This is a genomic window from Brevibacterium aurantiacum, from assembly GCF_900169065.1.
GTDB lineage: Bacteria > Actinomycetota > Actinomycetes > Actinomycetales > Brevibacteriaceae > Brevibacterium > Brevibacterium aurantiacum.
The window spans coordinates 1-40,642 of the sequence record NZ_FXZB01000028.1; the positions used below are offsets into that span (position 1 = coordinate 1).

Below are 40,642 nucleotides of genomic sequence, written 5' to 3' on the forward strand. Positions count from 1 at the left end.
CCACACCTGGGTTGATTCCTAGGAAGAGACACTGAACATGCTTCCAGAGCATGTTTAATCCTGTCTTGCCTTACTGTTTACTGGGGAAGGGGCCTATCCTGTACACACATTTATGCCGCTAACCCGCAGTTTCCCCGGAAGGCTTGTCATGAGTGAAGAGCGTCCTGACGTCGAATCAATCCTCGCGGGGCTGAAACCGTTCCAACGCGCAACGGTTGAACACGTATATGCGCGCCTGTGGAGTGACGACGATGCAGTAAACAGATTCCTTGTCGCGGACGAGGTCGGCCTTGGAAAGACGATGGTCGCGAAAGGTGTCGCCGCGCGCGCTATCGACCATCTCTGGGAAGACTCAGAACGCACTGGCAAACCGATCACGATCGTCTACATCTGCTCGAATCAGCAAATCGCACGCCAAAATCTTGTGCGACTGGCTCAGCTCACTGACGGCGACGTGCAGACGAATGCCGACCGGCTCACCATGCTTCCGCGAACTATGGGGAGCGCCCGTGAACAGCGGGTGCAGGTCATCGCATTCACACCGGGAACATCACTGAACTTCGGAACTGGCGCCGGAACAGTGCCCGAGCGAGTCCTCCTTCACCAAATGCTCACCGGCGCGTTTCCTGAAAGGGAGTTCTCACGGAGATCATGGTCGTCATACCTCGCGGGAAGGGCAGCTGTCGAAAATTTCGACGACGAGCTCTCGTGGGCACAGAGGCAAGAACCGGTGCCAGCTGACATTCTCGCTTCGTTTCGCACGCACCTCGAAGATGAGCAAGGATCTGAAGGGCAGTCTTTCCTTGAGGAGCTGTTCGATCATCAATCGAGATGGGCGCGCACTCCGCATCGGACGGAAGAGCTGCGTCGTTCTCGGTATCCGTTCATCGCTCGCATGCGCGTTGCCATGGCGAGTGCGGCTCTTGAGCGACTTCAGCCTGATCTGGTGATTATGGACGAGTTCCAACGCTTCAAAGACCTGTTCGCGGACGACGATTCTGTTGTCCTTCCTCAGGCCCAGAAGCTGGCACAGCGTGTGATCAACGGCGAAGGAGCCAAGACCCTGGTCCTTTCGGCGACCCCGTACAAGATGTACACACTGCCCGATGAAGCTGATGGCGACGATCACTACCGGGACTTCATTGACACCGTTTCCTTCTTGGCCGGACGGGAGAAAGCGCAGGAGATCGCTCGGTCCTTGAGCCTGATGAGGAAGGGTATCCTGCTAAACAGTGACGATGGGGTGGAACGAGCAGAACGTGCTCGAAGTGATGCGGAACAGGCTCTGCGTTCAGTCATGTCCAGAACAGAGCGCCTTGCCGCCACTGCCGACACGGACGGGATGCTTGAAGAAAAAGTGTTCGGCGACCTCGTTCTCACTCCTTCAGATGTCAAAGGATGGCGGGCCCTCGACGACATCTCTCGTGCAATAGGAACGGGTGGAGCGTTTGAATATTGGAGATCGGGCCCATATACGCACAACATGATGGACACGACGGGATACAAAACACAGGAGAAGTTCCTCAGCAAGCTGGAAGCTGATGACGAAGAACTGCTCAACACTCTTCGAAGTCATAAAGATTCGCTACTGCCATGGACATCGATCCGCAACTACAAGCAAGTCGAACCCGCCAATCCGAAACTGCGTGCCCTGATCACTGATCTCACATCCAGTGGAGCATGGAAGCTGGCATGGATCAGCCCTTCACTGCCGTACTTCGAACCAGGTGGGGCGTATTCGGTCGCTGAAGCCCAGCGCTTCACCAAGAAGCTGATCTTCTCCGCATGGAATGTAGTTCCAAAGACAATCGCGTCGCTTGTAAGTTACGAGATGGAGAGACTCGCCGTTGCTTCATCACCTTCTGAGTCACAGAGGGGACGAGCGTACGATGACCGAACAGCATCCCCGCCTCTGAGGTTCGGGTGGGATACGGAGCGAGATCTACCTCGAAATCTGCCTAACCTCAGTGTGCTCTACCCTTCGCCCACCCTTGCCCGAGTAGGCGACCCACTTGCAGTGGCGCAAGAAATTGGGCAGGGACTGCCGTTGGATCTTGAAGCTTACGGACAACACGTGGAAACCCGGATAACAGCGATGCTGTATGACGCTGATATCCATCCTCGAAAGGGAGCAGAAGGACTTCGCCGTCGCTGGTACGGTGTCGCGCCTTTTCTTCTTGATCGCGCTGCTGCACTCCGTGAGGGGTGGGCCGCACAGATTCCCCATGATGCATGGTCGGAGGGCGACGGTGGAGGCCGACTGTCTGATCATGCACGATGGGCTCTCGACCCGCTGTTGGAGGAGATGGGCCCGCCGCCAGAGGACCTGGCCACCGTGCTCACAGTGGTCGCTGCCGCGGCTCCCGGAATCTGCGCGCTGCGTGCAATGACGCGCATATCCGAGGACGCCTCTGCGCTGTACAACGCAGAGGTGCGGCAGCACGCTCTGCACGCAGCACTTGGCTTGCGCAACCTCTTCAATCGACCGACTTTAATGGCCATCGTTCGTGGCGCCACAAATGACTCGAGCAATGATGCTGATTCATATTGGAGGCAGGTCCTTCGGTATTGTTTCGACGGTAACCTTCAGGCCGTTCTGGACGAATACAGTCACACTCTCAGCGCAGAACTGACAGGCGTCTCCGCCACCGAGCAAGCGCACAGACTGGCGAACCAGATTCAGCGTGCCGCGTCCATTCGGACCGCGCCGAACGGCGTCCACGACATCCGTGTCCGGCATGGACGCGCAACCGTCGAAACGCGACAGGTGAATTCGCATATCGCGGCACGCTTCGGCCGCGTTCAATCAAGCGAAGGTGCGTCGGAACGTGAAGCCACAGTGAGAGAAGGCTTCAACTCTCCGTTTTGGCCTTTTGTCCTCGCAAGCACTTCTGTCGGCCAGGAGGGCCTTGACTTCCATACCTATAGTCATGCTGTCGTTCATTGGAACCTTCCGTCTAACCCTGTGGATCTTGAACAACGGGAAGGTCGCGTCCATAGGTACAAGGGCCATGCGGTTAGGAAGAACGTTGCCGACGAATACTCGGAGCACGCGGTCGGAGAACCGGCTGGGGATCCGTGGGAACGAATGTTTCAGGCTGCCGAGGCTTCGCGACCTGAGGGCGATTCCCTCCTCGACCCCTATTGGGTGAAGAGCGGTGCCGCGAAAATCGAGCGGTATGTGCCGGCGATGCCTCTGAGCCGAGAAAGCCGTCACTACCGCTCCCTCGTGCGGACCGTCGGCGCATACCGGTTCGTCCTAGGACAACCCCGGCAAGAGGAGCTCATCCGGTTCCTGGGCCCTCATGCGTCCAACTTGAGAATCGACCTGTCACCACCGAGTTCGGACCGCCCAGAATGATGACTCTCAGTTCGCCACATCTTTAGGTTGTTGCATTCAGTCGATCAAGTTCGTCACGTTTGCGTCTGGCCATGTGATTCGCCTACGGCATGTCTCGTTCATCGCCATTGCCAGGTCCAAATCGCCCTGATCACGACAGCTGCCAGAGGGCGGCCATTTCCGTCGACGGCACGGTGCATCTTCGTCGTCAGCCCACCGCGTGAGCGATCGACGCCATATCCAGCCAGTTCACTCTCCGAATGCTCTAGCTGTCCGGCACCGACTTCAGGACCGACCGTGGCTAGCGACGATCCTGCGGACTGTTGCTTCCAATTCGGGGATGTCGTCTCGGGCTGTCACCCAGACGATCGTCCTTGATGTGTCGAAGTATCGATGCGCGAGCGAATCGCGATCCGGATGATTTCAGATCACGGAATCGAAGGCTCGCTGGCGAACACAGACTGAGGCACATCTTTCGCTGCTTCACCGATTTCGATCAGCCGAACTCTCATCGCGTCAAACAGCATGTCATCGTCAGAACCAGCACGTTGCAGATAGCTTGTGATGGCCTCACATGCGGAAAGCATGTCGAGCAGCCGCAGATTCGGGTCACTTGTCACAGCGGAACCTCGTCGAGCAGCGCCGTCGCTGAAACCGAAGCTTTGAGCCCGTTCCGGGGAATGAGGTCGACTTCTCTCCCCAGGATGCGCTCCGCGACAGATCGCATCTTCATCAACTTGGATAGGCCGACTGAATCGTCGATGTCAACGAGCAGATCCACGTCGCTGTCGGGTCGATCATCGCCACGAGCAACGCTGCCGAACACGGAGATATTGTGGCCTCCAAGTTCGGCGAGCTTCGCGATGAGCTCAGCGGAGTGGGTTCGAACCTCGTGCAGTGAATCCGGTTCGGATTCAACCACGAGACGGAATCCCGCCGCCGTCAGCAGGACGTCCAATGCTGAGACTGATGGCTCACGTCGCCCTTTTTCGTACGAGCTGATGACGCTTTGCGCGACCCCTGATCTTTCCGCCAGCACAGATTGGGTCAGACCCGCGTATTCCCGGGCCCGACGGATCATCGCACTGGCTCTCGACATAGCAACACTATAGCGTATTCGCAATAACGACTGTCGAGCTCAGCAGACAGCCCACCCCGACGACCTGCCGGCACTGTCTATCCGCGTGAGTGAGCAGGGCCTAGTCGAATTGTTCGAGACTTCCTCAGAAGCAAGCGGAAACGGATCCGGCTGCTGCGATTAGCAGCCGAATTGGAGCAAATGGGCGCCTACACGTGCCGAGACGTCGCAGCCGGAAACCCTATGTCAGTACCTACGTCTACTGTTGTTTCAAGCACTTCACAAAGGAGACAACGATGACTTCTCGTTCTGTTCACCCGGTCCCTGTCCGTACGTTGATCAGCCCTGCGCGCATTTCCGATGACCCGAGCGCCGCCGTGGCCGCTGATCGAATAGGAGCTTCAGTGGCGGGACCAGTCGATGCAGTCGTACGAGCACCTCGGACCGAGGAACACTTCGTCAGAATCGTGTCGTCCCGGCCCAGCAGCGAAGTCAACCCCCATCTGTGGACCTGGCAGGCGGAAGCCCTCGACACATGGCATCAGTCAGAATGCCGAGGTGTCGTCGAAGCCGTGACCGGGGCCGGCAAGACGATGATCGGCATCACCGCGGCCTTTGAGGCATTCCGCCAGGGCATCAAAGTGCTTGTTCTGGTCCCGACCGCGGAATTGCAGTCACAATGGCAACGCCGCCTAATGGAGACCCTGCCCCAGGCAGATGTCGGTACGCTCGGGAACGGGCGGCGAGATTCCCTCGGCGCTTGCGACATTCTCGTGGCCATCATCAATTCGGCGACTCGGGCGGAGCTGCTGAAAGAGCATTCGGATGGTCTGCTCATTGCAGACGAGTGCCACCGGTACGCGGCGAAGTCCTTTTCGAAGGCTCTGCGATCCGACTTCCGCTACCGTCTCGGTCTGACCGCGACCTATCAGAGGCCGGACAAAGCGAATACAGCCGTTCTCGATCCCTATTTCGGTGGCGTCGTCTTTCAGATGTGGTATGAGCGTGCCCTGCGCGACGGCGTGATCGCCGAATTCGACATTGCGTTTGTCGGGATCGGCTTGACCGACTCGGAGCGCGGCGAATATCAGGTCGCCAGCTCAGCGATCAGCAAACTCGGCATGTCCTTGAAGAACAAGCTGAATCTTCAGGAGGCTTCGTTCGATCAATTTATGGTCGCCATCCAAACTTTCGCCAAGAAGAAGAATGATCCTTCTCCGATTGTGTTCATGGCCCGGAAGTATCTGGACGCGGTCGTGAAGCGACAACAGGTGCTCACCAACGCGAAGAACAAGATGAAGATCCTCGAGGGAATCGCGCCTGTGATAGCCGAGTCCAAGGGAAGTCTCATCTTCTCGCAGACAGTCGATTCATCGAGTCAAGCTGCGCTTCTGCTTCAGCGAGCGGGAATTGAGACCAAGGCTGTGTCGTCGGCGTCGAAGCCGCACGAACGTCGCGGAGCCATGCAGCAGTTCGCCAATGGTTTCGCGAAGGTTCTGTGTGCTCCTCGCATCCTTGACGAGGGCATCGATGTCCCCGATTCGGATCTCGCAGTTGTGCTCTCCGGCAGCAAGCAGCCTCGCCAGACCATTCAGCGTCTCGGGCGTATTATCCGACGCAAGAACGACGGACGACACGGACGATTTGTCGTTCTGTATGCGATCAACACGATTGAAGACGAGACTCAAAATCGCGATCAACAGTTCGGACCAGTTGTCCCTTCCGCCCGACGGATTGCTGATTTCACCGAAACGCAGATACGCGAGCTGCGGAAATTCCTGAGGGGGCCGGTGCCTGAAGCACCAATTGCGCCGCCGGAAGCTCCCGGTAGCAGCTCTGCGTCAGAGCCGACCCTGCCCGTCGGTACGACGGTCGAGCATTTCGTTCCACCACCTCTGCTCGCCGAAGACCTCCCCGATCAGAGCGGCGGAGATGAGCAGCCCACATCGAAGAAGATCGTCCTCGTCAAGGAAGCGGACGACGAACCTCAGGAACTTCTGCGCAGTGTCACAGATACTGATGACCTCGTCGGTGTCTACCTCAAGCAGATCGGCCAATACCCGCTGCTCAGTGCCGCCGAAGAAGTCGCAGTCGCAAAACGCATCGAAGCCGGCATGTATGCGACACACGTGCTCAGCCTTGGGCAGTATCAGACCCGGCGTGAACGCAGGTCACTCGAGTGGGTTGAAGCCGACGGAGCCGCCGCGTATGACGAGATGGTGACGTCCAATCTGAGGTTGGTCGTGTCGATTGCCAAAAAATACAACCGCAGCAAACTTGCGTTCCTTGATCTCATCCAAGAAGGCAACCTAGGTCTTGTCCGAGCGGTCCAGAAATTCGACTACACCAAGGGTAACAAGTTCTCCACCTACGCTACTTGGTGGATTCGTCAAGGAATTGACCGCGGGATCGGGGACGCTGCCAATACAATTCGCCTCCCAATCCATCTCTTCGAGAAGGTCTCAGAATTCTGGAATTGCATGAGGGATGATGAGTCCCGTGCCGCTTGCGACCATGATCATTCGAAAGTCGAGCAGGCACTCCGGATGCAGCCGGCCTCCCTGGAGGGTTACCTCGATCTCCAATGGGACGGACACTATGCCGAGAGCCTGATGTCGTTCGACGACCGCATTGCCGATCCAGACGTATTCACTGACGACCCTGAGACAAAGATCGTCGATGTGGAACTGCTGGAGACTGTCAACTCCGTAGTCGACAGTCTGCCTGCTCGTGAAGCTGAGATCATTCGTCGTCGATTCGGGTGGAATGGCGAGCCACCTCAAACCCTAGATGCCATTGGCAATCGGTTCGCGGTGACACGTGAGCGCATCCGTCAATTGGAGAAGAAGTCAATTGAGAAGCTCAAGGAACAGTTCGAGGCACACTCATTCTTCGCTGAAACCCACTTGCCTATGCCGAAGAAATCGATGGCGGCAACTCTGACCAGCGATTCGACGCTTCAGACCGCAGGAGATGACCCACAGCCGACTGAGTGTGACAAATAGGGCGGAGAAAGGCTGAAGGCTCGTCTCCGAGGGGCAGCGGTGCCAGCCGCCCGCAATCATTTGCTGCTCTATGGTCCACTGCGTTCCTGCTCAGGCGAAAAGTACGCGCTCTGACCTGCAACGAATCAGACGGTCAGGCCGAGTTTCCGATAGTATTAACACCTTTGTACCGTTCTCACTGGCCCGGTAACCGAATTGCAGATGGGTGAGTCCCATAGAGTGGTGGCATTCCCACCAGGGACTTCACCTCCAAAAACGTGAAGAACCATCGTGGGATCCGCGCAGATGAGGTTCTCCAGACATACACGCCAAGCCTCTTGGACGATTCCAGCAGCCCGCATAAGGCTGACCATCGATAGCTGTCGCACAAACTGAAGAGCCGTCATAGCGGGCCACGCAGCGAGCGAAACAGCAGAGTGCGCTGCGTCGTCGTTGCCGGTGTCACCGGTTCAGTCCCCGTACCCAGGCCAACTGTTCTGCGCAGTACTTCCGCCGTGCGGCATCTTCCTTCATGAGCAAGTCCGTCTTATGCAATTTGAGCTTGTGCGGGCTTCCTGTCCGTTCCGTCGTATGTGTCACCGGCAGACCCTGCGCATCGATGGCACTGTGAATGTGTTGTCGGCGCGGCTTCGCCAACGGCCAGGTCAGCGATTGCTGCTCCGACGATGCCAGGAATCCGGCCAAGTGATCGCAGTCGGCGCACCCGCAGCCGGAGAAGGGAATCGACCAGTCATCGGCGGCGCGTTCAGGCTTCGCAATTTCAGCCTCGAGACGACGCCGGCATTCGGCGACGATGGGGGCGAAGTTCTCGTCGGCCGGGTCCGCCGCCGATTGCAGAACGGACACGTAGAAGGGAATCAGATCGCCGCCCAGGCCGTCGAGGCCATCGACGATCGCTGCGGCGTGGTCCCTCGTCGCCGCCGACACCACCTCGGCGACGAAACCGCCGAGATCCGCCAATGATCTCCACGCCTGAGCTGGCGGCATCTGCCTTGCCGCCGAAGCGACCTGCTGGGGAATGAAGGCTGCCGCATGAGAGATCAACACCTCAGCGACGGTCGCACCCGATGGGGACTCGCCTGTTCGCAACACAGCGATCGTCGACGCCATGGAGGTGTTCACCCATTCGGTCAGGGCACGGACTCCGGGCGATGTGAAGCGCGGCCCGGAGGATGCCCACGAACCCAGTAGGTCACGAAGCCAGGTCGTTCCGTACCTCTCTGTCAGCGCGCCCAGCGCCTCCGCTTGCTCTGCACCCAGACCCGCAATTCCGTACGGGGTGAGTACGACGGTCGCGGCTGTTCTGTCCTCGACGCCCAACGCCACTTCCAATGCCAGGTCGAGCGACTCGGGACCGGCTCCCGACCAGAACGGCTCGAGCGACCGCGCATCGGCGGCCGCCTCGGCGATCTGCCCCTGAGTCAGCCGATCGGCCAAGGTTCGCAGCGCCCATCCAGAACCGGCCTCGGCACGAACAACGAACGACGATTCCATCGGCCACAGGATGATCGCGGCCCGCCGGTACCAATGGTCGACGGTGTTGCCGTAGTTGCCCATATAGCCTTCGTATTCGGCCGCATGAGCAGTGAGCTGCCGGGTGGAGGTGACCGCCAGCGTCTCCTCCTCCCCCACTCGCGATTCGATCGACTCGCCGATCCCCTTGTCGGGAACCATCCACCAGTTCAAGGTGATAACGCCGTCGAGCAGTTCGCCATCGGTGTCGAAAGTCTCGATGTCGGGTTCATTCTCGTCGTCCCAATAACGACCACACCGGTTGCCGTAGTAACCGCCGCGGTCGTCGATCGCAGCCTCGCGCGTTTCGTGGATCTCGCTCAGACCGAGCATCGCTTCGCAGCCGGCAGATCGGGCGGCGCTGAGCAGGCATGCGGCTCGCAGGCGGTCGCCGCCCTTGAGCGTGGTTCGGCTCAGACCGTGTCGGCTGTATTCGTGGTCGAGGAGGAACACCATCCGCTGGGGAGGTGTCGCATTCCCGCCACCCCATCGCGGCTTGACCGGTGTGGTGAAGTATTCGGTGATCAGAGCCCTCAGTTCGCTGTCGACGGGATCGCCGGTGCCGGCGTCGTCGGCAGCTGTGGTTGTCATCGTGTGGTCGTCGTCCGTCGTGTCTTCGGCCGCTGGGTGGTCGACGAGGAGGTTGAAGGTCAGTGTCACCCGATGACCTGACGTCACCGGCTTCACTTCGTGCCGTCGGTCAGCGTAGAACGCTGCGAGTGTGATGTCGTTCGGGTCGCCGGTGAAGATCCGGTCAGCACCGTGGTCGTCGACGACGAGTTCGCCACCGGTGTGGGTGGTCGGCAGTCCTACCACGAGTGTGGCCAGCATCGAGTCGTCCTTCTCCGAGTCCTGATGCGGCAGGAAGAACTGCCCCTCCCCATAGACGAGCATCGAGTGGAGTTCGGCGCGGACCGTCGCATCGGCAGGAATTCCCAGCGCGGCACTGAGGCAGCCGAGAGACTCGTTAAGCGCTCCCGTCCAGTTGTCTGTCCCCGCGGCGCCGGTTGGGTCGCCGAGGTGGACGTGCGCCGGATCGATCACCCAGGTGTCGCGGACTGTGGGGTCGAAGACGGTGTCCTCGCCACTGCCGAAGTGCGCGGGTTCGGCGATCGAGATCAGCGCTGCGATGTCGTCTTCGCCGATGGGGAAGGACAACGGCGCACGATCAATGAGGATGTTGAGGCCATCGGGCGGCACACGTGTCGATGCCGCATGGACGATGTCCGCACCGACGCGGCTCAAGTGGGTCTTGAGTCGGTCGGCGATCGGTTGCGAGGGCATCATTCTCCCAGTCTCTTCAGCGGGTCAGGGACCCAGGTCGGCCAGTCCGGCGAGCCCACCAGTGCTCCGAGTTCAAAGCTGGCGCACAGGTGGAACGGTCGGCGAGCGCTGCTGTTGTCGTACAGGTTCGCCGAATCAACCGTTCCGATCGTCTCCGCGACATGTTGCCACAAACGCTCATATCTCTCCCGGATCTTGTGCTCCGGCACTGCGTGCCCCCCGCGACGCACACGCTCGCGCACTCGCTGAACCGTGAGGTCGACGGGAACCATGACGATGTGCAGTGTGACGAGGAATCCGGCATCGGCAGCATCAGTGACCAGCTGGACCTTACTGGGGTGCGAGAACACGGTCTCTGAAATGAATGATCGCTTCTCGGCGATGAATTCCCGCCTTAGCCTCTCTGCGATCCGTGCTGCTTCATAGGCATGTTCCAGCTGAGTGTCCGGCCATCTCTGCGCTGCGATGACGTCGGCGTTGATAAACGGCAGATGCGTCACAGGTGCCAGGACGTCATGGACGTAGCTTGATTTCCCAGCGCCGTTCGGCCCCGCGAGCAGATGCAGAACCGGCATCAGGTCGTTGGACGATGCACGACCAGGTTGCCGTCCTCGTCCAGCTCCGAATACTCCTCACCGGCTGAGTCGAAGCCGGCTGCGTAATCCAGCCCCTTTCGCAGTGTGCGAGTGCGTTCTTCCCACGCCTCGCGCACGATGGCCTGTTCTCTTTCGGCGAGCGAGTCATAGGAGCTCGTTCCGGCCAAGACCTGCGTAATCTGACGATGGTTGACCGTGGGCGACGATTCCATTTCACGCCCGATGCGAGCCCAATGCGCAATCTGCTGAGGCACCGTCCTCGAGGCGGCCTTAGCCGCCGCGACAGCGGACTCGTAGACGTCTGCCGGCAATCTCGTCGGTTGGCTGCTCCTGTTCATGAATCCATTGTAGTACGACGCTACACTTGTTTTCCAGGGGCGGACGACGTTTCCAGGGCAGGTCGATCATTGTCGAATGTGCAGACTTCATCCGGTGTATGAAGACACCGAATACACCTTGACCGCTCCTGCCTCGTTGCCCTTCAGCAACAGGTGCGCTGCGTACCAACTGCCTTCTTCGTCCGGGTCGATTGTCTCGCCTGGCCCTTTCAGTCCGCAGATGACGTCGCCGGCTTTGATGGAATCGGCGCCGAAACCGCCAATTCCTTCCATCAGGCCAACACCATTGCTCATGGTGTAGTCCCCGTATTCCTCGTCCACGACTCCGATGAGTTCGCAGGTATCGACTTCGGTCCCGTCCTGGAGAGCCACGTTGCGGTAGGTCAGCGGTGGGTTCGCAGACGCATCCCCGATGACAATATCCAGGTCTCGCATGACCTCATCAGTGGCCATCGCACCGGCAGTGCCATCGTCGCCTTTCGCGGCCGCATCGACGAACTTCTGAACTGCTTCGACCTCCGGCACCCGGACAGTTTCTCCATCGGCGGTGAACAACGCATCTTGAGGGTCGTATCCGCCCTTCGACCATGCGAAGCGGAGTTCCGCTTCGCCTGTGCGCTCTGCGGCGTTGTATTCCTCGTCGCCGTAGACGGCTATATTGCTCACCGTCGCTGTCATATAGGGGCCGGTGAGGTCGATCGCGGAGACGATGCTGCGGTTGAAGTCGGCAAGCTGTTGGAAGTCCGAGTCCTCGCTCCACGGTTCGATCGAGGTGACGAGGTTCAACTTCTGGTCATAGACACCGACCGAATCCGTCACCCAGTTCCCACCCGGATAGCAGACGAAGTCGATAGCCACCATCGGCTTCGGTGTGGCCACCGACGTTGTCACGTCATTGATGGCGATCGATGACCCGTAGTCTCCTTCTGCGGTTTTGCCGTCTGCGAATGCCTGCTTCGCTCCCTCGGCCATAGTTAAGTCTGCACAGGCAGGAGGGACCTCCAGCTTCGCGTTCCGGATGTCGTCCTCCGACGGAAGCTTCGGTGCCGGCAGCGCCGAGATGCTCTCATCGAATCCCTTGTCCGCCGTAACGGATTCGTCGTCCGAGGAATCCGTGAAATCGAACGAGCTCACTGCGCCCTCATGCTGGATGCGCAGCTGACTGCCGGTGACGGCGAATCCGTCGGTCGGTGCGGACACTGCCCACAGCTGGTCACCGGTCGAGACATCGAGGCCTTTGACCCCGCCCGAGGTTCCGATGATGAGAACACCATCGACGGCTGTCCACGACGGGGTGACGCGTTTGTCACCGAGTCCGGTCACCTCGGCGGCGGAGGGATCGAGGTCCTGCGTCCACAGGACGCTGTCGGAATCGACGGCGGCAAGAGTATGACCATCGGAGACCACCCACGGTCCGGTCTCCCCCGCCTGGGGACCGGCGATCATCGAGACATGGGCCTCAGGTCCGAGATTCAGACCGTCATAGGTCTGATCGTCCGGCCCGGTCACTGCTCCTTCATCTTCGATGTCGAGAGGAACCCTCGATGATGCGGGATGGGGGTCGACATCGGCCTTGCTCTCAGCTGTCGTCATCGACCCGTCGCTGAGTGCGACCGCTCGGTCCCCGCACTGGACAGCCTCGCCGGAGACGCGGCATGCGGTGGGAGTGCCGGCCAGTTTCTCCTCGTCGTCGGAGGTGTCGTCGGAAGCGTCCGGGCCGAGCGCCTCGTCCAGCGGCGCGGTCTCGCCGGTGTCGATGTCCTGGTGCGGGATCGACACCGTCCAGGCGGGCTTTTCATCGTCACCCACTTGGGTAAGAATCGAGGTGGTTGACCCGATGAACCGCAGGATCTCTGGGGAGGTCTCACCGGCTTCGGCAGAGGCAGTCAGCGGGGCGCCGTTGAGGCGCATGTCCGCACTCAGACCGCTGAAGTCCATGACATCGGATTGGCTGGGAGTCTGAGCGTAGTCGGGTTCCGGATCGCCGAAGGGGTTGTACCCGGAGAAGAAGGCGAAGGAGCCTCCAGCGATGAGTGCCACGACCGCAACTGCGGCAATGCCGAGCAGGACGGGTTTGGATTTCGATTTCTTCGTCGCGCCCTGCTCGGACGAGGGCGGCTGTGATTCATAGGAATTCGGGTGGTCGCTCATACTCAGTGAATCTAGCAGGAAGCCCTGACGCGACTACACGAACTGTAGTGGATCACCGAAATGTTGTCAGATCGCAATTGTGGTCAACGATTGGGAGGAGCACACGTCCTCATCGACTCGATGGCACTGGGCTGCCTGACGCACCTACGAACTCACGGATCGCGGGCAGCTCGCGGCGGGCCTGGGACAGTCCCATGCGATGAGCAGCGGCGAGGCGTGAAAGGTCACGGGTGCCATTGTCGACCGGCATCCGCTCAGGAGCGAAGACGTGTGCCTTTCCCTCCGCTTCGAGAGCGAAGATCCGTTCGCGCGTCTCGTTGTACCGTGCCCACCGGGTCAACAGCGCCTCCGCCAATGCGGGATACCGACGGAAGATGCTCCGGTAGACTGCGGAGAAGCGCTGCGGCGCCTTTCGATACGAGCGCTCCTGCGTGAGCACGATGACGAACTTTTCGAAGCCCTCTATCTGTGCCTGACTCAGAGCGATTCCGCCGTCCTCGCCCATCGCCCCGTCGACGTACACATGCCCGTCTAAGTGGACCGGCGGCATCAGCCCAGGCATCGTCGAGGAGGCGCGTACACGGACCATCAGATCCTCGATCTCAGGAGTGTCTTTCCGCGACCAGACAACATCATCACCGGATACCGCATCGAACGCGACAATCCTCATGTCTGCAGGACTCGATTGAAATGACTCCCAGTCGAACGGCAGCGCCTCGTCGGGGCCGCCCGCCTGCTGGTAGATGTACTCCGCGTTGAACATGCCCTGCCCACGAGCGAAATAGCGCAGGCCGCCGAACTGTTCATCGGCGGCGAACTCGACGAATGACCGACGAGCGCGTCGCGCGTCACCGGACAAGTAGTTCACCGCATTTGAGGCCCCGGCGCTGATACCCGCGACCCAGTCGAAATCCAAGCCAGCTTCGAGCAGCGTGACGACCATCCCGCTCGTCAGCGACGCCCGCATGCCACCGCCCTCGAAGATCAGAGCTGTATCGCCGATCCGAGTCGTGTCCGCCGCTGTCGTCACCTGACTTGCACCTTTCATAATCGTCATCCTAAAGAAGGCTACCCGATGGTAATTGACCGGCACCCAAAGACGGCGGAGTCACCGCCAAGACAAGAGCATCGATGTCAGTCAGCACTGACCCCGAGATCCCGGTCGACCACATCGACCTCGGCCTCGCCGATGCCCACTTCCAGGATCAGGAGATGACCACAGTGGTGCTGCGAACCCTCAACAGAACGGCGAGTTCCAACCCGGCAGCCTTCCGCCGCGGGCTCGCTCATGAGCCGGCGACCGGAACTGCTGACTTCGTGGGCTCGAGCCGACATCATCGAAGACCGTGACACGGTGCTGGACCGTGACAAGCTGCTGGAGTGAGCGGAATTCTGGACAACCTCACTGATCAGCCGTCCTCGGCCAGCGCCTCATAGGCGGGACGGAGCACCTCGGCGAGGGGCTGCTTGCGCACCGTGACGTCGATTGGCGGCACCTGTTCGAGTACGGAGACCGCCGTCCCGAGCGGTCGTGGCGGGACGATCTGAGCAGGTTGGAAGTAGAACGCGTCGAGGAGCTCGGTCAAGGGCACCGGGGCGGAGTTCTCCGCCGTCGACCCGGTGTGCAGGTGCTCGAGAAGGTCCTCGCGTTCGCGTCCTCGCCAGGCGAGGATCCGAAACGGGTCCTCATCGAACTGTTCGGCGAGCAGATAGACCACGGCCGCGACATGCTTGCACGGCACCGCAGAGTCCGGACAGGAGCAGTCGAGAGTGAGCTCGCCCTTGATCGGGAACAAGGTCAGGCCCACATCGTCGAAGAGCTTCTCGATGTCGGCGGGCATCTGCCCTGACAGCAGTTGAGCGACGAACCAGGCGTCCTCGTTCATCCTCTCCTCGATGCTCGCCCATTCGGCCTTGCCGTAGGCGCGCAGTCCGATGCGCACGCGGTAGGGACGAGCCCGCGAGCCCTGCACAGTCGCATTCACCAGACCGGCATCGAGGTCGATATCGAGAACCTGACCTCGACGGGCATAGTTACGGCCACGGGTCAGCCGAGTGCCCATTCCCATGCCTTCGAGGACGGTGATGAACCGTGTCGACCACCAGGCCTGGGCCATCGAACCGCGTTTCGATTTCGCACGGATGCCGCCGTCGACCGTGCGCGGCTTCGAAGGCGGATAGAACCGGGACCCGAATGACTTACTCACCGACGGCATCCTTCGACAAGGTGAGAAGGTCGTGCAGACTGTCCGTCGACATCTCGGTCAACCATGACTCTCCCTCACCGACAACCATATCGGCCAACTCCTTCTTCTCCTCGAGAATTGCGTCGATCCTCTCCTCCAAGGTACCGATGCCGATGAACTTGCGCACTTGCACCCGGCGTTTCTGCCCGATTCGGAACGCTCGGTCCGTGGCTTGGTTCTCCACAGCCGGGTTCCACCAGCGGTCGAGGTGGACGACTTGGTTGGCAGCGGTGAGATTGAGCCCGGTGCCTCCGGCTTTGAGGGAGAGCACAAAGATCTTCGGACCGTCCGGTTCCTGGAAGTCTTTGACGATTTGGGTGCGACGCTGCTTCGAGGTGCTTCCGGCGAGATAGGCGACATCGGTGTCGAACTTGGCCGCAAGGTGAGGCACGAGCATCTCCCCGAAGTCGGTGAACTGGGTGAAGCACAGCACCCGATCCCCCTCCGCCAGGGTCTCGGACATGATCTCTTCGAACCTCTCGAGTTTGCCCGACCTCTGTCCGATCGCCGAACCGTCGTGGAGGAGATGGGCAGGATGGTTGCAGACCTGTTTGAGTTTCGTCATTGCCGCCAGCACCAGTCCACGTCTCTCGATACCGCTCGATTCCTCGATGCGCCCCATCATCTCGGCGACGACGGATTGGTACAGCGAGGCTTGTTCGACCGTGAGGCGGTAGTGCTGTTTGATCTCGATCTTCTCCGGCAGATCGTCGATGATCCGCGGATCAGTCTTCGTCCGTCGCAAGATATAGGGCCGAGTGATCCGACGCAGGCGGTGCGCTCGCTCCTCGTCGGCCCTCACCTCGATCGGACGGACGAATCGTTCGCGGAACTTCTCCGGGGTGCCAAGCATTCCCGGGTTGACGAAGTCCATGATCGACCACAGTTCGCTCAACCGGTTCTCCACCGGGGTGCCGGTCAGCGCGATCTTCTGTCCCCCGTTCAGACGCCGGATGGCCTTGGTGGTCTGGGAGAGGCGGTTCTTGATCACTTGTGCTTCGTCGAGGACGACGCGTACCCAGCCGATGCGTTCGAGTGCGGCGATGTCACGGGATGCGGTGGCGTAGGTGGTGATGACGAGGTCTGACTCGGCGAGAGCCGCATCAAATGCGTCCCCGCGGGGACGGGCCGACCCGTAGTAGACGAGGATGCGCAAGCTGGGGGCGAACCTGGCAACCTCGGCCTCCCAATTGCCGATCAGCGACATCGGGCACAGCAACAGAGTCGGGGCACTGGTCGCAGAATCAGGGTCAGCAACGGCGCTGGCGCGTGCGCGGGCGGTAGCCTCCAGGGCGAGCAGCTGCACGGTCTTGCCGAGACCCATGTCATCGGCGAGGACGGCGCCGATTCCCAGACGTCCGAGGAAGTCCAGCCAGCTCAATCCCCGAGCCTGATACGGGCGCAGTGTGGCCCGGAAGTCCTCAGGTGGGTCGACTGTCTCGATGGTCTGGGCCGCAGTGCCGTCGAGCAGGTCACCCAACCACCCGTCTGCCTCGACGGAGGTGATCTCCAAGGGCGTCTCGAGTTCCTCAGGATCGCCGAGGGCGAGCGTCATCACCTCGGAGATTGGCATCTGGCCCTCCTCATGGTTCTTAAGGAAGTCGAGTCCACGTCTGATTCGCTCTTGGTCGACGACAATCCACTGTCCCCGCATCTGCACCAAGGGTGCCTTGGCAAAGATGAGGGCCGCGATCTCGTCATCGCTGAGGCCGTGGTCCCCGACGGCGAGCGCCCAGTCGAAGCTGGCCAGCCCGTCCCTGCCGATCTTCGCTTCCTGTGGGTCGCCGTCTGTCGGTGTGGCATGGAGCTTGAGACCGACCTTGGGCGTCGTGCCCCACCAGGACGGCAGCTGCACCTCGACCCCCGCCTCGGCGAGTCCGGTCGCTGCAGTATTGAGGAAGTCGAAGGCCGCCGAGGTGGAGAGCTCAAGTTCCGTCGGTTCGGCCCTGCGCAGCCCCGCCTCGAGATCCGGGTATACCCGTTGAGCGCGAGCGAGTTCGGCCAGCAGCACCTCGCGGGGTTTGTCGAGCCACCTCGCCAGACTCCCATCGTCATCCCAGACTCGAAAGGCGTCGATGACGAGGCTCTGGTCGCTGCGTGAGCGCAGGAGGAAGTCGAGGTGCCAGCGAACTTCGGCAGCGTCCGATTCGGTGAGGGCGCCTCCTTCAGGTTCAGGATCACGCAGGCGCAGGACCAACTGTGCCGGACCAGGTGACTCCGCTCCTTCGCGTACCCACGGGTCGAGTTCACGGATGAGTTCTTCCGCCGCGGCGGGGGCGATGTCGACACGTGCATCATCACCGGTCAGTGACTCGAACCACGTCTCGGCGGCGGGCAGAGTGGAGGGACGACGGCCCCGCCGAGGTGCCAGTAGGTTTGCGGGCAGGCGCCGGCGCACGAGGGCGTCGACGACGCCGTCCAAGAGTCCCAGGGTCAACTCGGCCTGCGGTGTCTCCGGTGCGGCGGCGCGAAAGGACGGCGGCATGGTCTGGACCAGACCGTGGTTCGTCACGGCGTCGGCACCGGTGGCGAACACCCGCCACCGGGCCTGCACCTCGGTGGTGGTGGTGTCATTGTCGTCTTCGTCGTCTCGGCCGACGATGACACAGGTGGGGAGCACGCGGGAACGATCCACGAGCATCTCGCCATGTCGGCGAAGTTCAGCAACATAATGAACGGAGGCGGCCGGTCGCACGTCGACCTCCGACTGATCCCCCAGGATCGAGTCGAGAACAGAGGACAGTTCGGAAGCGGGAATCCGCATCACGGGCACAGACCACGGCAGCAGAGACGGAGCCGAAGAGGACCGGCGCCGAGGCTGGATGCGCACCATCTCGGGTGGATCCAAGGGCGAGCGCTGCAGGGATGGAAGCAGGAGAGTCTGGGGCGTTCTGCGAGCCCCCTCTGAGCGCCCGAGAATGTCGGCGAGTGAGTCGGTGGGGACGGCGAAGGGGTGGTCGCGGACTTGGCGCACTGCTGCGCTGGGGCTCGAGACCGGGAGGGCGGAGTCCTCGGCCCACATGCCGATGTCGATTCCGTACTGGGCATCGGGCAGTGCACAAGCATGCAGAACGTACACTCTGACTCCTTCACACCTGGCTCACCGGTCGACGCATCTACGATACAGTCTGCCGAGCTCTCATCATGGACTTTGTCAGTGCCGGTGAGGGGCAGGTTACGATCGATGCTGCCACTTGTCGGCTCGCGTCACCTCAACAGTTCGAGATGGTCGGCGTCGAGAGCGATCCCGCTAGGCTGATGGACATGGCAATCGGTCGTGGCTTCAACGCTCTCTGGAGCACGAGCGCGCTATCGAACCTCGCCGACGGCCTCGCGTTCGTCTCAATGCCGCTGCTTGCAGCCTCGATGACGGATGATCCTCGCCTTGTAGCCGGATTGGCCACTCTCTATGCCGTGATCCGACTCGTGGCTGCTTTGCCGATCGGCGTCTGGGTCGACCGGTTTGATCGACGAACATTGATCGTCGCGGCCAACATTCTGCGAGGAGGTGCGCTGGCCGGATTCGCGCTGACCATCCAGTTCGGGGTCTCCTCCCTCATCGTGCTGTACTCGGCTATGGCCGTAGTCGCGGCTTTAGAAAGCGTTGCAGACAGCGCTGCAATAGCGATCCTGCCGTCGCTTGTCGGGACCCAACGACTGGAATCTGCGAACGGACGTATTGCAGCGACGCAGTTGATCGCCGATGAATTCGCTGGCCCTCCCCTGGGTGGATTCCTGTTCGCACTTGCGGCCTCAGTCCCCGCCTTTGCAATGGGCGGGCTCTGGGCGCTTGCGGGAGTCATCGCTCTTGCTCTGCCGACCCGGAGTCCGTCGACACTGTCCGCTGACGCACATTCCTCCCGACGGTCAGTCTTTGCTGAGGCTGTCGATGGCATTGCCTGGTTGCGACGCCACCATGTCGTCGGCGGCCTGGCCGTCATCGGAGCACTCGCAAGCATCGGCTACATGTTGCCGTTCTCGATCCTCGTTCTCTTCGCCCGGGAACGTCTCGGGCTGAACGGCACCGGTTACGGCCTGCTGCTCGCGTTCTCCGCCCTCGGAGGTCTCCTCGGTTCAATGCTTGCATCGCGCCTCCGCGCGCGTCTTGGGTCCAGATGGACGATTGTTGCCAGCCTCATCCTGGGAGCAGTTGCCCTCGGCGGCCTTGCGCTCACTCAGAATCCAATCGTCGCGGGCTTGCTGTTGGCGCTCTATATCCTGCACGCCGTCGTTTGGAACATCTGTTCGCTGTCGTTGCGGCAGCGACTCGTTCCAGACGACCTCCTCGGACGAGTCGGTGGGGCCACGCGAGTGCTCGGACTCTCTGGCCTGGCCGTCGGATCCGCGCTCGGTGGCATTCTGGCCGATTTCGACCTGAGGATTCCGATTGCTGCGGGAGGAGTGCTTTTCCTCGCGTGCTGCTTCGTTGCGGTGATCATGCTTCGAGGAGAGCTGGATTTGGGCATTCGACCAACAAGTGCACCGCGCGAATCTGGGGACTGATGCAAGAAGTGTCGCTTGCCGGGGTTGAATGTAGCAGTCGAATCTCTTAACTCTGCACTATTCAGACTGCTACACTTGGAATACAGTTTGGAGGCACACCATGACCGCACACGCATATGGGGCTCCGCAGAACCGTCAACTGCAGGCCCAGAACCTCGAATGGTCGCAGATCAACGTGGAGGGACTGAGCCCAGCCGAAGTTGAAAATGCCCTCGAGCTGTACCGGACCATCGTCCAGGAACAACTCGATGAGCGCTCCTCCCTGTCCAAACGTTTGGCCCATTCGTACCTGACAAGGACCATTCAGCTCATTCCCGAAGCCACCCAGAGGCAAGCGCAGCGCAGCGTGGCATTCCGGGCTCGGTTGCTTGAAGAGGAGGGCGTGGAGACTTACGAATCCCTGGCAACCTTGCGCGGATCTTCGCAGAGCACCGTTCGCACCTGGGTGGCACGGCAACGGGAGCAACTCCACATGTTCACCATCGACGTGGAGGGCAAGACGTTCATCCCAAAAGTCCAGCTGACCCATCGCGGGACGCTCAATGTCAACGTCACCGCCCTGATTGCACCGCTGCTCAAAGTCGGCATAGGCAGCTGGGGACTATGGTCTTGGCTCACCGCACCCACTGGTCTGCTCAGTGATGAGATCCCAGCAAAGGTTGCGGAGACGAGCCCGAAGCGGGCAGTGAATGCTGCCGAGCTCTATGCAGAGGATTTGAGGGATGCGAAAGATCGGACCGCATGAGCCCGATCATTCTGCCGCCAGAGCGTCTCAGGTGCCCCGATCCCGCGAAGTGCCCCGTCGCTGTTGACGAACTCTGTGATGCTGTCGCGGCCGGCGCATTGCCATTGACGGTGTTGAAAGCCGATAGCGAGTGGTTCAGGGTGTTCAATACTGTGGACGGATACGCCACACCCAACCCGGGCAAAGGGAACTCTCGGTTCTCACCATTCAACGAAGCGGGGACCCAGGCACGCGTCCCCAGCATGTACCTCGCCGACACACTCGAGGCGGCCCTGCTCGAAACCAGTTTCCATGCCGTCCCGATCCTGCCCCCGAGAGAAGTGAACGTCTCCACCCTCCTCGGCATGGCACACGCTCAAGTCAAACTTCCAACTGATCTCTCCGTCGTGGATTTGCGGGACCGGAGCCTGAAAGCCATGGGAATCGGCCGGGCTGGCCTCGCCTCGAGCCCGCGGGAGCACTACCCCTGTACGCGGCGAGTGGCCAAACGCATCCACACCTCAGGGCAGAACATTGCCGGTATTCTCTGGCACTCCCGGCAAACGGAGATCAATCAGCTCCCAGCAGCGGAAGTGCTTGTGCTCTTCGCCGATCGAGTGCCGACTGACCGCGGAGACTGGCAGCTCGTGCCCAACTTCTCGTCCATGGGGGCACTCCTAGAAGGGTCTGGGTGGTTGCTTGTCGATCGGCTGGCGGACTCACTGGGCGTGACTCTCGTTGACGAGCTCACCTGAGGCGCGCAGTGTCGAGAAGCTGGGACGGCAGGTCTTTGACGGCCTTTCCAATTTCGATCGGACGGACTCCTATCGCGTCGCAGAGCATGCCGTCTTGAGGATCGCGGCTCATAATGAGACCTCATCTCGAGACGCAGTCACAGCAGCTTCCTTCTTCAGCCCCTCGCGAGGAATCATGTCGACTGCGCAGCCGAGGATCTCCTCGGCTCGGCTCCTCATCCGCATGAGCTTGAAGAGACCGACAGAATCATCCAGATCTACAAGCAGATCGATGTCGCTGTCCGGTCGGTCGTCTCCGCGAGCAACACTGCCGAACACGGACATGTTCGTGGCGCTAAGTCGTGCAAGCGCTTTAATCAGCTCGCGAGAGTGAGAGCGAACAAGGCGAAGTGTCTCCGGTTCCGGTATAGCGGCAAGGCTGTACCCTGCCATATTGAGAAGAAGATTCAGCGCTGCCACCGACGGTTCTCGATTGCCACGCTCGTAAGCACTGATGAAACTTTGAGAGAAACCGGCGCGCCGAGAAAGCACACTTTGAGTCAGCACTGCGTCCTTCCGCGCTTGACGGAGAATGGCGCCTGTAGTGCTTATATGCTCATATTATCGCGCATCCGCTGTATTTGAACGATTTAGGGTGGCCGCGGCATTCGCGCCCTTACCCCAACCTGTCCCAGGCCATCCGTTGCCTCAGCGCCGGTGCCAGCACCAAAGCAGCGATAACACTGCCGACCAGCAGCACCCACGCCCCGAAATACGTGAACAGCTTGAGCTCCGGTGCCAGCTGCGGACCGAAGTTCGCGGCCATGAGGATCACGCCGCCGAGGATGAGTGCCGTGGACACGATCACCTGGATGAACTGTTCGACCGTGGATTTGAGCAGGTTCTTGATCATCGAAATGTTCAAACCACTTGTGCCGACGTCGAGGGTACCGTCCTGCAGATGGCCGGCAATCCGTGAGAGCTGACCAGGCAGCTCCGCGATCTGTGGACCCACTGCGGCCGCGTAGAGGGCTGCCTCGTGCCGGTCGACGCCCAGTCCCCCGACCTCACGCGGCAGGCTGCGCCCATTCTGCGTGACCAGGGCCAGCAGGTTCAATTCGGGATTGAGCCTTGTGATCGACCCTTCCAAAGTGCTGATGGCTCGGAAAGCGGTCGCCACCGACACCGGCATCGGGAACCCGAAGTCCACGACGAAGTCGATGAGCTCCCCGAACAGAGCCGCCGAGGTTGACCCGGGCTGACCGTCACCGTATTTGAGCAGAATCTGTCCGATCTCACGCTGCAGCTCCCGGAGATTGACGTCACTGGGAGTGCCGAGGAGGTCGAGGATTGCGGCAGTCGCGGCCTGGGAGTTCTGGGAGTCGAAGGCCATGAGCAGCAGAGCGATGGCGCGACGGTCTCGTTTGTCGATGCGGCCGACGGCGCCGAAGTCGACGAGGCCTGCTCGGCCTGCTGGTGAGATGACGATGTTGCCCGCGTGCAAATCTGCGTGAAAGATGCCTTTGCCCAGCACCTGCCGAACAACCATGAGGAAGAGGTCCTGGGCGATCTCATTGCGGGCCAGTTCGGAGAGGCTGTCGATGACCTCGGTGGCGTGCGAGAGAGGAACGCCTTCAATGAGATCCATGACGAGGACGTACTCACCGGAGTACTCCTTGTACACCCGCGGGATGCGCACCATGGAGTCTGTCCCTGAGGTGGATCGACCAGTCTCGTCGGCAGTGCGAAGTGCTTCGATGTGCGCCAGCTCCCCGCGGTAGTCGAGTTCTCCCTGCAGGGAATCGACGAAGCTGCGGGCCAGCTTCCCGATGCCGACCCTACTCGCCCAATCGGTGGACCGTTCAAGGCGCTCGGCGAGGGTGAGGACGATATCGCAATCGGCTCGAACCTGTTTGCGGATCTTCGGTCGTTGCACCTTCACTGCGACGACCCGACCGTCCCAGGTGACGGCACGGTGGACCTGCGCAACCGAAGCTGCGGCGAAGGGGACCTCGTCGAACTCTTCGAACACCTCGGCGACGGGCCTGCCCCACTGGGCTTCGAGCTGGTCCTTGACCTCTCTGAACGGCACCGGCGGCACTCCGGCCTGCAGGGTAGAGAACTCCTCGACGAATTCGTGCGGGATCATGTCACCGCGGGTGGCGATGAACTGTCCGAGCTTGATGAAGGTGACACCGGCCGCTGCGAGCGCATCTCGGGTCGTCGATGCGATCTCTCGCAGGGAGACCCGCAGGGTGGGGATTCGCGGTTTGAGGTAGCGGGAGAGACCGAACTGGATGAGGATCTTCTGGATCTGGGCCAGGCGGCTGAACCGGCGGTACCACGTGGGAATCTTCGGCGCTGAGCGCAGCAATGACGTCAAAGACCCGGTGGGCATGACGAGTTCGATGGCGAGTAGGACGAACATCTGGATGACGATGAACCATGCGAAGAGGAGGAGGAAGATCATGATCGCCGGGAAGCTCATGTCCAGCGTCGGATAATTGCCTCCTTCAGCGACCCCCAGCAGCCGGTAGGCCTGCAGGGTGATCGGCCAGATGGAGAGACCAATGGCCAGGGAGACGATGATGTTGCGGGCGGCCCCCGTGCCGGTGAACATCATGCGCCGCACGAGGAACCCGACGATGAGCGCGTTGATGAGGCCCAAACCGATTGAATAGAGGATCGTCACCCGTCAAGCCCTTCTGTCGTTCGATCAGATGCGCGCGGATTTCACACTGCGGTGTCCGCTGCGCGCCTCCACCAGCCTAGTTGATCCGGAGGGCATGGAGTTTGAGAGTTCGCAGTACATCGGGGAGCCAGAGAACTGGCCCCGAGTCCTACGTCAAGGCCGGTCAGTTGGCGCTCCAACGCTGCGGCAGCGCGACTCTAGATGTACTGGCTGGGGAGGTTAGTTAACCACCGAATCCGGCGCATGCTATGCCACTGGCACCTTCGCAGCGTTCACAGACACAAAGTCGTGAGCAGCAACAAGGGCACGCAGGTCACAGTCCAGCCCCTTTATATCTCTAAGGACAGCACGGCATCCCGCAGTCGACCATCCTCTCGCGAAAGGCCACCAATGACCTCGGCAAGTCTCACCTCGGTCTGCACCATTCGACTAGTGCCGCCCCGCTCAGCGTCTCGAAGAGAGACGAACACCCGAGAATAGTCAGGGTCGTCAATTGGGTCTGCCACTCGCTCGTTCTTTACGGCGGCGGTGGGTCCGAACTCAAGGCGGAAGGCCGGCTGTGCATCAGCACGTTGCAGCTCGACGGACCACTCCCACTGTCCAACGAGCTTGGTCACGACCTTTTCAATTCGCCCTTTGTTGACCGCCCCATTGACCTGCTCCACGAGGACGGATCGCGCGAAGCGCCGCAAGCCATCCTTGACTGCGGCCAGCGTGGTACGGCTATCTTCGAATTGTCGCCGAGCATGCTCGGCCACTAGCTCTGCAAACTCCTGCGTTACCCGGTCCCGCGGCCGATACCCATACCGTGCAGATTCGCCGGTCTCGCACATGGCTTTGATGAAGGAAACTTGATCGTCGACGTCCACTGCCGCTGGGCCTTTCACGAAGTATTGAATCATCTGTCGGATGAAGAAGAGCTGGTCTGGATGTTGCCGACACCACGACCCATCGCGTTCCACGTGGGCTTGCAGGTCGGAAAGAACGTCGGCATAAGTGACGATGCTGGCTTGTTCCCAGCCGTCTCGTTGCCGGTGGGCTTCATGGCGATGGCAGAGCAGAACAACGGCTGTTGCCCTGCCGTCCGTGGCCCCGTGGGCGAGATACCGGCGGTAGTCATGGCCGTGTCCATCCGAGGTACCGTAATTCTCGATGACGATCGCCGCATCAGACCTCGAAAGAACGATGTCGGCAATATCCATGCCAGCCCCGTCAGCGATGTCTTCATCCCCTAGGGTGTTGACTTCCTGGATTACGCGATAACCGCTGGGCGGCAACTGCGCGTCGTCCCGTAACTGGTCATTGACCCTCGCGAGGAAAGCGCGCTGGAATACGTCTCCAAGTTCATGAGTGGTATCGGTGGCCAACAGCCAGGCAAAAATGTTCGACAGTTGCTTTTCGTGCGTGCCGTGGTGCATCACTCGAAAGATATTGAACTGCTCGGCTAAGCTCCGAGAGAGTCCCGGCAGGAGCTTCGTGACAAGGTCGTTCATGTCCGTTGAGAGTCGGGCCATAGCCCAATACTAAGCCACAGGTGATGCCTGTGTGGACCGTTGACATCTGGGCACTATCGGCAAAGTCGCTAGGCAAGAGATTTCACTGTCAAGGTAACCCGCCTGTATAGAAGTCCAAAGATAAACAGCGGCGCTCGTAGGAATGGAGGTTGCCAACCTCTGCATCAGTTCCGGTCGGTGGCCCAACGGCTCATGTGCCAGACCACGCAGAACAGAGTACCGAACCTCACAATAGCCACCACACTGCCGGCACCAATTATCAATAGAATTCGGTCGGCACTCCAGGACTGCTTTGGTCGCGGTGATGTGTTGGCCGATGCAGGACAGATAGAGGGTGTCGAGTCGGTAGAATATCGTGAGGTCAGGGGTGGAGAATTTAGGCCTGGCTACGTCGAGGTATTTCGTCTGGATTATGTGAGAACTTCCATCCGGGGAAGGCCTCGACCTCTGTCTGTGTGGCGACTCGCCCTATTTGGGCGTCACCGACCTACATTCTCGACTACGACGAGTCGGATAAGCTCATCACCGCTTCGCAACCGCTACGCGAGTTCGGGACACGAGCTCATATTCCTGCCAGATGTCCCGCCGCAAACCGGCGAACTCGTTAGCAACGTCGAAAATCTTGATCCTGCAGTGAGACACTGAACTTGTTCCAGTCAGGAAATCGATGATGTGGCTGGGACAGCCGGTCACCTCGGCGTCGGTGATGAGCACAGGGGGAAAGGCATTGACCATAAGAGCGATACCGAGGACAGACAACGTCCTTGATTCTTGTGGGATCAGCCTCCCTCAGCTGCGGTTCATGCCATCAAGCCCCGCATCAGTCCCCTACTCACTTCGGCCGGTGCTCAGCCATAACGTTGTCGAAGAGCTCGTCGCCGAGCTTGTCGTAGGAAACGTCCTTCGGGTACCACTCGTCGAGGTCGGCGAAGTCGCCCTTGTCGTCAAGGCCGAGTTCGGAAACGCTCTTCTGCCAATCGTTTGCCGCAGTATTCAGCGTCGATGGGGCATCTGGAACTCCAGCCGTCTTCGCGGTCTTCTCCGACAGGGTCTTGGCATACTTCGCCATCTGCTTCTGCACATCATCGTCGAAGGGCTCAACCGATCCGTCGTTGGCCTTCGCCTGTTCGACGGCCATCGCCTTGGCACCGATGACGACCTCCATCATGGTGGAAAATGTCGTCGACATCGAGTCGAAGACGATCTGCTGATAGGCCACCGGCAGCTCCGAATACTTCTTCCCGGCGGTGATCGCACCGGCAGAACGGGCGATTCCCGCATCGGAGGCGACTCCGATATTCGGAGCGACTTCGAACGTGCCGGCCTCGACGTTCGGGGCAAGCTGCCCGAGGTCGCAATCGGCCGTGCCACGCTGCAGCGCCTCATAAGTCTCGGGGAAGGACAGCGAAACAGGGGTGGCACCCAGATCGGTGACCTGCTTGCCTGCAGCTGCCGAACCGACGCGCAGCTGCTTGCCCTTCCAGTCATCGAGTGACGTCATCGGCTTCGAGCACATTGTGGAATACCCACCGGCGGCGAGCATCGGGATGAGCGGAACGAGGTCCTTGTCCTCGAACTCGGCAAGGACTTCCGGCGTCTCCCACGCCGCCTGAACACCTGCCGCATTCGCCGCCAGATCACTGGCCACCGGCGATGACGGCAACGTCGACATGGCTGTTCCAAGTGCGTCGAAGGCCGGGTATTCGGCCGGGGTGTAGGAGGGCAGGGTGAAGGCGAGGTCGACGCGTCCGTCGGCCAGGGCATCGTCGACGTCGGCATAGCTGGCGATCGCCTGACCCCACACGATGTCGACGGTGATCTTCCCGCCCGAGCGTTCCTCGATCGCCTTCTTCACATCGAGCCCGTTCGGCGCGAGGATCGACTTCTCCGACATCGACGACGGCTGGAACTTCAACGTCACCGGATCGAGGTCGGCCAGTGCCTCATCGATCTCGCCCTGCGCAGCGTCATCAGCGAAACCCTCGCCTCCCGCGGTGTCCGAGTCCGTACCGCTGCCGCCGACGAATCCGGCACATCCGGCGAGCAACGCCAGCGACGCGAACATTGCTGCGGTCTTCGTGGGGCGGATTGCCGCCGAGAGGATACGATTCATGGGACTCCTTTGAACGGCGGCTGTGAGTTCCCTTCGATCATAGATCCGAATGAGTCCACCCTCACCATGACTCCCCTCACACTGTGCCGAAGCCACGCAACGGCGCGGTCGACGGCACGGTGGGACCACCTCGGCGAGGCTCAGCCCGACATTCCTCCGCTGGTGCGTTCGATGAGGTCGGGCAGCCATTCGGTCATCCCGGGCACGGCGATCATGAGGACGAGGAAGATAACGGCGACGGGGAGGAACCACAGCAGGGAGATGAAGATGTCACGCAAGGTGATGTGGTGGCCGAGGTTGACGCCCGGATCCTTGATGATGCTGTTGACGATGTAGGGGATGATGCCGACCGGCGGGGTGATCATGCCGAATTCGCCGAGGAGGACGACGAAGACCCCGAACCACAGCGGGCTGACTCCCATCGTCTCGAGCGTGGGCAGGAGGATCGGGATGGTCAGCAGCATCATCGACATGGTGTCGAAGAACATGCCCATGATGATGTAGAGGACGATGAGCACGAGCAGGAATCCCACCGTCGACAGGCCGAGACCGGTGATGAATCCGGTGAGGATGGGCGCGAGTCCCGTGATGGCCAGCAGGCTGGTGAGTATCGTCGCGCCGATCATGATGAAGAAGATCGCCGAGGTGGCCGACACCGTGGCCATGGCCGAGTCCGCGACATTTCGCCACGGATGGTCCTTGCGTTTCTCCCATAGGCACAGCAGGAGTGAGCAGAGTGCGGCGGCGGCTCCGGCCTCGGTGGGGGTGAAGATGCCGGAGAACATGCCGCCGAAGAGGACGATGAGGATGATCGCGAAACCCCACACGCTCGCAAGGGAGGTGAACCGGTCGCGCCAGGTTGTCGTGGGGCGTTCTGGGGTTGTGGGGTTGGTGGTATCGGTTGCTGCTTGGCCGCGGCCGACGAGTCTCGGGACGAAGACGCCGACGGCGAAGATGAAGGCAGCAAAGCAGACGGCGAGCACGATTCCGGGCAGGGCACCGGCCATGAGGGCGGGGCCGACGGGCACGGAGGCGATGCCGGCGTAGATGACCATGAGGATCGAGGGCGGGATGAGGTTGCCGGTCATGCCGGCGACCATGATCGTGCCCACGGCCATGCGTTTGTCGTACCCGGCCTTGAGCATTTCGGGAATGCCTGCGCGTCCGAGCGCGTAGGTCATGCCGATGGTCGAACCGGTGACGGCCGACAGCCCGGCACCGGCGAAGGTGGTGCCGATGCCGATGCCGCCGGGCAGCCAGGAGAACCAGTGGTCGGCGACCCGGTAGACCTTGCCGGACAGTCCCGATTGGGTGAGCAGCATGCCCATGAAGATGAACATCGGCAGCACGCTCATCGACCAGTCAGAGACCGCGCTGAACGGGGCGGTCGCCAGGATGTTCATCGTCGCCGGGATCCCGGACACGGCGTAGACGCCGATGATCGAGGGCACGGACAAGGCGATGGCTACGGGCACGGAGAGGAAGAGGAGGACGAGCATCATCCCGATGCACCAAGCTCCGCCGATCGCCGCGGACGGGCTGGTGAAGAGACCGATGAGGCAGACGGCGACTAGGCCGAACCCGATGGTCAGGGCGAGGGCACCGGGGCCTTGGCGACGGCGGGAGTCCTTCGGGAACAGGGTGCGCGTGGTGGGGGCGGCGGTGCTCGGGGTGGCTGCGTTTGGATCGTCCGGGCGTGGGGTCGGGCCGGTGGTGTCGGTGTTCGGGTTCATTACTCGGGCGTCTCAGTAGGTCCGGGTCTCGAGGTCGTGTTCGGCGGGTGCGCCGGTGACCATGTCCGGGTCGGGCTGTCTCGTGAGGGCGATGACGACGGCGTCGAGGATGTAGAGCACGGCCAGCAGCACGAACACGATGGGCACGAGGAAGTACACCGGCCAGGTGATGACGTCGGAGACGTCGGCGGTCTGCCCGATCGCCATGTACTCCAGCGCTCTGGTGAGGCCGAACCAAGCGAAGGCGAGACAGACGAGCGCGCCGAGGATGCACGCGAAGATCGTGAACACCGCGGCCGTGGCGGGCCTCGCCCGTTCGATGGCCATGGTCACGGTGATGTGTTCCTTCTGCAGCTGGGCGGCGGGGATGCCGAGCAGAGCCACGATCGGTAGGTACCAGTATTCGACGATTTCGTTGGTGCCGGAGATCGGGGCGTCGAAGAGGGACCGCGCGAGGGCGTGGGTGACGATGTGGAGCATCATGACGATGACGGCGGCGGCCGTGGTGACCGTCAGCCACCGGTCGAGGACTCTGTTGAAAGTGAACATCACGAGTCACTGTAGCTCTCTGGCGCGGGTTCGGCGCCGGAGTTCGGTGTGACTTCGACTGCGCGGAGTGCGTCGAGGAGGTCGTCGATCTCGGAAGCGGCGGCCAGGCTGTCGGGCATCATCGCGGTCACTCGTCGGGCGCCGGCTTCTTGAAGGGCGATGGGGTCGATGCCGGCCACCTTCGAGTAACGACGGGCGCTGCGGGGCAGGAGGGCGACGCCGAGTCCGTTGGAGACGAGTGATTGGATGGCGCCGGGGTTGTCGGTGATGTGGCGGGTGCGGGGTTCGAAGCCGGCGTGCCGGCAGAGTCGTTCGGCGGTGGAGCGGCAGCGCACGCAGCCCATAATCCAAGGTAGGTCGGCGACGTCGTTGAGGTGTTGGATCTGTCCGGCGCGGTTCCAGCGTTCGGGGACGAGGAGGTCGAGGTGGTCGGCGCCGAGGTCGACGGTCGTACGTCCGGGCAGTTCAGGTGGTGTTTCGTCTTCGTGGTGGAAGAGGAAGGCGATGTCGATGGCGCCGTCGTCGAGTAGGCGCAGCGCTTCCGGCGGTTCGGCCTCGGACACTTCATAGGAGTGGTGCAGTGGCGAGTCTGTTCCACTGCCGGCGTTCGCTTCGAGTCGACCGAGGGCTGCAGCCAGGAGGCCGATGACGAAGCTGGGGAACCCGGCCAGCCGGACATTGCGTCCACCGAGGCCGAAGGCTTTGGCGAGGTCGCTGCGCAGTCCCGTCACCGAGGCGGCTACTTCGCCTGAGCGGATGCGGGCGAGTTGGCCGGCGGTGGTCAGCCGAATGCCGCGGGGTGTGCGGTCGAAGAGCGTGACACCGAGGTCCTTTTCGAGAGCGGTCATGTGCTGGGACAGGGCTGGTTGGGACCAGCCGAGTGTGCGAGCGGCGGCGCCGATGCTGCCGGCTTCGGCGATGGCACCGAAGATGAGAAGACGTTTGGGTTCGCCGAGAGTGAGAGCGTGTTCGAACACGGAAGACATAAGTACAGCTTATGTCAGAGCAGAGGGAACTGGGTCTACCGAGCGCGTTGGTATCGGGTCAGACTGGATCATGTAGCTGGTTTCGTGATGACAAGGAGTGGAAGATGCGCAGGATCGGTCTGCTGGGTGGAATGAGTTGGCATTCGAGCATTGAGTACTACACGAAGATCAATGAAGCGGTGGCTGGTCAGCTCGGCGGACATCATTCCGCACGGATCCTCCTTGATTCGACGGACTTCGCCGATATTCGTGAGATGCAGGTCGCCGAGGATTGGGCAGGCAACGACGCGTCGCTCGTGGCGACGGCGCAGCGCCTGGTCGATGGCGGCGCCGAGGCGGTCGCGATCGCCACAAACCTCATGCATAAGTGCGCTCCGGCCATTGAGGCGGCGGTCGATGTGCCGCTCATCCATATCGTCGATTCGATCGCGACAGTGGCGAAGCGTCAGGACTATTCGACGCTGGCGGTTCTGGGCACGAAGTGGACGATGCTCGATGACTTCTACACGGGACGACTCGAGGAGCAGGGAATCCGGACGCTCGTTCCCGATGAGGAGACGTGCTTCGAGGTCGATCAGATCATTTTCGACGAACTCACGCAGGGAGTCTTCACGGATGCTTCGCGGGCACGCTACGTCGAGATCATGAACGACCTCAAGGCCCGCGGCGCTGACGCGGTGGCGCTGTCATGCACGGAGATCGGCCTGTTGGTCCCACCGGAGACCGCTCCCCTGCCAGCCATCGACTCAGTCGATGCGCATGTGGCGGCGATTGTTGAGTGGATGATGGCGGAGTGAAGTCCACCTTCAGTGTCCTCCCAACAAGCCGCTCACTGCCAATCAGGCGATACTCCATCCTCAATCTTCAGATAAGGTGAAGGCAATTCATACACATTCATTGTCAACCTCATCAGCTGTCATTATGCGAGATGGTGCCTACTTTCACGCATCCGTGGTGGCCACTGCTGCCTGAACCGAATCGTAGTGAGGTTCCTGATAAGTCCGGGAGATGGTTCCCGGACCGATCGCCCCGGCCATTTGACCCTGAGCAAATGTTCTTGCAAGATCTGGTCGCTAACCCTTGATTCAAAACATAGGGGCACCCCCGTCGACCGGATGCTGGCCTGCTAGCACTTGATCATGGCCGTCCGCTGGCGCCAGAGGCCTCACAGACGTCCGATAATATGACCTCTGCATCGCCGAGCACCGGGCCTCATGCAAGCTCACCGCGCTCATACTCGGCGAACTCGCCACCTTTGGGGATGCGATTGAAGTTGCGATTGAACTTCGGAAATACGCTCATGCCCTCAATGTATGTGGCTTTATGAGCTCAGAACGCAACCGCGCTTCGGTCTGCTCAGTGAGCTGGGACTGATCATGCGATCACTGAGTTTTCCTGCCGAGGTCGCAGGCGTGGGCAAGATTATAGGCGCTGTGAAACAATACCGATGCTGTCAGCCCATAACGTGACTCGAGCCATCTGGAGACAAGACAGAACACTCCCATGTGGACACTTCCTGCAACCGACCCTATTTTCAGATGTGTGCATCCGAATCCGACGCTGAAAAGAAGCGTTTCCCAAAGGTCTCCGTCTTTCCGCCAGATCACCTCTTCGGCAGCGGCAACGGCAATGAGATCACGTACCTCTGATCGAGAATGCGGCGGGAGCCGATAGCGGGGAACCCTGCGGGCCAGAGCGAAGACGCTGAGGATGTGCCATGCCATACCGGCTCCTAGCCCGATAAGGCAGTGCCGGTCAGCGAGTTTAGAGCGTCGTTCCCGCGCAGGATCTTCTGATAGTGACAGGCACGCGATGATTGCAGTTGGGTAGTCGTGATACCAGCTTGCAGAAGGTCGGAACACGCTCGGTTGGCGCATTCGCGCGTGACTCAACAGATCCGGCCCCTTGAGAGTCCAACCCACATGTAAGAGTTTTGACAGTGAGCTCAATTCTCAGCGCCTAAAAGCACAACGTATAGGGCGGCGTCGTCAACCCCGTTGTGGTCGGGAAGGATTTCGTTGATCTCGTTGTCCATGAACCCGCCGAACACTCGGGATTGGACGTCGATGCTCGTCGCCACCGTGACGAGGTTCTGAGCCACATGTCCGGATTCCATGAGGCAGAAGCGAAGTGCTCGTTGGGCGTATTTGAACCGGCTACGCCAGAACGTCGCGCTGATGATGATGAACGCCGACGCATCCTGAGCAACCTCAGGCAGCAGAAGTGCTTCTCCCAAGGCGTCTAGATCTACGCCGTCACGTATATGCGCGATTCCGTGGCGGTACGGGTCGAAATGGTGAAGCGAACCAGCTTTCAGCGAATCGACATTGCGGGACACAAGATACAGATCGAGTGGGTAGAGTGCGCCACCAGACGGGACGTTTCTGCGTGACTGATGCCCATGGTCGAAAGGATAGGCGCCGTACGAGTGATGGAGAATCTGATGAATCGAGGTCAACGACAGTTTTCCACCACCGAACTGCGGACAAGAGCGTCGGGTGCGAAGGAGAGAGTCCAATCTATTTGGAAGCTCTTCGGCCTCACCGAGATCTGTGAAAGGTCTAGAGCTGTAACGCCTCGAGGCACGCTGGCTCATCTTCTGCAGTTCCGGAGACTGCAAAAGGGGAGGAATTCCGGGAGTTTCCCAGGCCAACCCATCCCTGGTGAGCTTCGATGCTTCGAAGTAGTCTTCGCTGGGGTCGAAAGCTTCCGGCACGCCCGTGTTGTAGACGATCTCTCGGAGATTAGCGCTGTGGCTTGCTTCGGCTGCTGATGTCAAGGGAGTCCTTCCTCAGGGAAACGGATGGGGAAGTGGATTGAAGTCTTCGTAACTCATATCGGCAGATCGGAACCCGAGTTCACGTGCGCGTGTGCGCAGGCGTTCACACCCGAGGAAGCGCCGGTGGAATCCGACATCGAGCATCTGCATCTGCGGGCTAAATACCTTGAACACTGCCCCACGTGCTTCCATCACATCGGGGCTGGTCAGATCTGCAGCGAACGCGTCAATACCTTGTGCGTTCAGTGCTGAAACGAGGAGACGAATCTCTTCGTTCGGCGTGTCGCCAGCGAAGTCCGGGCCAGTTGAGACATCAGTTCGCTCTTCTGACGAAATGAGGAAGTTCACTCGGTCGAGGGCTTTGGAATTCGCATAGAACCTGATGTGGTCGTCGAAGGAGCGAATCTCATCTGCAAGGTCGTGTGTGTCCGGATCGAGTGCGTTTCCGTCCCGCTGCTCAGCCTTAACCCAATTTCGCGTCTGTAAGCACTCGATTGCGGCGTCTTTAGCGGCAGCAAGCAGACTGGGGCCGGCCGCCGCGCCCAACGCGACGGGAGCATGCTCTGTGTGGCGGTTGATTGCCACTGCCAGCACGGACGGGATGTTGGATATTTGTGATAGGTCGACCAAATGAACGTCTACCCCTGATGGCGCAACGTAACGACCCATGAACTTCGACAGCTCAGAGTGGGAGTCGATGTCGATAAGAGGCATTGAGAGCTTCGAATGCCACGTAATCATGAATGCGTCACGTTCGATCAATTCGTAGAGTCCGCCGAGGATCGCCTCTGCCGGGGTCGAATGGAATGCCAGGCCGTTGCTGGTCGCATATCCCACTGCAGATCGTTCGTGATGTGGATCAGTCGGATACAGATACAGCATCTGAGAAGGCACCCACACTTCTTTCCCAGAGGCGAGGTCTTCCAATGGCGACCAATGCATCTCCACGTCACCGGTGAACGGACTGTAGTCGAAATTCGGGTCGTCGAACTGACGCGGATGAAATGGCGTCCACAGATCAGGATGGACACCGGGCGTCTTTTCCTGACTCAAAGTCGCGTAGCTGGCCTTTCGCAGTCTGTCCCAGGGAACCCACGCTCCGCTATATCGCTCGACACACTCACCAACTGCAGCAAGGTATGTGCCGACCTCCGAGATGGCGCCACCACCGTTGAATTTATTGTTCGACGAACCGATCAGGTGCTCGCCGTCAGCAGTCTCGGAACCGATGGCGTAGCAGTACGAATCGTCAATATCGTGAACCTTTTCAAAGACTCGGCTGACTATTCCGACGCGATCCGATACCAGTAAGCGTGCCCGCTGCAGCCCATCTTTCAGCGTGGCCCAGCGGTTGCCCGACGGTAGTTCGGTCAGTGAAGTGCGTCGTGTCTCGGTATGGGTAGTCATTTCACTCCTCGTGATACCAGATCTGCGGGTATCCCGTTCCAGACGTTGGAGAGCACTCTGGACAGCGCGGGACTCGCAATACGCGGTGGTTCGACATTTCAAAGCCCTCTAGCCCGTACGTCACATCGACGAAACCGCCGACAGGTGCCTGCCCTTGAGCTCCGTCGAGCGCGAGATGGGTCAGCATGGCGTCCGCCAATATCGACACCATCATGGAAGTCATTGCAGGCTGACTGTCGAAGCGGTCTTGTCGAGAAGGGGCGGACTGACCGTTCCTCTCGATATCAGCAAGTACAGGTTCGCGGATGGTACTGCCGGCGCGCAGGCGCAGGCACTTGTAGCAGGCAGACTGGTTCGGGTAGAACCAGGGGCCGACCCGGAATCGACCGCCGCGAGCAGGTGTGACCGGTGCCCAAACCCGAATCTCGGAATCAAGCGCCATTGAGTTTGCGGCATCGAGGATCGGATCATGCTCGTCGGAAGCAACGACGAGCATTAAGTCTGCCAATGCGTCGGTCGGCAGCTCAGCAACGACCTGGGGTTCCGCAATCGGGTACAGTTTTAATAGCGATTTCAGGTGTTCCACAACAGACGAACCGCTTCTGTCGACGATGGTCACAGAGGCCGTCTTCAGCCGCTCGGCGATGTCTTCGAAAGTGACGAGACCACCACTGCGATTCGCCAGCGACACGATTGTGTCCGGCCAACGGGTGCGCTCGGACGACACGAGAATTTCGGACTCAGCAAGGATCTCAAACGCTGATTGGAGCCTGTCGATGTCACTTTCTGCAAGGTCGTCACTCGAATTCGGAGCGGTCAACTCTTCGTTTGTTGACATCACTTCTGAGATGAAGGGCCAAAGAGCGTCATCGGACAGACTGTAGGTGTTCGCCGCGGCTTCGATAACGACGCGATCGCTGTTGCGGGAGACCCGAAGGTCTGGATTGACCTGATAGATCTGAGATTCAGTCACTATCATTGCCTCATTTCTTTTTTGGCGTTGACATAGGTTCGGAGGTCTTCGATGGCTTCCGCGCAATTGGATTCGTCGCCTGGCTCTTTCGACACGACGAGTTGCTGAGCGGCGATCACGCGTTCGCTCAGGTCGGGGGCCATTCCCGAAGCAACCATGACGTCATAGAGATCAACGGGTTTCACGCCCTCCGAGGCGGTGTCCTGGCCGAGTTCAGATTTCAGGGCTTCGATGACCGATTTCGCAGGGACGGTCGAAGGCACCCCGCTTGAACGAACAGGACTTCCTGAAGAAGTGGACTGGAGCGCAGCTTGCACCAGTTCGTTGCGCTGACGCCGGCTGATGAGGCTGATCTGTTTGGCCGGTTCAACGAGGCAGAAGGCCCTGTACTCAATAGTCTGGTCTATGTCATCGTCCCAGTCTTCGGCGGATCGGGGGAGATTGAGTACCTGGGCTCCACCGAACTCCGACAACGTGGATTCAATGTCGTCCTGCCACGAAATGTAGTCCGCGGCCCATTCAGAGATACTTTCGGCGACTCGCTCTGGGCGGATCAGCAATCGAGCATCTGAGCTTGCTGCAGCGCCTAACTGTTCCCTCAACTCTTCCCGGTTGAGCGTCACTGCGTCGACCACTGCGACGGATTTGGCTCCGCCGAAATCGCCGACGAGCTCAGCGATGTGTTGTCGAGACCCGATGTAGGTGACTGTCACGTTTATGCCTTCCGGTAGTGGATAAGGAACAGGTTGCCGTAGTTCGAGGTGGCGCCGTCTGACGGAACGATCGCATCGCTTTTGTCTTCGAATATTGATACGTCAGCGCCCGGAAGCGAAGTTCGGCAAATGGCGTCGACATCTTCGCGCGTAAGTGAAACGTTGTGCTGGTCAATGAGGAACTGGCTCAACTTTTCATCGGCTGAACGCATGAGGCGAGGGCCGACGCGCATGAGGTCGACGATGAGCAGATGCCCGCTGGGGCGGAGTCGTCCGCGCAGTTCAGCGCAACGGCGAGCCGGGTCGTCCCAGAGTGCAACATTGAGAGATGAAACGATGACGTCTGCACAATGCACAGTTGAGGGGATACCCTCGACGCTTGCTCGAACGAACTGCACGTTGTCGGGGCTCTTGACTGTATTGGTATGCAAGTCGGAGCCGTCTGGATCAATCCCGATATAGCTGTTGAAATCGTCGATAAGCGTTGCGAGGATGCCCTCTCCGCAGCCGATGTCGATGATGTCAGGAGTGTCGAGGCCGAGGTCTGCGATCTTGTCGGCGACAAAGGCGGAATAGAGCGGTTCGACTTTCGCGTCGTGCGCTCGGGCAATCGGCACAAGGTCAGGCTGTTGATACCAACAGCGGGCGCGTTCTCGTGAAGAGTCAACCTCCGGCCTCAGATCAGATGTATTACCCACAACTAGTCCGCCACCGCAGGGTTCCCGGCGCGGAAGGAGGGATCACCCGCTCGTCTCCGGGCCTCGGCCTTCTTCGCTCGTCGCGGCCCGATGAACCACCACATTGCAGGAATGAACACCGCAACAATCGCCCAATAGATCAGCCAAAACGACCCTTGTATGCCAGCAACGATTATGCCGAGACCGAGAAGGATGAGGCTAATCAGTGATGCGAGACAGGTGCGCCGCCAGGTAGACAAGGCAGTCTGGTGCGCGGACTCGTCAGCATCTGCATTAACGGGCCGACCGAACCGCTTGGCGATCTTCTTATCGAGAGATTTGATGATCGTCGGCCCCAACGCGATTGAGTAGCCAATGTAGATGGCAGAAAGACCATGTAGGAAGTTCGATGATCGTCCCGTACTGAGGTCGATATAGGTGAGAATCAATAGGGCTAAGTCGACAACCGGAGTGGCTAGGAGCAATCCCGCTCCGATGCGTGGCGCCTTGAGCGCATATCGCACCAGCAGGCCGGCCACCAGTAGTACCCAGAACAGAATTTCGGCAGTCGCAATGGCAATGAGAAGCACGCTTCACGCCTCCAGGTGCGTAGATTTTCGAGCCTAGTTGGCCGTGTGAAACTGCTGGGCACCCGACCTGAATCAGCGCCGGATGCCCAGCAACTTCTTACGGAATCATCCGCCCGAGCAGCAGCAGCACGGGAGGGTCGTGCAGGAGCAGCGTGCGGCCGTGGGCTCGAACGCCTGAACCTCAGACACGATCTTCGAAGAGTCAGTCGAAACCGCTGGAGGCAACTTGCTAATTAGCGTGGACATTTGCTTCTCCTTCTTCCTTGATTCCAGTACGGAACTTCCGCACCAGTGTGCGCTTCGCACGTGAAACAAACTGTCAGGCTTCAAAGTGGATTGCAATTATTGAATATTGAAAAACCACAAGACGCGTCGAGGTCATTCATTCGTGGTTAAGATTGTGTTCGATTCAGGCGTTCGGGTCAGGTCGATCATCAATAGCATCTAGGAAGGCAAATTGCCCGAAAGGCCGCAAATTCCGCAATGGAATCCGCAATTTGAGGAGAATTAGATTTATCCTTCAACGAAATTGGTTGTTGAGTAAACTCTCAGGTTCGGCGGTGATTTTCGCTAAGGGCCAGCACCTCGAACCTCATCGCTGAATCCGCTTCATTACTCCCACACAAATGAGCCATCGTCCCCGACTCGGAAATCGGTCTCCGGCCACATGGTGCGACCGTCCGAGTAGCGCAACTGCGCCCCATCAAGCCGACCAGCTGCCAGTTCTGTTTCGATTCCAACGCTGCCGCGCTGCTCGAAGCCGACACCGCCGAGGCCGGACGAACCGAGACCCTGCCCGACAGAGCACATGCCGGTCGTGCGCGATCCCTCGCCGTCGCCGGTCACCGCGACATCACCAGAGTGTGCGAGATCCAATCGCCCAGTGCCGCTTTGCCCTCGACCTGAGCCGACGGTGAGATGCTCTCAGGGGTGAACGTCCGATCTGCGGCCTCGACAGCTTCGGCGTGGCTGTCGTACTCGTCCAGATAGGCTCCCCGAGCCATTTCGGGACGGTAGTGGACAAACCTGTCGCAGAACTCGTTCGGCTGATTATCGGTGCCGGGCACCGGCGGCAGATGCTGGGTGCCATGCACTTCCAGACGCTTGCGCAGCAGACGCTGGCGTCGGTGGCATTGAACGTACCGGGATCCAATTCGTTGTGGCAGGTCACCGCCGGCGTCTGCTCCCACACCTGCTCGATCGCTTCATTGCCATCCGGGGCATTGTCGAGGGTGCGGGCGGGCCCCAACGACAACGCAAGACCTGTAACCGGCTCAGGTGAGGTCCAGTCATCGCCTTGCCGGAAAACGTGGACGGGCATCGACTTCGTCATCGCTGTCTCGACGACACCGGGAGCCACCTCGAAGATCCGCAGTCCCTTGTCGTGACCAAAACGAACAATCGAATAGGCGATTCGGAACAATGCCGCCTTCGACGCCGAATACACTGCCTGCGCCGGCGTGCCCTGACCCAAGGTGAGTTCGATGATCCGGCTAGGACGGCAGCCCTCGGCGCCTGCCTGCCATCAGCACCGGAGCGAACACGTTGATTAACTACGCAACCCCGACCACATTCGCTTCGACGACACCCTTGATGCTCTCAGGGTCAGCGTCCCACAACGCCACCTCCGTCGACTCGATCCGCCCAGCATTGTTGATGAGCACCTGCGGGCGCCTGCCCGTCTCCGCCTCCACCGCAGCCACGGACTCCCGCAGCGCTTTCACCACGGCGATGTCATCGGTGCGCAGCCCGACTCCGGTTCGCATGTGGCGATCTGATCGGTCTCGACGGTGAAATCGAGTCTGTTGGTCTCAGCGATCTGGCGGAAGGTGTCAGACAGCGCCCGAGGATTCGGCCTTGCTGCTATTGCCCCAGCCTCCGGGCATCTCCGCATCGCCGGACAAGGTGCCTGCGTTGTGGTAAAGCTGGTGCGGCGTCGAGGCAGTCACGCACTCATGTACGGAGATCGGTCTCGTGGTCCCACCAGAGACCTCTCCCCTGCCGGCCATCGACTCGGTCGATTCACATGTGGCGGCGATCGTGGAGTGGATGATGGCGGAGGAGACTGCACTCACAAAGGCGTGAGTACGTGAACCCTCCGTAAACATCGGAGGCAGAGAGCAACGAAGTCGGTTGTCACCCCTCTACAGTCGATGCATGACGAATCCACGGCACCCGAATCTCGGCAGCGATACTTGGAAGGCGTTCTTGGTCATCGTCGGAGCGTGGCTCCTGGCGGCGATTGGACTCTTCAATGAGTGGTTGCTGGCTCCTGATTGGGTGAGTCCCATAGAGTGGTGGCATTCCCACCAGGGACTTCACCCCCAAAAATGTGAAGAACCATCGTGGGATCCCGCTAGTAGTTCCGCCAAGAACCTCACGAAAGGCATCCCACGATGGCTGAC

36 protein-coding genes and 2 pseudogenes are annotated in these 40,642 nt (G+C 60.3%); 8 read left to right on the top strand and 30 right to left on the bottom strand.

Features of this window, described 5'->3' with window-relative positions; all coding sequences use genetic code 11:
• Positions 1-148: 148 nt before the first annotated feature.
• Positions 149-3,361 carry a helicase-related protein gene (locus tag BAUR9175_RS16370; RefSeq protein ID WP_096177813.1) on the top strand — a complete coding sequence of 1,071 codons (3,213 nt, stop codon included), beginning with the start codon at positions 149-151 and terminating at the stop codon, positions 3,359-3,361.
• 264 nt (positions 3,362-3,625) lie between these two features.
• On the opposite strand, the gene BAUR9175_RS19975 is transcribed toward BAUR9175_RS16370, so the two are convergent.
• The 3 genes from BAUR9175_RS19975 to BAUR9175_RS16385 are packed head-to-tail and all read right to left on the bottom strand — an operon-like array spanning position 3,626 to position 4,439.
• A complete protein-coding gene (locus BAUR9175_RS19975) occupies positions 3,626-3,709 on the bottom strand; it encodes a hypothetical protein (RefSeq protein WP_371860678.1) in 84 nt (27 codons plus the stop codon).
• 59 nt (positions 3,710-3,768) lie between these two features.
• Entirely contained in the window at positions 3,769-3,960 is a 192-nt protein-coding gene (locus tag BAUR9175_RS19525; protein WP_205677262.1) for a HepT-like ribonuclease domain-containing protein, read from the bottom strand.
• On the bottom strand, positions 3,957-4,439 hold the full coding sequence (locus BAUR9175_RS16385) for an XRE family transcriptional regulator (protein WP_096177814.1): 483 nt from the start codon (positions 4,437-4,439) through the stop codon (positions 3,957-3,959). Before BAUR9175_RS16385 ends, BAUR9175_RS19525 begins: the two co-directional genes overlap by 4 nt.
• A 275-nt stretch (positions 4,440-4,714) precedes the next feature.
• On the opposite strand from BAUR9175_RS16385, the gene BAUR9175_RS16390 reads away from it, so the two are divergent.
• Positions 4,715-7,423 (top strand): sigma-70 family RNA polymerase sigma factor, encoded by a 2,709-nt coding sequence (locus tag BAUR9175_RS16390; protein ID WP_096177815.1) that lies wholly within the window; start codon positions 4,715-4,717, stop codon positions 7,421-7,423.
• A 441-nt stretch (positions 7,424-7,864) separates the two neighbouring features.
• Here BAUR9175_RS16390 and BAUR9175_RS16395 read toward each other — a convergent pair whose 3' ends face one another.
• The 5 genes from BAUR9175_RS16395 to BAUR9175_RS16415 form a co-directional block, all read right to left on the bottom strand.
• Entirely contained in the window at positions 7,865-10,222 is a 2,358-nt protein-coding gene (locus BAUR9175_RS16395) for a 2OG-Fe(II) oxygenase (protein ID WP_101584556.1), read from the bottom strand.
• Complete coding sequence (locus BAUR9175_RS16400; RefSeq protein WP_009884111.1) at positions 10,219-10,794, bottom strand: ATPase; 576 nt, start codon at positions 10,792-10,794, stop codon at positions 10,219-10,221. The genes BAUR9175_RS16395 and BAUR9175_RS16400 overlap by 4 nt, the downstream gene beginning before the upstream one ends.
• Entirely contained in the window at positions 10,794-11,153 is a 360-nt protein-coding gene (locus BAUR9175_RS16405; protein WP_029417373.1) for a TA system antitoxin ParD family protein, read from the bottom strand. Before BAUR9175_RS16405 ends, BAUR9175_RS16400 begins: the two co-directional genes overlap by 1 nt.
• Positions 11,154-11,240: 87 nt before the next feature.
• Positions 11,241-13,304: a PQQ-binding-like beta-propeller repeat protein gene (locus tag BAUR9175_RS16410; protein ID WP_009884113.1), complete on the bottom strand. Its 2,064-nt coding sequence runs from the start codon at positions 13,302-13,304 to the stop codon at positions 11,241-11,243.
• Positions 13,305-13,413: 109 nt separating this feature from the next.
• Positions 13,414-14,352 (bottom strand): patatin-like phospholipase family protein, encoded by a 939-nt coding sequence (locus tag BAUR9175_RS16415; RefSeq protein WP_009884114.1) that lies wholly within the window; start codon positions 14,350-14,352, stop codon positions 13,414-13,416.
• Between the two features lie 83 nt (positions 14,353-14,435).
• Between BAUR9175_RS16415 and BAUR9175_RS16420 the strand changes: the two genes are divergently transcribed.
• Entirely contained in the window at positions 14,436-14,654 is a 219-nt protein-coding gene (locus BAUR9175_RS16420) for a hypothetical protein (RefSeq protein ID WP_009884115.1), read from the top strand.
• A gap of 59 nt (positions 14,655-14,713) precedes the next feature.
• On the opposite strand, the gene BAUR9175_RS16425 is transcribed toward BAUR9175_RS16420, so the two are convergent.
• Positions 14,714-15,511, bottom strand: coding sequence for an SWIM zinc finger family protein (locus BAUR9175_RS16425; RefSeq protein WP_009884116.1), 798 nt, complete (start codon positions 15,509-15,511; stop codon positions 14,714-14,716).
• Complete coding sequence (locus tag BAUR9175_RS16430; RefSeq protein WP_101584557.1) at positions 15,504-18,629, bottom strand: DEAD/DEAH box helicase; 3,126 nt, start codon at positions 18,627-18,629, stop codon at positions 15,504-15,506. The genes BAUR9175_RS16425 and BAUR9175_RS16430 overlap by 8 nt, the downstream gene beginning before the upstream one ends.
• A 185-nt stretch (positions 18,630-18,814) precedes the next feature.
• Here BAUR9175_RS16430 and BAUR9175_RS16435 point away from each other — a divergent pair, with 185 nt between their 5' ends.
• The 3 genes from BAUR9175_RS16435 to BAUR9175_RS16445 all read left to right on the top strand — a co-directional run bounded on the left by BAUR9175_RS16435 (position 18,815) and on the right by BAUR9175_RS16445 (position 21,532).
• A complete protein-coding gene (locus BAUR9175_RS16435) occupies positions 18,815-20,053 on the top strand; it encodes an MFS transporter (RefSeq protein WP_035279151.1) in 1,239 nt (412 codons plus the stop codon).
• Positions 20,054-20,153: 100 nt separating this feature from the next.
• Entirely contained in the window at positions 20,154-20,798 is a 645-nt protein-coding gene (locus BAUR9175_RS16440; protein WP_101584559.1) for a hypothetical protein, read from the top strand.
• A complete protein-coding gene (locus tag BAUR9175_RS16445; protein ID WP_101584561.1) occupies positions 20,795-21,532 on the top strand; it encodes an RES family NAD+ phosphorylase in 738 nt (245 codons plus the stop codon). The genes BAUR9175_RS16440 and BAUR9175_RS16445 overlap by 4 nt, the downstream gene beginning before the upstream one ends.
• Positions 21,533-21,640: 108 nt before the next feature.
• Here the strand turns inward: BAUR9175_RS16445 and BAUR9175_RS16450 are convergent, their stop codons facing one another.
• From BAUR9175_RS16450 to BAUR9175_RS16490, 8 genes and pseudogenes are all read right to left on the bottom strand, one after another.
• Positions 21,641-22,123: an XRE family transcriptional regulator gene (locus BAUR9175_RS16450; RefSeq protein WP_307722868.1), complete on the bottom strand. Its 483-nt coding sequence runs from the start codon at positions 22,121-22,123 to the stop codon at positions 21,641-21,643.
• Between the two features lie 64 nt (positions 22,124-22,187).
• The gene (locus BAUR9175_RS16455) at positions 22,188-24,203 is read right to left on the bottom strand and encodes an ABC1 kinase family protein (protein WP_101584563.1); all 2,016 of its coding nucleotides are present in this window, start codon (positions 24,201-24,203) and stop codon (positions 22,188-22,190) included.
• Positions 24,204-24,532: 329 nt separating this feature from the next.
• Positions 24,533-25,696 carry a PD-(D/E)XK nuclease family protein gene (locus BAUR9175_RS16460; protein WP_244223195.1) on the bottom strand — a complete coding sequence of 388 codons (1,164 nt, stop codon included), beginning with the start codon at positions 25,694-25,696 and terminating at the stop codon, positions 24,533-24,535.
• Between the two features lie 192 nt (positions 25,697-25,888).
• Positions 25,889-26,128 (bottom strand): annotated as a pseudogene (locus tag BAUR9175_RS19765) (ISL3 family transposase); the annotation flags it as partial.
• Between the two features lie 421 nt (positions 26,129-26,549).
• Entirely contained in the window at positions 26,550-27,830 is a 1,281-nt protein-coding gene (gene dctP, locus BAUR9175_RS16475) for a TRAP transporter substrate-binding protein DctP (protein WP_101584569.1), read from the bottom strand.
• Positions 27,831-27,970: 140 nt separating this feature from the next.
• Positions 27,971-29,563, bottom strand: a complete 1,593-nt coding sequence (locus tag BAUR9175_RS16480) for a TRAP transporter large permease (protein ID WP_101584570.1) — start codon at positions 29,561-29,563, stop codon at positions 27,971-27,973.
• 12 nt (positions 29,564-29,575) lie between these two features.
• Positions 29,576-30,112: a TRAP transporter small permease gene (locus BAUR9175_RS16485; protein ID WP_101584572.1), complete on the bottom strand. Its 537-nt coding sequence runs from the start codon at positions 30,110-30,112 to the stop codon at positions 29,576-29,578.
• On the bottom strand, positions 30,112-31,098 hold the full coding sequence (locus BAUR9175_RS16490; protein ID WP_101584573.1) for a LysR family transcriptional regulator: 987 nt from the start codon (positions 31,096-31,098) through the stop codon (positions 30,112-30,114). The genes BAUR9175_RS16485 and BAUR9175_RS16490 overlap by 1 nt, the downstream gene beginning before the upstream one ends.
• 104 nt (positions 31,099-31,202) lie before the next feature.
• Here BAUR9175_RS16490 and BAUR9175_RS16495 point away from each other — a divergent pair, with 104 nt between their 5' ends.
• Complete coding sequence (locus tag BAUR9175_RS16495) at positions 31,203-31,895, top strand: aspartate/glutamate racemase family protein (protein ID WP_096162381.1); 693 nt, start codon at positions 31,203-31,205, stop codon at positions 31,893-31,895.
• Positions 31,896-33,043: 1,148 nt separating this feature from the next.
• Here the strand turns inward: BAUR9175_RS16495 and BAUR9175_RS16505 are convergent.
• The 12 genes and pseudogenes from BAUR9175_RS16505 to BAUR9175_RS19425 form a co-directional block, all read right to left on the bottom strand.
• On the bottom strand, positions 33,044-33,694 hold the full coding sequence (locus tag BAUR9175_RS16505) for a SagB/ThcOx family dehydrogenase (RefSeq protein ID WP_226830453.1): 651 nt from the start codon (positions 33,692-33,694) through the stop codon (positions 33,044-33,046).
• 195 nt (positions 33,695-33,889) lie between these two features.
• Positions 33,890-35,284 (bottom strand): YcaO-like family protein, encoded by a 1,395-nt coding sequence (locus BAUR9175_RS16510; protein WP_096157212.1) that lies wholly within the window; start codon positions 35,282-35,284, stop codon positions 33,890-33,892.
• A gap of 1 nt (position 35,285) precedes the next feature.
• The gene (locus BAUR9175_RS16515; protein WP_009884135.1) at positions 35,286-36,263 is read right to left on the bottom strand and encodes a TOMM precursor leader peptide-binding protein; all 978 of its coding nucleotides are present in this window, start codon (positions 36,261-36,263) and stop codon (positions 35,286-35,288) included.
• Positions 36,260-36,892, bottom strand: coding sequence for a hypothetical protein (locus tag BAUR9175_RS16520; protein ID WP_240516177.1), 633 nt, complete (start codon positions 36,890-36,892; stop codon positions 36,260-36,262). The genes BAUR9175_RS16515 and BAUR9175_RS16520 overlap by 4 nt, the downstream gene beginning before the upstream one ends.
• 80 nt (positions 36,893-36,972) lie before the next feature.
• The gene (locus BAUR9175_RS16525; protein ID WP_096157214.1) at positions 36,973-37,587 is read right to left on the bottom strand and encodes a class I SAM-dependent methyltransferase; all 615 of its coding nucleotides are present in this window, start codon (positions 37,585-37,587) and stop codon (positions 36,973-36,975) included.
• A gap of 83 nt (positions 37,588-37,670) precedes the next feature.
• Positions 37,671-38,237, bottom strand: coding sequence for a hypothetical protein (locus BAUR9175_RS16530; protein ID WP_009884138.1), 567 nt, complete (start codon positions 38,235-38,237; stop codon positions 37,671-37,673).
• 105 nt (positions 38,238-38,342) lie between these two features.
• On the bottom strand, positions 38,343-38,483 hold the full coding sequence (locus BAUR9175_RS19980) for a plantazolicin family TOMM peptide (protein ID WP_081448609.1): 141 nt from the start codon (positions 38,481-38,483) through the stop codon (positions 38,343-38,345).
• 366 nt (positions 38,484-38,849) lie between these two features.
• Positions 38,850-39,113 carry a hypothetical protein gene (locus BAUR9175_RS16540; RefSeq protein ID WP_101584575.1) on the bottom strand — a complete coding sequence of 88 codons (264 nt, stop codon included), beginning with the start codon at positions 39,111-39,113 and terminating at the stop codon, positions 38,850-38,852.
• Positions 39,080-39,331 (bottom strand): hypothetical protein, encoded by a 252-nt coding sequence (locus tag BAUR9175_RS19770; protein WP_240516326.1) that lies wholly within the window; start codon positions 39,329-39,331, stop codon positions 39,080-39,082. Before BAUR9175_RS19770 ends, BAUR9175_RS16540 begins: the two co-directional genes overlap by 34 nt.
• 287 nt (positions 39,332-39,618) lie before the next feature.
• A pseudogene (locus tag BAUR9175_RS19775) lies at positions 39,619-39,684 on the bottom strand (hypothetical protein); the annotation flags it as partial.
• Positions 39,685-39,790: 106 nt separating this feature from the next.
• Complete coding sequence (locus BAUR9175_RS19780) at positions 39,791-40,003, bottom strand: Rossmann-fold NAD(P)-binding domain-containing protein (protein ID WP_226823944.1); 213 nt, start codon at positions 40,001-40,003, stop codon at positions 39,791-39,793.
• A gap of 66 nt (positions 40,004-40,069) precedes the next feature.
• A complete protein-coding gene (locus BAUR9175_RS19425) occupies positions 40,070-40,312 on the bottom strand; it encodes a hypothetical protein (protein ID WP_164743178.1) in 243 nt (80 codons plus the stop codon).
• A gap of 82 nt (positions 40,313-40,394) precedes the next feature.
• Between BAUR9175_RS19425 and BAUR9175_RS19530 the strand changes: the two genes are divergently transcribed.
• Positions 40,395-40,642: hypothetical protein (locus BAUR9175_RS19530; RefSeq protein WP_219618417.1), on the top strand; the 248-nt coding region annotated here is incomplete at its 3' end.

Coding starts and splice junctions, on each gene's coding strand:
- BAUR9175_RS16370 (WP_096177813.1), top strand. CDS start 149: ATGAGTGAAGAGCGTCCTGACGTCGAATCAATCCTCGCGGGGCTGAAA.
- BAUR9175_RS16385 (WP_096177814.1), bottom strand. CDS start 4,439: ATGTCGAGAGCCAGTGCGATGATCCGTCGGGCCCGGGAATACGCGGGT.
- BAUR9175_RS16390 (WP_096177815.1), top strand. CDS start 4,715: ATGACTTCTCGTTCTGTTCACCCGGTCCCTGTCCGTACGTTGATCAGC.
- BAUR9175_RS16395 (WP_101584556.1), bottom strand. CDS start 10,222: ATGATGCCCTCGCAACCGATCGCCGACCGACTCAAGACCCACTTGAGC.
- BAUR9175_RS16400 (WP_009884111.1), bottom strand. CDS start 10,794: ATGCCGGTTCTGCATCTGCTCGCGGGGCCGAACGGCGCTGGGAAATCA.
- BAUR9175_RS16405 (WP_029417373.1), bottom strand. CDS start 11,153: ATGAACAGGAGCAGCCAACCGACGAGATTGCCGGCAGACGTCTACGAG.
- BAUR9175_RS16410 (WP_009884113.1), bottom strand. CDS start 13,304: ATGAGCGACCACCCGAATTCCTATGAATCACAGCCGCCCTCGTCCGAG.
- BAUR9175_RS16415 (WP_009884114.1), bottom strand. CDS start 14,352: ATGAAAGGTGCAAGTCAGGTGACGACAGCGGCGGACACGACTCGGATC.
- BAUR9175_RS16420 (WP_009884115.1), top strand. CDS start 14,436: ATGTCAGTCAGCACTGACCCCGAGATCCCGGTCGACCACATCGACCTC.
- BAUR9175_RS16435 (WP_035279151.1), top strand. CDS start 18,815: ATGGCAATCGGTCGTGGCTTCAACGCTCTCTGGAGCACGAGCGCGCTA.
- BAUR9175_RS16440 (WP_101584559.1), top strand. CDS start 20,154: ATGACCGCACACGCATATGGGGCTCCGCAGAACCGTCAACTGCAGGCC.
- BAUR9175_RS16445 (WP_101584561.1), top strand. CDS start 20,795: ATGAGCCCGATCATTCTGCCGCCAGAGCGTCTCAGGTGCCCCGATCCC.
- BAUR9175_RS16460 (WP_244223195.1), bottom strand. CDS start 25,696: ATGAACGACCTTGTCACGAAGCTCCTGCCGGGACTCTCTCGGAGCTTA.
- dctP (WP_101584569.1), bottom strand. CDS start 27,830: ATGAATCGTATCCTCTCGGCGGCAATCCGCCCCACGAAGACCGCAGCA.
- BAUR9175_RS16480 (WP_101584570.1), bottom strand. CDS start 29,563: ATGAACCCGAACACCGACACCACCGGCCCGACCCCACGCCCGGACGAT.
- BAUR9175_RS16485 (WP_101584572.1), bottom strand. CDS start 30,112: ATGTTCACTTTCAACAGAGTCCTCGACCGGTGGCTGACGGTCACCACG.
- BAUR9175_RS16490 (WP_101584573.1), bottom strand. CDS start 31,098: ATGTCTTCCGTGTTCGAACACGCTCTCACTCTCGGCGAACCCAAACGT.
- BAUR9175_RS16495 (WP_096162381.1), top strand. CDS start 31,203: ATGCGCAGGATCGGTCTGCTGGGTGGAATGAGTTGGCATTCGAGCATT.
- BAUR9175_RS16505 (WP_226830453.1), bottom strand. CDS start 33,694: ATGAGCCAGCGTGCCTCGAGGCGTTACAGCTCTAGACCTTTCACAGAT.
- BAUR9175_RS16510 (WP_096157212.1), bottom strand. CDS start 35,284: ATGACTACCCATACCGAGACACGACGCACTTCACTGACCGAACTACCG.
- BAUR9175_RS16515 (WP_009884135.1), bottom strand. CDS start 36,263: ATGATAGTGACTGAATCTCAGATCTATCAGGTCAATCCAGACCTTCGG.
- BAUR9175_RS19980 (WP_081448609.1), bottom strand. CDS start 38,483: ATGTCCACGCTAATTAGCAAGTTGCCTCCAGCGGTTTCGACTGACTCT.
- BAUR9175_RS19780 (WP_226823944.1), bottom strand. CDS start 40,003: ATGCGAACCGGAGTCGGGCTGCGCACCGATGACATCGCCGTGGTGAAA.